Here is a 57,671-nt window from a genome sequence, read left to right on the forward strand (position 1 = left end):
GCGTTGTCAGATAGCCAGAATCATCAATTGAGTCAATAATCGCGGTAGCAATCGCTCTGTCTGTGTCTGTAAAAGGCGTTAATTCAGATTGCCATAACAAATAGTCTTGCAGCGTTTGTGTGGTTTCCCCTTGATAGACGGGTAACTCATCAAAGCTATAGTCATTATTTGTACCCGATGGCGTACCCGCAGTATAAATTTCATCCCAATTCGCATCCAAAGGAAGCTCATCTGGCATATCACCTTTTTCAAGGGCATCTTTAGTATCGATTTCACTGCTGTCAGTATGAATATCGAGACTATCAAGGGAGTCTAAGTCAGAGGCGTTTTCTTCTTGTTCCAGAAGCGGGTTAGTTTCTAGGGCGAGTTGGATCTCTTGTTGTAGCTCAAGCGTAGAAAGTTGCAACAGACGGATAGCCTGTTGCAATTGAGGAGTCATTGCAAGTTGTTGACTGATTCTGAGCTGCAAACTTTGCTTCATGAATGTGCTTTTATCTCCACCTCAATTGAATGCTTAACCAATGACTTACAACCGGAAACCTTCCCCTAAATATACCCGTTTTACTTGTTCGTTTTCTAGGATCATTTCAGGTGTGCCATGAGCAATTAAGTGCCCTTGACTGACAATATAGGCTCTTTCACAAACATCGAGCGTTTCACGTACGTTATGGTCAGTGATGAGTACTCCTAAGCCATAATCACGTAAATGTTGGATAATTTTTTTAATATCTAATACCGAAATCGGGTCAACACCTGCAAACGGTTCATCTAATAGAATAAATTTCGGGTTTGCTGCTAATGCACGAGCAATCTCTACGCGGCGACGTTCCCCACCAGACAACGATTGGCCAATGCTATCACGCAAATGGGTAATGCTAAATTCTTCCATTAACTCTTCTGCACGCTCTTTGCGTTGCTCAGTGTTGAGGTCATGGCGTATTTCTAGCACTGCCATTAGATTATCATAAACACTCAAACGACGGAAAATCGACGCCTCTTGAGGAAGATAGCCAATACCACGGCGCGCACGTTCATGAAGCGGAAGGAGACTAATATCTTCACCATCAATGGTAATTTTGCCTGCATCCCGCTGGACGATGCCGACGACCATATAAAAGGTGGTCGTTTTTCCCGCACCATTAGGGCCTAAAAGACCAACAATTTCGCCAGATTTCACCTCAAGGCTAACATCTTCAACGACCTTGCGTTTTTTATAGGCTTTTGCCAGATTCTCTGCGGTTAATGTCGCCATAACGATTATTTACTCTTTCCGTTGTTTGCCGCTGGGCCTTTTTCTTGTAGCTGTGATGGCAATAATACTGTCGTGACACGTTTCCCTTTGTCACTAAACGCTTCCATTTGCTGCGTTGGCACGATATAGGTGATCTTATCACCTTTAATATTACTGTCTAACTGCTCAAGATAAGCATTGCCAGTTAATGTGAGGAGCTCTTTATCTACCTCATAGCGTGCTTTTGACGCTCGGCCTTTAATTGGCTTACCATCATCTTGTAATTGATAGAAGGTCACTGGGTTACCAAACGCTTCTATCGTAATTTTATCTGAATTACTGCTAGGGCGCGTCACAACCACCTTATTTGCTCGGATATCAATAGAGCCTTGCTTAATAACGACATCATCAGTAAATGTGGTGACATTTTTTTCTAAATCAAGGGATTGCTTGACTGAATTAATCGTCATTGGCTGTTGCGTGTCAGTTTTTAATGCAGAAGCTGGTACGCTAAGAGCAAAAATTGCGCTGGCAACGGCTCCTTGAATAAAACGCTTTTTATTTACTTGATTCATTTTTTTGCTCTTCTTTTTGTAGCACGTAATGTGTTTTTACATCTTCAATTAACTCTGCGGTTCTTGAGCGCAGGTTACCGCGCATTTTTAGACCGGTAGAATTAAGGCCTTGCCCGATAATAGTGACTTTGTCATCTGATGAAACATCTTGTGTTATCAGGTTAACGACGGCACTTTGGGTTGAAATCCGTTGGATTTGGGAATCCGGGCTTAAACTATCGGCCTGTACATCGTTATACAGATAGAGCACTCTATCATTTGTTAACTTGGCTTTTAGCGCCCGTACAGTCCAAGTGGGTACACCGACTTCGTTGTATGTTGTTAAAACAGGGTTAGCAAACCAAGTGATTTTTTCAGCCGTATAATTATCAATTTTATCTGATACTAATTTATAGGCCAAATCACCCGCTGGATTATAGACAAATGTCACTGAATCATCGGTTTGATAATTAGGTTGGCTGTTATCAAGGACACTGTTTGTGGGCGTGTCTGTGTCAAGACCGGCAAGGTTCCAGCCGATCAGACCAAGTGCTATCAATGATAACAGGATAATTAACCACTTTTTAGCGTTACTCATGGGTGTCTTTATTCTTTAAATCGATAAGCCTTTAGCTTCTTCCAGTTTATTTTGCGCTAGAAGGATGAGGTCGCAAAGTTCACGTACCGCCCCTTTACCCCCACCAAGACGTGTGACGTAATCTGCCTTTGGTAGTAATAATGGATGTGCATCAGCAACCGCTGCCGATAGCCCAACTTTTGCCATAACAGGCCAATCAATAAGGTCATCCCCAATATAGGCCGCTTCTTCTTCTGTTATCTTCAGTGTATCTAACAGTTCATGATACGCCAAAAGCTTATCGCTTTGACCTTGGTAAAGATATGTAATCCCTAATGTCTTCGCGCGATCTTCAAGCAATTTGGCTTTTCGACCGGTGATAATCGCCACTTCGATACCAGAGGTGAGTAAGCAGCGAATACCGTATCCATCACGGACATTGAAGGCTTTGAGTTCTTCGCCGTTATTACCCATATAAATCAGTCCGTCAGACATAACGCCATCGACATCACAGATTAATAATTTAACTTTAGCGGCTTTCTGCAATACTGTCTCGGCGACTGGGCCATAACAGGTATCCTGATAGTGCGGATCCATAATCATTCCTTTTTATACCACGCCTGCTTGTAAGAGGTCGTGCATATGCAAGACACCCACTAATTTATTACCTTCAGCAACCATTAACGAAGTAATATGTTTAGACTGCATTAGGTTGAGTGCTTCTACTGCTAGCATATTCTGTGACACTCTAATTCCACCACGGGTCATTACATCGGCGATTTTGGCATTATTAAGATCGATGCCCATGTCGAAAATACGACGCAAATCACCGTCGGTAAAAATACCAGCAATATTCATTTCGTCATCACAAATAACCGTCATACCCAATTTTTTGCGAGTAATCTCAATTAAAGCTTCACGTAACGTTGCTGTTTGAGGAATATGCGGAATATCATCGCCAACGTTCATTAAATCACGAACTAGTAGTAAAAGTTTGCGCCCTAGTGCGCCACCTGGGTGGGAAAGGGCGAAATCTTCTGGCGTAAAGCCTCTTGCCGTCAGTAGCGCAATAGCTAAAGCATCCCCCATTACCAGCGTTGCTGTTGTACTGGTGGTTGGTGCAAGTCCCAGTGGGCAAGCTTCTTTTGGTACTTTGATGCATAGATGGATATCTGCATATTTGCCCATACTGCTATTGGGATTATTGGTCATACAGATCAGCGGAACTTTAATTCGCTTTAAAACAGGCAGCAGCGCAAGGATCTCACTTGACTCTCCTGAATTAGAAATCGCCAATACAATATCTTTATTAGTGATCATCCCTAAGTCACCATGGCTGGCTTCTCCGGGGTGAACAAAGAAAGAAGGGGTACCTGTGCTGGCTAATGTTGCTGCAATTTTTCGCCCAATATGTCCCGATTTCCCCATGCCCATCACAACAACCTTCCCTTGGCAGGCAAAAATGCGCTGGCAAGCGTGAGTAAAGTCATCGTTGATATATTGTTCTAAGTTTTTTAGGCCTTCACTTTCGATATGGAGAACTTCTTTGCCTACTTGCTGAAAATCGATGTTTGACATTTTCTGTTCCATGCGTAGCTTTTCAGTTAATCGGATTAGCGAGCGCGAATTGTATAACGAATACTTACTATCAGTAAGTGCTTTGTCAAATTAGTCGAATATTCATTGTACTTTAATGAATACTAACGGTGTTGTGATTAACAAAAACTTAAGTCAAAGAGCGCTTTGCATTTATTAGCATCATAAACCAAATAAAAGATGATAAACTTTAGTATTCTCAAACGATAACAAATTTTTAAAGTCTAAGAGCTATCTGCTTTAATTGCGTAAAAATCTGGTTAATTATAAGTCGTTGAACTGTTTTATGTTCCCTTTAGTTATATAAATACACATTTTGAACATCAACAGAAATATTTCGAACGTTATAATACTATAAATACAATCAGATGCGATATTAGACGATTTTCGGTTTATCTTTCTGTAAGATCGTGCTCTTGGTGCGTCTAAAAGACAAAATTCATGGTGTAATGAGCTATCAAACAAATGCAAGCACAGACAGACAACTTAATTGAAGTACGTAACATGTCTTTTACCCGTGGTAGTCGGAAAATATTCGAGGATATTAACCTAACCGTACCACGCGGTAAGATAACGGCAATTATGGGGCCTTCAGGGATTGGTAAAACCACCTTATTACGTCTCATTGGTGGTCAGTTACGCCCAGAACAAGGTGAAATTTGGTTTGATGGTGATAATATTCCAGCGTTATCACGTTCAAAATTGTACCAGTCGCGTAAAAAGATGAGCATGCTTTTCCAGTCTGGTGCGCTGTTTACGGATATGAATGTGTTCAATAACGTCGCATTTCCGCTGCGTGAACATACCAACTTACCCGAGTCATTGATCCACACAACGGTGATGATGAAACTAGAGGCGGTTGGTTTGCGTGGTGCTGCGAAATTGATGCCTTCAGAGTTATCAGGCGGGATGGCAAGACGAGCTGCACTAGCTCGAGCGATTGCACTTGATCCTGAACTGATCATGTTTGATGAGCCTTTCGTTGGGCAAGACCCCATTACGATGGGAGTTTTGGTCAAATTGATTGATGAGCTTAATCAGGCGTTAGGCGTGACTTGTGTTGTGGTTTCTCATGATGTTCCTGAAGTACTGAGCATTGCGGATAAAGCCTATATTGTGGCTCAGCAGCATGTGATTGCGAAAGGAACGGGGGATGAACTACGTAACAACCAAGACCCGCGTGTTAGGCAGTTTTTAGATGGTATTGCTGACGGGCCTGTACCGTTCCGTTTCCCCGCCAATGATTATCTGGCTGATTTATTAGGGTAAAATAAGATGATAGTAGAGGCAATTGCTGCCCTCGGACGTCGGTGGATTGAAATTTTTTCGGCCTTTGGGCGAGCGGGTTATATGCTATTTCGCTCATTAATTGGGAAACCTGAGTTTTCCAAGCAGTGGCCATTATTAATTAAGCAGTTATATGCTGTTGGTGTGCAATCACTCTTGATTGTTGCTGTCTCAGGGCTATTTATTGGTATGGTGCTTGGGTTACAGGGCTATTTAGTTCTGACAACGTTTAGCGCGGAAGCCAGCCTTGGTATGATGGTGGCACTATCTTTGTTGCGTGAACTTGGTCCGGTTGTGACAGCCCTTTTGTTTGCAGGGCGGGCAGGCTCAGCATTGACGGCTGAAATTGGCTTAATGAAAGCAACAGAACAAATTTCTAGCCTTGAAATGATGGCGGTGGATCCTCTTCGTCGAGTGATAGCACCGCGTTTTTGGGCTGGTTTTATTAGCATGCCATTGCTATCACTGATATTTGTTGCAGTAGGTATCCTAGGTGGTGCATTGGTTGGCGTTGATTGGAAAGGGATTGATGAAGGGTTCTTTTGGGCCTCAATGCAATCCTCCGTTGATTGGCGGATGGACATTGTAAATTGCTTTATCAAGAGCTTAGTGTTTGCCATAACGGTGACTTGGATTGCGTTGTTCAACGGCTATGACGCTATCCCAACATCGGAAGGGATTAGCCAAGCGACAACACGAACCGTGGTCCATGCATCGTTAGCGGTTCTTGGTCTAGATTTTGTACTTACAGCACTGATGTTTGGGAACTAAGTCATGCAAAGTAAAAAAAGTGAAGTATGGGTAGGTTGTTTTATATTGCTAGCGATTGCGGCAATTATTTTTCTGTGCCTAAAAGTGGCGGATATAAAATCGCTCGGTAGCCAATCGACTTATCAGATTTCGGCCTCTTTTGAAAATATTGGTGGCTTAAAAGAAGGTTCCCCAGTGAAAGTGGGGGGCGTTGTGATTGGGCGCGTTGCTAGCATTACGCTTAACAAAGAGACCTATGTGCCTGATGTTAAAATTGACCTACTAAGTGAATATAATAATATTCCTGATACCAGCTCATTATCTATTCGTACTTCCGGCTTACTCGGTGAGCAATATATTGCGATGAATATCGGGCCCTATGGTGAAGGTCTCGATGCAGAATTATTGAAAGATGGTGGACGTATTGAAGATACCAAACCTGCGATGGTTTTAGAGGATTTGATAGGTCAATTCTTGTATAAGAGCGGCGATAGCCAAGGCGCTGAATCTCAACCTGCTCCTGCTGCTAATTGATTCGATGTTAAGACGAATTTAGAAGGAATAACTTATGTTTAAGCGCTTAATGATGATAGCAATGTTAGCGATTGCACCATTTGCAATGGCGATAGATCAAACCAACCCGTATAAGCTGATGGATGAAGCGGCTGAAAAAACCTTTACCCGTTTAAAGAATGAGCAGCCGCAAATTCGTAAAGACCCTAACTACCTGAGAACTATTGTTCGTGAAGAATTATTGCCATATGTACAAATTAAATATGCAGGGGCTTTAGTCTTAGGCACTTACTACAAGAACGCGACGCCTGCGCAGCGTGACGCTTACTTTACTGCTTTCGAAGCGTATCTTGAGCAAGTTTATGGTCAAGCACTCGCGATGTACCATGGTCAAACTTATCAGATAGCACCAGAGCAACCTATTGGGAATAAAAACATTGTTGCTATTCGAGTCACCATCATAGATCCAAATGGCCGTCCACCAGTACGCCTTGATTTCCAATGGCGCAAAAACAGTAAAACAGGTAACTGGCAGGCCTATGATATGATTGCAGAGGGCGTCAGTATGATCACGACCAAACAAAACGAATGGGGTGATATCCTGCGTAAACAAGGCATTGATGGCTTAACAAAACAGTTAGAAATCAGTGCGAAAGCACCTATTACGCTGGAAGAGAAATAGTCAAATGAGTCATGATCTTACGTGGGAAAAGTCATCATCGGCATTGTTACTGTCCGGCACATTAGGCCGAGACTCTTTGCTGGTGTTCTGGGAAAAGCGAAAATCATTACTTGCTGAGGTTGAGCAAATCGATGTTTCGGGCTTGGAACACGTTGATTCAACAGGGCTAGCAATGCTAGTGCGCCTAAAAGGCGAATTGGCAACAGAAAAACGCTCACTGAAGATAGTCGGTATGAGTGATAATCTAACAACCTTGATGGAGCTTTATGGTGTTAAGTCATTATTGCTAAGTTAAGGTCAGTTTGTGTAAAGAAAGGCGCCTCTGCGTGTTTTTGTGCACCAGAGGCGTTTTCTTTGGTTTAAGAATTGTGACGGATCCTTTAGGATAGACGTCTATTTATACCCGTAACCAATGATTATAAAATTGAGTCATATATGGAACCCAACGAAATAAAACAAGTATTGATGGATAAGCTATCTCTGGATGAGGTAATTGTTAATGGTGATGGCAGCCACTTTCAGGTTATTGCCGTCGGTGCCATGTTTGAAAATATGAGCAGAGTCAAACAGCAACAAGCTGTTTATGCCCCTTTAATGGAGTATATCGCGGATAATCGTATTCATGCGCTTTCAATAAAAGCATATACCCCAGCAGAGTGGGCTCGCGACCGCAAGCTAAACGGTTTTTGATAAAAAATCCGCGAACAGTATTTAAAATCTATACTCCAAATATTTCACGTTGCCTGTCGTCGCTCAATAAAAGGAAGTTCTAGCAAGCCACTGGACTAAGGAAGTCGATTACATCCGCAACTTGAAGTATGGCGAGTGTGAATACGAGAGTAACCGAATGGATAAATTTTTAGTTAAAGGGCCTACCCGCTTAGAAGGTGAGGTAACAATTTCTGGTGCGAAAAATGCCGCATTACCAATTCTGTTCGCTGCGCTGTTGGCTGAAGAGCCGGTAGAGATCCAAAATGTACCTAAGCTTAGGGATATCGATACAACGATTAAGCTGCTGAATCAACTCGGAACGAAAGTTGAACGTAATGGTTCCATTTATGTTGATGCCAGAAATGTCACTGAATACTGTGCACCTTATGATCTGGTCAAAACCATGCGTGCTTCCATTTGGGCTCTCGCACCGCTAGTCGCTCGTTTTGGTCACGGGGAAGTTTCTTTACCGGGAGGCTGCGCGATTGGCGCTCGTCCTGTTGACCTACATATCTCAGGCTTAGAGCAGCTCGGCGCGCACATTATCCTAGAAGACGGCTATGTGAAAGCGACGGTTGATGGGCGTTTAAAAGGCGCTTGTATTGTCATGGATAAAGTGAGTGTTGGCGCTACGGTGACTATTATGACCGCGGCAACATTAGCTGAGGGCACGACAACTATTGAGAATGCCGCTCGCGAGCCAGAAATTGAAGATACGGCTAATTTCTTAAATACATTAGGTGCCAAAATTACCGGTGCTGGTACTGACCGCATTGTTATTGAAGGGGTTGAGCGCCTAGGTGGTGGTACCTATCGTGTACTGCCTGATCGTATTGAAACAGGTACTTTCCTTATTGCAGCAGCAGTTTCAAAAGGGAAAGTGGTTTGCCGTAACGCTCGTCCAGATACACTAGATGCCGTTTTGGCGAAGCTGCGCGAAGCAGGTGCTAAAATTGAGGTAGGCGAAGATTGGATCAGTCTTGATATGCAAGGCAAACGCCCTAAAGCGGTTACTTTGCGTACTGCACCGCATCCTGGCTTCCCAACAGATATGCAGGCTCAATTTAGCCTATTGAATTTAGTGGCTGAGGGTGCAGGGATGATCACAGAAACAATTTTTGAAAATCGTTTCATGCATATTCCTGAATTAATTCGTATGGGCGCGCATGCTGAAATCGAAAGTAATACTGTGTTATGCCATGGTGTGGAAAAGCTAACTGGAGCACAAGTCATGGCGACAGATTTGCGTGCATCAGCAAGCTTAGTCATTGCAGGTTGTATCGCGGAAGGTACTACAACGGTTGATCGTATCTATCATATCGACCGCGGATATGAGCATATTGAAGATAAGCTGCGTGGTTTAGGCGCGAATATCGAACGGATCAAATCTGACGATTAATTCGTGGATGAGAGCGATAAGATAAACATAAAAAGTTGTTCAAATTGAACAACTTTTTTTTGTATTGCTGTGGGGGAGACTCTCAGAAAATAGCCTAGCCCGCTTGCCCTTCAGGTATCTCTTCGATGATCACATCGACATCTTTTACTTCACCATCACGTAAGATTTTTACTGGTACTTTGCTACCGGGGCGGATCTCTGCCACTAAGTCCATCGTTTCAGCGGCTGATATTGCAGGCTTATTATCGACGGATAAAATAATATCCCCTTGGAGAATGCCGGATTTAGCCGCTGGGCCATTGGGAGCAACTTGGAAAACGCGCAAACCTTTAATCTGATCGATATTGTTGTTGTTGGTTCTAATTTGCGGTAATTCACGTGCGGTGATCCCAATATAACCTCGGATCACACGCCCATCACGGATCAGTTTTTCCATAATTTTTGTAGCCAGTGCTGTTGGGATAGCAAAACTTAGGCCTTCTGAACTAACCCCTTGGCCTGCACTGAACGAAAGCGTGTTAATACCGACAAGCTCTCCTTCGCTATTAATCAAAGCTCCCCCTGAATTACCTGAATTAATCGATGCATCGGTTTGTAAAAAGTTTTGCCTCCGAGTGGAGCTTAACCCTACACGACCTGTTGCACTGATAATCCCTTGGGTGACGGTTTGACCAATATTATATGGGTTGCCGATAGCGAGCACGACATCGCCTACATGGGTGACGCGGAATTTATTAATTGGGATAACGGGAAGATTTTCTGCATCAATTTTTAGTACAGCTAAATCAGTCAGAGCATCCGAGCCAACTAATAGCGCATCAAAAATAGAGCCATCCTGTAAGGCGACTAAGATTTGATCAGGGTTATCAACCACATGCTTATTGGTGATGATATAGCCATTTGAACTCATGATCACACCCGAGCCAAGTGATTTCAATTCGCGACCTGATTGAGAAAAACTGCCTTTTGAGCTGCTATAAACATAAACAACGGCTGGAGCGGCTTTACGCACAGCCTTATTATAACTGACAGGTTCGCTATCTATTTTACCATAAAGCAAATCTGCTAAGCCTTGAGGACGTAGGGAAGGAACCGCAACGATAATAATCATAGCGATTAATAGGCCTAGCATTGCTGCCCAGATAAGCTTTTTCACCATAAGATATCGAATTATTCAGGTTGTTGATGTTAATAAAGGGAACTTGAGCATAACATAAAAAAACAGGCACAGCAGTTTGTCCTGTACCTGTTTTGATCTTTTACAACAATTTTGTGTAACGCTCTAAATATTTCGAGTTAAAGGAAGCCATATGTAACCGACATTCACTCGAAGTACAGAGGGCTAATTAGTTTTTCATCAACAGATATAAGGTTTCACCACCACGCAGAACCTTCATAGCAAGTACTGGTGGTTTAGCATCAATGACTTTACGGAACTGTTCGATGGTTTCGACACGAACATCGTTTACACCGTAAATGAGGTCACCTTTCACTAAACCGACAGCCGCTGCTGGTGATTTAGGTGTTACGTTATCGATCTGTACACCTTTGGTGTTATTAACTGTTGCGTTAGATAATGTTGCACCAAGTAATGATTCACTCAGTTTTTCCGCTTTAGTGGCTTCGCCTTCATTGTTTTCTAAAACCACTTTAACATCCATTGGTTTTCCTGAACGGATCAAACCAATCGTGATCTCTTTACCAATCTGGCTAGTACCAATTTTGGCTCTCAGCTCAGCAAAGCTGTTGATACGTTTACCATCAACAGACACGAGGACGTCGCCTGATTTAATGCCTGCTTTTGCGGCAGAAGATTTAGGCAGAACTTCACTGACGAATGCGCCGCGTTGAGCATCGATATTAAAGGCTTTAGCAATATCTGAATTCATTTCGGTGCCTTTAATACCCAAAATACCGCGTCTTACTTCACCGTGCTTAATTAACTGCTCACTGAGGTTTTTCGCCATATTACTTGGGATAGCGAAGCCGATACCGATGTTACCACCGCCCGGAGCTAAGATTGCGGTATTGATACCAATCAATTCACCGTTTAAGTTAACCAGAGCACCACCGGAGTTACCGCGGTTGATAGAAGCATCGGTTTGGATAAAGTTTTCTAACCCTTCAAGGTTTAAACCACTACGACCCAGTGCCGAAATGATACCTGAAGTCGCTGTTTGCCCTAAACCAAATGGGTTACCAACGGCAACGGCAAAGTCACCAACACGGAGTTTATCTGAATCTGCCATGCTAACGGCGGTAAGGTTTTTGATATCTTTCGCATTGGTGATTTTCAGTAACGCAATATCGGTTTGCGCGTCTTTACCAATGAGTTTGACATCAATTTCACGCCCATCATTCAGTTGGATTTGGATCTTATCCGCGCCATCAATCACGTGATTATTCGTTAAAATGTAGCCTTGTTGTGCGTCAATAATAACGCCGGAGCCTAAGCCCTCAAATGGCCTAACACTTTGTTGTTGTGAAGGGATATTTGGGCCAAAGAAGAATTTTAATTCTTCTGGGATCTGCTGATTTTGAACGCGCGTACCAGAAACATGGATATTCACCACCGCTGGCAGTACTTTTTCAAGCATAGGTGCCAAGCTTGGCATATTTTGGCTTTGTGCCGTTGCTGGTAATGTCGCAGGCAAAGCAGCACTGCTAATTGAAGGTAAAATTGAAAGGGATAACCCTAGGCTCATTGCGACTGCAGTGAGAAAGAAATTTTTTCTTTTCATCATTCCGTAGATTCTCTCAAGAATAAAATTTATCAGGTTGTAGCCTTGCTACACCAATCAGGATATTTTTCTCATATCAGATTTGATTTTACTGATAACTATGACCATGGATTATGCGCAAAAGTTCATACAACGGGTAGCGGTTATCCATTATTTTACATCTATTTACATGTATTGTAGATGAGGACTTAATTTCTATACAGTTTTGAAATAAAAAGAAATATTTAATATGAAACGATATATTGTGAAATAGAGTTAACTGATTAATTTACAGCAGCAAACTCGTTGGTTTAGTGTAAATAGAAAATGATATTTGGTATCCACCAGCAAATTGCTTTGCTGGTGGTTCGACTCGTTATATTTTAAGTTGCAGCTTGCTGGATGAAGCTATTGTTCGCGCGCTGCCCCTCAAATACTTTAGAGCATAAATGAATAATTACTTCTCTTTTTCGTCAATAGGACGGAATAACCCTGATGCCCCATCGGAATAATCTCTTGGTGGCATTTTGACGGGTGCTTGGTCATTATCCGCTTCTGATTCTGTTAAGCGATAATTGAACGGGTTATCTTGCGCTGGCATATCTGGCATTAACTCAGATGAGCTTTGAGCCATATGCTGATATAGCTGACGATAATCACGAGCCATATTATCAAGTAATTCTGCACTGCGAGCAAAATGACCGACTAGCTCCTTACGGTACTCTTCTAGCTCAGTGTTTTTCTTGTCTAATTCAGCTTGTGCTGTTTTTTGTTGACGAAGTTTTGGGTTCCCATAACGGACAACTAATGCGCCGATGATGAAACCAATAACTAATCCAATTAGTGCATACTCCCAGGTCATGCTGACTCCTTCGTTTACTTCACTGTTCGCAGAAATTAAGCTTGGCTACCTATAACTATACCTGTTAATCACTAAAGAGTGGAATACTAAGGTGAAATTCCTTACTCTATTTAGCATTCGTTAACTAGACGTTAAATAATAAATGAATCTGGTTATAATAAGGGCAGTGTATACCATATAACGGTAAAAAAACCGAAAATTTTTTAAGGATTATTCAGTTAATGTCGCCGATGTCTCCTACTATGCGTTATCAGCAGGCTCTTGCTGAAGGTCACTACCAGCCTGATGACGTACAAAAACGTGCTGTAGAGCGTTTAGATGAAATTTATCAGCAACTGATCGCGTCATCCTCTTCAAATGAACAAAAGGAAAAGCCTTCTGGGTTGAAAATGCGCTTAGAACGTCTACTAGGCAAAAAGCATGCTGCTGTGACTGAACCTGTACAAGGGTTATACATGTGGGGGGGAGTTGGCCGAGGTAAAACTTGGCTTATGGATATGTTTTATGAAAGTTTACCGGGAAACCGGAAACTTCGTTTGCATTTTCATCGGTTTATGAAAAAAGTCCAAGAAGACTTGATGGCTCTGCAAGGTCAAGAAAACCCGCTAGATATTATTGCTGATGAGTTTAAAAAACAGACGGATGTCCTTTGTTTTGACGAGTTTTTTGTTTCTGATATCACGGATGCGATGATTTTAGGCACATTGCTTGAGGGGCTATTTGCCCGAGGCATCACGCTTATTGCGACATCCAATATTATCCCTGATGAGCTGTATCGTAATGGTCTGCAACGCGCTCGTTTTCTACCTGCAATTGAACAAATTAAAAAATATTGTGAAGTGATGAATGTTGATGCTGGGGTTGATTATCGGCTAAGAACATTAACTCAGGCTCATCTTTTCCTCTCTCCAATAAATGAAGAAAATCGCCAGCATCTCAATGAAATTTTCGTGAAGCTGGCAGGTAAGCAAGGCGAACAACAACCTGTATTAGAAGTGAATCATCGCAAAATGCAGGCTATCAGCAGCGCAGAAGGGGTACTTGCGATTGGTTTTAAAACATTGTGTGATGAGCCTCGTAGCCAAAATGACTATATTTATCTAGCCAATTGTTATCACACTGTCATTTTATATGATGTGCCAGCGTTAGATTCCAAACAAGAAAATGCAGCACGGCGATTTTTGGCGTTAGTGGATGAGTTTTATGAGCGTAAGGTTAAGTTGATCATTAACGCACAGGTGCCGATGGAATCGCTTTACCAAGGTAATTTATTAGCCTTTGAATATCAGCGCTGCCTTTCTCGTTTACAGGAAATGCAAAGCGAAGAGTATTTAAAGATCCCGCATTTGGCTTAAGTCGATTAAATACCGGCATGCTATTCGCACAAAAAAGACGCAGTTCACCGCGTGGTGAAAAAAAATGTGTTTTGGGGTCGATTTTTATTGCTGACTTCTCTATAATCTTGCGACCCCACGTTACAGCGATATTTTCTTATTTCCCAAGAAATATCGCATAATGCCGGCTAGGCTGCTCGAAGGGGTAGGTTTGCTGGACAAGAGTCGTGTGAACCTCACAAAGCTTATGAACATGAGTGTTCACCAACGTGTAACTTCAATATTGGGTAAGTTTTAATGAAAACTTTTACAGCTAAACCAGAGACCGTAAAACGCGACTGGTACGTTGTTGATGCAGATGGCAAAACTTTAGGTCGTCTTGCAACTGAATTGGCTCGCCGTCTGCGCGGTAAGCATAAAGCGGAATATACTCCGCACGTGGATACTGGTGATTATATCATCGTTCTGAATGCAGAAAAAATTGCTGTTACCGGCAATAAGCGCGAAGACAAAATCTACTATCGCCATACAGGCCATGTAGGTGGAATTAAGCAAGCGACTTTCGAAGAAATGATTGCTCGCAGTCCTGAGCGTGTGATTGAAATCGCGGTTAAAGGCATGTTGCCAAAAGGGCCTCTGGGTCGTGCAATGTACCGTAAACTGAAAGTTTACGCAGGTAACGAGCACAACCACGCGGCACAACAACCGCAAGTTCTTGACATTTAATCGGGATTATAGGCAATGGCTGAAAATCAATACTACGGCACTGGTCGCCGCAAAAGCTCTTCCGCTCGTGTCTTCATTAAGCCAGGTAGCGGTAACATCACAATCAATCAGCGTACACTGGAACAGTACTTTGGCCGCGAAACTGCGCGCATGGTCGTTCGTCAGCCGCTAGAGTTGGTTGAAATGTTGGAAAAACTGGATCTGTACATCACTGTTAAAGGTGGTGGTATTTCAGGTCAGGCAGGCGCAATCCGTCACGGTATCACTCGTGCACTGATGGCTTATGATGAGACTCTTCGTTCTGATCTGCGTAAAGCTGGTTTCGTTACCCGTGATGCGCGTTCTGTTGAACGTAAAAAAGTTGGTCTACGCAAAGCACGTCGTCGTCCACAGTTCTCCAAACGTTAATTTGTTGCCCTTTGGGCATAAAATTGATGACAAAACCCGTCTTTATGGCGGGTTTTTTATTGTCTTGAATTTATCGTTGTGGGGGAGCGGATCTTTTAGGGGAATGGTATCCAATATGTTGTAACGCTTTATCTTTTTAGGCTGGAAGAGACTGAATATTATTTATTGTGGTGAAAAAGGGTAAGTGATTCGCTAATATAAATCTATTGCATATAAAAATTATGCAAACAGTATATTGTTAGTCTCAGTTGCTGATCTTTAGGTAATTTACTCACTTTTGAGAAAAACCATTTTCTTTCTGAAAGTGATAACTTTAGAGTTAACTTCAAGGTTTATATGCTAATAAGTTTTCATTAAGTATGTTAATGCTCTATTTTTTATGTTTTTATTTGTCTTAAAAGACATTTAGTTATGATTTTTTCATCAACATCCCCCTAAGTTGCACAAAATCTGCTAGAATATGCGACTGCTTTTTATTTTCTTATTTCTCGCAGCATTATTGCGAGAGGGTTGTGCTGGCTTTCAATATGGATAAATGAAAGTTTTAGCACAGGGGATTTTAAAATGAGCGGGCTCGTAATTATTAAAAAACTTATTACAGTTTAGTTCATTTTTATGCAACTTGGAGGTTTTAATGGCTGTCGCTCCTAACAAACGTTCGGTAATGACATTATTTTCAGGGCCAACCGACATCTTTAGTCATCAAGTCCGTATCGTTTTGGCTGAGAAAGGGGTTAGCGTTGAGATTGAACATGTCGAACAAGGTCATCTGCCTCAAGATCTGATTGATCTAAACCCATACCAGAGTGTTCCTACTCTTGTTGACCGTGATCTGACCCTATATGACCCACATATCATCATGGAATACCTTGATGAGCGTTTCCCTCATCCTCCATTAATGCCTGTTTATCCAGTTGCGCGTGGTACTAGCCGTCAACTGATGCATCGCATTGAAAAAGACTGGTATTCTCTGATGTACAAAATTGAGAAGGGAAGTGCACAGGAAGCCGATAACGCGCGTCGCCAATTAGCTGAAGAGCTGATTGCGGTGTCACCCGTTTTTGCTGAAATGCCTTTCTTTATGAGCGAAGAGTTCAGTCTCGTTGATTGCTATTTAGCACCGCTATTATGGCGTTTACCTGTATTGGGTATTGAACTGAAGCCTTCAAGCAGCAAGCACCTGCAAATGTATATGCAACGTGTTTTTGAACGTGACGCATTTTTGGCTTCACTGACTGAATTAGAGCGCGAAATGCGTCTTTCGGCACGAGGCTAAGTGTCATGATGGAAATGGCACCAATGACACCTCGACGCCCGTATCTGTTACGCGCGCATTACGAGTGGCTGCTCGATAACGATATGACGCCGCATTTGGTAGTTGATGTCTCCGTTCCTAATACCAACGTACCAATGGAATTTGTTCGTGATGGGCAAATTGTCTTGAACGTGGCGCCGCGTGCAGTTGGTAATTTTGAGATCACAAATGATGAAGTACGTTTTAACGCACGATTTGGTGGCGTACCTCGTCAGGTGTATGTTCCGATGGCTGCGATTATCGCTATCTACTCTCGTGAAAATGGGGCTGGCATGATGTTCGAACCTGAAACAGCCTATGAAGAGCAATTATCAGGTGAGCCAGAAGTGGTTGAAGATAACCCAGCGGATAACATCATGTTAGTTCACGAATCAGAGCCGACAAGTGATGAATCTACAGCATCGGATGATGAACCAACGCCACCCCCTAAAGGTAGGCCATCTCTCAGAGTTATCAAATAGTTGGTAAGTTATCTAGGTTAAAAAATAGAGGGAAGAGCATCTTCGACGCTGATCAATAAAGAAAAAATTGGCGAAATGGCTGATGACCCTTTGAATATATAAAATCCGATATTAAGGAATATAATATCGGATTTTTTTATGGTGTTGCTGATTGAGTCTACTTACTTCTAGCATCGGTGATGCTGTCCACTCCTTATTAATTGAGATACACCAATTTATATTACCCAGTTAATCAGTAAGCTGCTTGCTATCGCGTTCAAGAAGAACTACAGCATCAATTTTCCAGCCAGATAAACCTTTTAATAATTCAACTAGCGATGTTGGGTGATACGTATAATTACTGAAAGCTACTTTTACTTTGGCTTTATCTAGCCTCTTCTACAGTTATATTTCTTAGTCAAAAATCACATATATCTTGGGCATCAATATAATAATCCCAACTGATATCACGAGAGTGGATCTGATCTTTTATTCGTTGAGTGAGATAAATATCAATAATATTGTCACTTATTTCAACATAATCGGTATAGATAGCGATTAAATCATGCCGATAAACACTCTCAGTGACCTATTTAGGCGATCACTTCGAGATAGCCATTTGTATATTGATATTATCTTTATACAAATGGTTTTATTCGTAATTACGCATAATTGAAAAATATTATCGAGAAAAGAAAGCGTCTGATGAATTGTAGACTTTATTATCCCTTATCAGTGAGTGAGACGAGTTACCCTCTATAGCCATTTAACGAAGCTTAAGGCTTAGATAAAATAGTATCGTGCTGTAGCATTTTAGATGGGACAAACACATACAGCTAAAATTACTAATAAGTAGTCGAAGCCGCTCATCAATATTTGTCATGAACGTTATATAACCATTCCTAATATAATTAAATAGCGGCTCTCATGACTATTGATAAATCGAACCGCACTATTTTTTATGGGTTTGTATTTGTGTGATGAGATTGACTCGCGAGATAGATGAGCTTTAGGTTGAAAACGAAACAAACTAGAAAACGCGAAAATCGGTGTTTTGCAATACATGGATAAGCCATAAATCTAAATCCGATCAATATCCTGACAAGAAAATGCCAGTCAGTTTAGCTGACTGGCATTAGGAGGGGGTATCACTACGGCCTATCGGTCGCTTACTAAGGCGTTAGCAATTAGACTCCCATAAAACATAAAATACCATCGGCAGCTTTACGCCCTTCAGCGATTGCGGTGACAACCAAATCAGAGCCTCGGACAATATCCCCCCCTGCAAATATTTTGGGGTTTGAAGTCTGGTAGGCCAAAAGCGCATCATGACTCGCGATAATACGCCCTTGATTATCGAGTTGCACATCGTGATCTGCGAGCCAAGGCATAACATGTGGACGAAAACCAAAGGCGGTGATCACGGCATCTGCGGGGAGCAAATGCTCAGACCCTTCAATGATTTCAGCTTGAGCACGACCATTTTTAGATGTGCTCATACTGGTTTTCACCACCTTAACACCACATACTTTTCCTTGTTGATCGACTTCAATACTGACTGGCTGCACATTAAATAAAAATTCAGCGCCTTCTTCACGCGCATTTTTTACCTCTCTAGGCGACCCTGGCATACTCGCTTCATCTCGACGATAAGCGCAGCTAACTCTTTTTGCACCTTGCCGAATAGCAGTACGGACACAATCCATTGCAGTATCACCACCACCAAGCACGACAACATGCTTATTGCTGAGGTCGATATAAGGTGCATCCTGTAACTCCTCAAACCCCATTAAATGACGCGTATTGGCAATCAGATACGGCAAGGCATCATGGACGCCATGGGCATTTTCATTGGCTAGCTGCCCTTTAGTTGATTGATAAGTTCCTGTACCTATAAATACGGCGTCATATTCATTGAGCAAATCACTTAAAGGCAGATCTTTGCCAATTTCCGTATTCAGTTTGAACTCAATTCCCATAGCGGTGAAAATCTCTCTACGGCGAGACATAATCTCTTTTTCGAGCTTGAAGGCAGGGATACCAAAAGTGAGTAATCCCCCAATTTCAGGGTGGCGATCATACACGGTTGCTTGAACACCATTGCGCGCTAAAACATCGGCACAGGCGAGACCAGCAGGGCCAGCCCCGATAATTGCAACACGTTTATTGACTGGCACAACATGGGAAAGATCGGGACGCCAGCCCATTGCAAAGGCAGTGTCATTAATATAACGCTCAATATTACCAATAGTGACAGCACCAAACTCATCGTTTAGGGTACATGCGCCTTCACATAGGCGATCTTGAGGACACACTCGACCACATACCTCAGGCAAGCTGTTGGTTTGATGAGAAAGCTCAGCAGCTTCAATAATACGCCCTTCATTCGCTAGTTTTAACCAATTAGGGATATAGTTGTGTACAGGGCATTTCCATTCACAGTATGGGTTGCCGCATGAAAGGCAGCGATCTGCCTGTGTTTGTGCTTGGATCGCGCTAAAAGGTTCATAGATTTCCACAAATTCAATCTTACGAACATTTAATGTTTTCTTCGGCGGGTCAACACGCTGTAAGTCGATAAATTGATAAACATTTTGGCTCATTTTTCTCTCCTTACTGTGCTTGGACGCGTAATTCGGCTGCTGAACGGCTACGATGGCCTAAGAGCGCATTGATGTCACTGGATTTGGGCTTCACCAATGCAAAACGGCTTACCCAGTACTCCCAATCAGCTAAGATAGCTTCGCCACGGGATGAATGTGTTAAGCGGACATGTTCAGTGATGAGCCCACGTAAATGCTCTGCGTGGATAGGCAACTCATTGACGGATAGCAACTCAACCATTTCATTGTTAACTCGACGTGAAAAGTTATCTTCTTCGTCAAGAACATAAGCGAATCCGCCTGTCATACCAGCCCCAAAATTGATCCCTGTATTACCAAGCACACAGACGATCCCACCTGTCATATATTCGCAACCATTATCACCAATCCCCTCAATGACGGCGGTTGCACCTGAATTACGTACCGCAAAACGTTCACCAGCTAGACCCGCTGCATAGAGTTTACCGCCTGTGGCGCCATATAAACAGGTGTTACCCGCGATGGTGGTTTTATGTGTTGCAAAGGAAGAGCCTACCGGTGGACGGATCGCGATAATCCCTCCCGTCATGCCTTTGCCAACATAATCATTAGCATCACCCGTTAAAATCAATTCGACACCACCTGCATTCCACACGCCAAAGCTCTGCCCCGCTGTTCCTGTAAAATAGAGTTGTAACGGCGTTGCTGCAAAGCCTTGGTCACCAAAACGACGAGCAATTTCACCAGAGAGTGCGGCACCAACGGAACGATCGGTATTCATGATATCGTAGAAAAAGGTTTTTGATTGTTTTTGGGCTAAATAAGGCTCTGCATCACGTAAAATACGTTGGTTTAATAAACCTTCATCAAAAGAAGGGTTCTTTTCAGTACAAAACACCGCTGTGCCAGCCTGTGGTACGCTCGTCGCTAATAGGCTTTGCAAGTTAATTTTGCTCTGTTTTGCCGTAGTACCTTCAATAATTTCAAGTAAATCTGTGCGACCAATTAAATCAGTCAGTTTAGTCACACCCAATGCCGCCATTAGCTCGCGGGTTTCCCTTGCAATAAATCGAAAGTAATTAATCACCCGCTCAGGTAACCCATGATAGTGATGTTGCCTCAGGGAATCATCTTGTGTTGCAACACCGGTTGCACAGTTATTGAGATGGCATATGCGTAAGTATTTGCAACCTAATGCAACCATGGGGCCTGTGCCGAAACCAAAGCTTTCGGCGCCTAATATAGCGGCTTTGATGATATCAAGGCCCGTTTTTAGGCCGCCATCTGTTTGTAGCCGAATTTTATGACGTAACCCATTGGCGACAAGAGCTTGCTGCGTTTCTACAAGGCCAAGCTCCCATGGGCACCCAGCGTATTTAACCGAGGTAATTGGACTCGCTCCAGTTCCGCCATCATAACCTGCGACGGTGATCAAATCAGCATATGCCTTTGCAACCCCTGTCGCTATAGTGCCAACACCCGGCTCAGATACCAGTTTGACGGAAATAAGAGCGTGAGGGTTGACTTGTTTGAGGTCAAAAATAAGCTGTGCCAAATCTTCAATTGAATAAATATCGTGATGTGGTGGTGGTGAAATTAAGGTGACACCGGGCACGGAATAACGTAAACGTGCAATATACGGGGTGACCTTGTCTCCCGGTAATTGCCCACCTTCACCCGGTTTCGCGCCTTGAGCCACCTTGATTTGAATGACATCAGCATTGACTAAATAAGCCGGAGTGACGCCGAAACGCCCAGAAGCGACTTGTTTGATACGTGAACGTTTTTGTGTACCGTAGCGTGCGGGGTCTTCTCCACCTTCGCCTGAATTGGAAAAACCACCGAGCGTGTTCATTGCGATGGCTAACGCTTCATGTGCTTCTGGGCTTAATGCCCCAATCGACATTGCAGCGGTATCGAAACGTGAAAATAGCGCTTCTTCAGGCTCTACATCGTCCAGCGAAATTCCATTATCTGAAAATTTTAAGGCGAGTAAATCACGGAACGTCGTGACTGGGCGATTATTCACCAGTTGCGCATATTTTAGATAATCATTGTAGTCACCACTGTGGACGGCTTGCTGTAAGGTTTTTACCACATCAGGGTTGTAGGCATGGTACTCACCATTGTGCATATATTTGAGTAAACCGCCTTGCTCTATAGGTAGACGCGGTAGCCATGCTTTACGGGATAAATTAAATAGGTCTAATTCAAAGTCACTAAAGTTAGCTCCACTAACTCGACTGACTACACCGTCAAAGCACACTTGGGTGACTTCTTCATGTAAGCCAACGGCTTCAAACAATTTTGAACAGCGATATGAGGCCACTGTCGAAATCCCCATTTTCGACATGATCTTATATAGCCCTTTATTAATACCATTGCGGTAATTCAGCAAAACGTTACCAAGAGGCTTATCAAACAGCTGTTTTTCCGCCATTGCTGCGAGTGATTCATAGGCTAAGTAAGGGTAGATAGCCGTTGCTCCAAAACCTAATAACACCGCAAAGTGGTGTGGGTCTCTGGCGCTGGCTGTTTCGACAATTAAGTTAGCATCGCAACGTAAATGGTTTTCAACTAAACAGTGCTGGACGGCACCTACGGCCATTGCGGCAGGAATAGGCAAGCGCTCTGGTGAAATATTACGGTCAGAAAGCACTAATAATACGGCGCCATCACGCACTTTTTGCTGCGCTTCTTGGCACAGATTTTCAATCGCTTGTTTTAATGAATAAACAGAAGGTGGATAGGTAATATCGACAGTGGCTGTTTGATAGTAGCGACTATCTTGTTGGCATAATTGCTGGAAATCAGAATAGAGCAAAATAGGGGATTTAAAACTGAGCCGATGCGCTTGCCCTTCCGCTTCACAAAACACATTCATTTCTCGCCCAATACAGGTGGCAAGCGACATCACATGTGCTTCCCTAAGTGGATCGATAGGGGGGTTAGTGACTTGTGCAAATGACTGGCGAAAGTAATCATAAAGAATGCGTGGACGCTGTGAAAGCACGGCAAATGGGGTGTCATCCCCCATTGACCCTGTGGCTTCTTGGCCATTTTCACCAAGGACTCGGATAACTTGCTCTAACTCTTCGCTGCTGTAAGCAAATTGCTTTTGATATGAGGCAAGGGTTTGGTTGTCCATGGAGCGTTGCCCTACCGCATCTTGCGCTTGCTCCATGGCTTCAAATGGCGTTAACCGAATAACGTTTTTTTCAAGCCACTCTTTGTACGGATGACGACTCTTTAGGTCATTATCCGTTTCCGCACTGTGCAAAATACGCCCCTCTTGGGTGTCGATTAGCATTAGCTCACCGGGGCCAACACGGCCTTTTTCGACCACCTCATCAGGTTGGTAATCCCAAATGCCAACTTCAGAAGCGCATGTAATGAGCTTATCTTTGGTAATCACATAACGGGCTGGGCGTAGACCATTTCTATCTAGGTTACAAGCAGCATAACGGCCATCAGACATGACTAAACCTGCTGGGCCATCCCAAGGCTCCATATGCATGGAGTTGAAGTCAAAAAAGGCTTTGAGATCTTCATCCATGTCGGGGTTATTTTGCCAAGCGGGGGGAACAAGTAAACGGATCGCTCGAATAAGATCCATCCCTCCATTGAGCAATAATTCGAGCATATTGTCGAGAGAGCTTGAATCTGATCCGGTTTCATTGACAAAAGGTGCCGCTGTTTGCAAATCAGGGATCAGGGGGGTACGAAACTTGTATGAGCGCGCCCGCGCCCATTGGCGGTTGCCTGTAATGGTATTAATTTCCCCGTTATGCGCTAAATAGCGAAATGGCTGGGCCAGTGGCCAACGTGGTACGGTATTGGTTGAAAAGCGCTGGTGGAAAAGGCAGATAGCAGATTCCATTCGTAAGTCGGCGAGATCAGGGTAAAAACGGGGCAGATCCGTTGCCATACATAACCCTTTATAAATGGTGACAAGGTTAGATAGGCTACAGATATAAAAATCATCGTCATGAATACGTTTTTCGATACGACGACGGGCAACGAATAAGCGTCTTTCAAGGTCTCGTGGTCGCCAGCCGGCAGGGGCATTGATAAATAGCTGCTCAATTTTCGGGAGGCTAGAAAGTGCAATGCTGCCAAGAATTTCACGGTTAATAGGAACTTCACGCCACCCAACAATCGCTAAGGTTTCATCTAAGATCTCTTCTTCAATAATACGTCGGCAATCTGCTGCAATGGTTTCATCTTGACTTAGAAAGATCATCCCAACGGCATAGTTACGTGCTAAACGCCACCCTTGCTCTTGTGCCACTAAATGGAAAAAGCGGTCAGGTTTCTGTAACAATAAGCCGCAACCATCGCCTGTTTTTCCATCAGCGAGGATTGCACCGCGATGCTGCATTCTGGCGAGTGCATGGATAGCGGTTCTGACGATTTTATGGCTAGGTTCACCTTCGATATGGGCAATCAGGCCAAAGCCACAGTTGTCTTTCTCTAATCTTTTATCGTACAGCATAGATTCTCCGTCGTCTTTCGTACTACAACGTTATTGCTATGTTTTTTCCGCTGAATAGAGAGTGTTGCTCTACTTTCAGGGAACCGGTTCTTTATGCCTAGTTGTAGCGCGAAATATCTAGGAAATAGCTACCGTAGAGGTTTTAACTACAACTGTATTGGCGTACTTCTTTGCTCTTCACTGTAAATAAATTCAATGGGTTATCTTGGTTTCTTCTATTTATTGCTCTGGCTTATTGCTTTGGGTTAATTCATTCATTTACTCATCTTTTTTACTGGTTATCTTTTGAGCACACCAAACAACAGCGCCAATGAGTCGCTGTTTCTATTCTTAATAAAAAATAAACAGTGTATGGGAGTAATTGTTATGTATACGTCATCAGCAGAGAGGGCGGTACACGGTCAGGTTTTAACTTAGCGAGATTCTTTTTCTAGGTCAAATAGTGCGTAATAAGCATTATTTGCAAGATAAAATAATGTTATTTATTTGATAAAGAAAGAAAAACTTATCAAAAATGCTTTTGTGATGCACGTCTTGTTTTTGTAAATACTGTGATATACATCACCAATAAATTGATTTTTTTTGCGCTAACTCTATCGAGTTTTACTTATTAAATAATTAAATGTTTTTAGTTTAAGAGTTAGGCTGGTTTTTTATTCTGTTTTTTGTTGTTTTATAAAATTAATAATGTAGTTGTTTGTTATTATAAATGCTTATATTTTTGAAAAATAAAGTGTATTTTAGATAAGGAACGTGCTTCAATTAAAGAATATCGCGTATTATTTTATTTTTGAATAATAAGGTATCGAGCATAAAGACCGTGAATAAAGAGGGGTGGTAATCGTATGAGTAACAAAAAATCCCTTTTATTGATGAGCAGGATCGACATTTCTTATCAACAATGACTCGGATTTGCCTTATTTGATATATGATTCAATGAGTATCATATTAAGGGGTGGTTATGAAAGTACTTCGCGGTCTTGCGCAATATTATGTCGATTTAATGATGAAGCTCGGACTCGTCCGGTTTTCGCTCTTACTCGCATCTGCATTGGTTGTTCTCGCAATGATAATGCAAATGGCGGTGACAATTGTATTGCGTGGTCAAGTTGATAGCCTTGATTTGGTTGGCTCTATTTTCTTTGGTTTAATTATTACACCATTAGCTGTCTATTTTTTATCGGTGGTGGTTGAACAACTTGAAGAGTCTCGGCAGCGCCTTTCTCGCATGGTCGATAAGCTGGAAGTGATGCGTAAGCGCGATGCTGAACTTAATACGCAATTGCAAGGCAACATAGAGCAGCTTAATCAGGAAATTATTGAGCGGGAAAAAGCGGAAAGCGCGCATCTTGAATTGCTTGAGCAATTAAAACAAGAAATGAAACACCGCGAGCAAACACAAATTGAGCTTGAGCAGCAGTCCACATTATTGCGTTCGTTTCTTGATGCATCGCCAGATTTGGTCTATTACCGTAATGAAAACAATGAGTTTTCAGGGTGTAACCGGGCAATGGAGCTGTTGACAGGCAAGAGTGAAAAACACCTTGTTGGGTTAACCCCGTTAGATATTTATGATGTTGAAATCGCCTCTAAAGTGATGGAAACCGACGAAAAGGTATTCCGCCACAATGTTTCTCTCACCTATGAACAGTGGCTCGTTTATCCGGATGGGAGAAAAGCGTGTTTTGAGCTACGTAAAGTGCCGTTTTATGATCGGGTTGGTAAGCGACATGGTCTAATGGGCTTTGGGCGTGATATTACAGAGCGTAAGCGCTATCAAGAGGCATTGGAGAACGCAAGCCGCGATAAAACGACATTTATTTCAACAATTAGCCACGAACTTCGCACACCGCTCAATGGTATTGTCGGGCTAAGCCGTATTTTGTTAGACACCGACCTAACGGCGGAACAAATGAATTATCTGAAAACCATCCATGTTAGTGCGGTCACATTAGGGAACATTTTCAATGACGTGATCGAAATGGATAAGATAGAACGTCGTAAAGTTCAATTAGATAATCAACCTGTTGCTTTACCTCAATTTGTCAATGACTTAGAAAATCTCAGTGGTCTTTTAGTTCAACCGAAAGGGTTGAAATTTGTCATGGATGTGGCGGCTGGACTGCCTGAAAAAGTGCTGACAGATGGCACCCGACTTCGTCAAATTCTCTGGAATCTCATTGGAAACGCCGTCAAGTTCACTCAGCAAGGTGAAGTTAAATTGAGTATCTGGCGAGAAGGGGAAGATAAGCTATTCTTCCGTGTTCAAGATAGCGGTATTGGTATTCCGAAAGATGAGCTAGATAAAATTTTTGCGATGTATTACCAAGTAACAGACAGTGCGGGTGGCAAACCCGCAACAGGCACAGGGATCGGGCTGTCGGTATCACGTCGCCTCGCACAAAATATGGGCGGGGATATTCAAGTTGAAAGTGAAATTGGGCAAGGTTCAATTTTTACGCTATCCATTGTAGCACCTGTTATTGAAGAAGAAGTGATTGATTCACAAGTCAATGACGATGAGTATCCACTACCTGCTTTACATATCTTGCTTGTGGAAGATATTGAGCTAAATGTCGTCGTAGCCTGCTCTGTGCTGGAGAAATTAGGAAATACCGTTGATGTTGCCATGAACGGTAAAGAGGCATTAACGATGTTCGCTCCTGGTGAATACGATTTAGTGCTACTAGATATTCAACTGCCAGATATGACGGGAATTGATATTGCTCGTGAATTGAATCAACGCTACCAGAAAGAGGATCTCCCTCCATTAATCGCACTGACGGCGAATGTTTTGAAAGATAAGAAAGAGTATTTCGATGCAGGCATGGATGGCGTATTAAGCAAGCCATTGGCCGTCTCAGCCCTTAAACAGGTCATTGAGCAGTTCTGGGGTGAGCATGCGAATGAAACGCCTCAGAAGGGCATACAAAGCGTTTGCGGCGATACTGATGAGTCCGTGCTAGATTGTGAGATGCTGGAACAGTATATGGAGTTGGTTGGCCCGCAAGTTATTTATGACGGCCTCGAAGTCTTTGAAAAAATGCTACCAAGCTATTTAGCGATTTTAGATTCCAATATGGTGGCAAAAGATCAGAAAGGTATCGTCGAAGAAGCGCATAAAATTAAAGGGGCCGCAGGCTCTGTAGGATTGAAAAATTTGCAAAAAATTGCACAACAAATTCAATCACCTGAACTACCTGCTTGGTGGGATAATGTACAAGAGTGGGTGGATGAGTTAAAACAGGATTGGAAGTCGGATATAGAAACTTTGAGAAACTACGTTGACGGGTGTGCAAAAAAATAACCCCAACCGAAGTTGGGGTGCGCGAATACTGCGCCAACACCAGGGAAATCGTTGATCTACCTATGGTTTTCTTTTTGGGCAGACCTTTAGAATCTGTTTACTGCTTAAGAGAATAATACCAAGATACCAAATATTAGCGAATTTGTTACAAGATTCATTAAAATCTGTGATGAAGATTGATGTTTATTCCCTTTTTGCGGTTCAGTGATAATTTACTACAAATGGAGCGAGATATGAAATCAATTGCGGTTATTTTAAGTGGATGTGGTGTTTTTGATGGAAGCGAGATCCATGAGTCAGTATTAACTATGCTAGCTTTAAGTAAAAAAAATGTCGAAGTCCACTTTTTTGCACCAGATGAAGATCAACCTACTGTTATAAATCATATTACTGGTGAAGTAAAAACAGAAAAACGCAATCAAATGGAGGAGGCTGCAAGGATTTCTCGTGGGAAAATAGCGCCTTTATCCTCTGCGGATGCAAATAAGCTAGATGCCCTCATAATTCCTGGTGGTTTTGGTGCAGCAAAGAATTTATGTGATTTCGCGGTTAAAGGAAGTGACTGTGAAATTAATAAAGAACTATTAAGTTTAGTCCAACAAATGCACCAACAGAAAAAGCCATTAGGCCTAATATGTATTGCGCCCGTTATGCTTCCTAAGCTTTTAAATACATCAGTTGAATTAACAATTGGTAACGATAAGGAAACGATTGCCCACATTGAAAAGATGGGAGGTAAGCACATTACCTGTACTGTCGATAATATTGTGGTCGATCATGCTAACAAAGTCGTTACAACACCTGCTTATATGCTGGCTCAATCGATCTCAGAGGCTGAAATCGGTATTAATAAGCTCGTTGAGAAAGTATTAGAAATGGCATGATCAACTAAATGAGAGTGAAAATTTCTCTATTATGGCGCTGGTTAAGGAAAGTTTTTCTTTCATTAGCCGCTTTTTGGTTTTTGACTGTGATTGCATTTAAGTTCTTACCAGTGCCATTTTCTGCCGTCATGATAGAAAAGCAAATATCCGCATGGATAAACTTAAACTTTTCTTATGTTTCTCATTCTGAGTGGGTTGATGAAAATCACATTTCTCCCTATCTGTATTTGGCGGTAATAGCCGCCGAAGATCAAAATTTTCCTCATCACTGGGGTTTTGATCTCGAAGCGATAGAGAGGGCTTATAAGCATAATATGAGTAAAAAAAAGACGATTCAAGGCGCGTCAACTATCTCTCAACAAACAGTAAAAAACCTTTGGTTATGGAATGGGAGAAGTTGGATAAGAAAAGGGCTTGAAGCAACAATGACTCCTATTATGGAAGTTATGTGGTCTAAAACACGAATCCTTACTGTTTATTTAAACATAGTTGAGTTTGGTGATGGGGTTTTTGGGGTTGAAGAGGCATCAAAAAAATTCTTTAAAAAGTCAGCAAATCAATTAACTATGGAGGAAGCTGCACTATTAGCAGCAGTTCTACCAAATCCTCATCGATTTAAGGTAGAATCACCTTCTTCTTATGTGTTAAAGCGGCAGGCTTGGATCTTGAATCAGATGTACCTTCTTGGAGGTAGGAATTATCTGAAAAGCAACGCTATTGGTCCGACCAAATAAAAAAGTCATGAATTTTTACTCATGACTTTTGTTTTTATAACAATATATTATTGTTTATGATTAATTGAGATAGGTAAAAGCGGTCGTGACACGACGGACGCCATCTGTTTCACTGGCAATTTTTGCAGCAGCATCACCTTCTTGCTTAGTTAAAACACCTAGCAAGAATACTTCACCATTTTCAGTAATCACTTTCACACTGGAGGACTTCACCGCATCGCTAGTGAGAATTTTGGATTTGATTTTGGTTGTGAGCCAAGTATCTTTTGACGCTGTTCCTAAAGTAACGGGCTCTCCTTGGCGGACCTCATTATAAACCGCATTGGTTCCCTCGACATTTGCTGCTATCTGCTTCGCTCGCTCAGCCCATGACATATCAGGACTTTGGCCGGTTAGCAGAACATTTCCCTTATATGCTGTCGCAATAATGCGCGCTTTGCCTGTAATGTCTTTATCTTTGTTGAGTTGACCACTGACACGAGCTTCTAACGTGCCATCATCAACTTGCTGACCGACCGTACGAGGATCTGTCGCACTTTTGGTGGCAACCGCCGCTGAACCAACAACGGCAGCGCCAATACAGCCTTGTAGCATTGTCATGCTGACAACAATGGCTACTATTGGGAGTAATCGCATTTTTGCTCCTTAATCATCCTGATGGGGGAAAAGTGTATTATCGATGAGATCACAAAGACAATTCACGGTAAGAAGGTGGACCTCTTGGATCCTGACACTACGTTGTGATGGAATGCGTATTTCCACATCTTGAGGGCCTAAGAGGCCAGCTAGCTCGCCACCATCATAACCCGTCAGTGCTACAATCGTCATATCCCGCGTCACAGCAGCTTCAACCGCTTTGATAATATCGCTACTATTTCCATGTGTTGAGATAGCCATTAAAACATCACCATGCTGACCCAGTGCTCTCACCTGTTTAGCATATATTTCAGTTGGTTGTTTGCTACCAGAAATCGCGGTTAAAACGGCATTGTCCGTATTTAGTGCGAGTGCGGGAAGACTCGGACGCTCAGTTTCAAACCGATGGATCATACTCGCGGCAAAACGTTGTGCTGTTGCCGCTGAAGCACCATTTCCACAGCACAAAATTTTATTACCATTTAGCAGTGATTGAACCATCATCATTGCTGCCCGTGATATTGCATCCGGCAATGCTTCTGCCGCTGCTATCTGAGTTTGAATACTTTCTGTAAAACAGACTTTAATTCTATCCAGCACTTGCTTATTTTCCTGTGAAATTAACCAACATGTTCACTATCGTTAAAGGCATTCTGTATCCATTCAAACTGACGACCAGTAATCGCACAGATATCAAAACGACATGCGGTAGTTTCGAAGCTTTCTTGTTTTTCGGCAAGCCAATATTTAGCGGTGGCAATCAGTTTTCTGCGTTTGTACCGATCAATTGATAACAGTGCTCCACCATATTGCTTATCTTGGCGAAAACGTACTTCAACAAATACCCAACCAGTACTATCACGCATGATAAGATCAATTTCACCATGGCGATTTCTGGCATTTCGTTCAATAAATGTTAACCCCTGTTGTTGCAGGAAAGCCAGTACCCGATTTTCATAGTACCGGCCAGTTAACCATTTTAATGTTTTTTTGAGAGGTTGCATGACGTCCTTGTCTTAAAGTTTGGCAATTATCCTAATTGCGCGACAAAATTTATTTTGCCAATTTGATTTGCCCTTGATTGAATTGCAACCAAGGAAGATCGCGGTATACAACACAGTTTTTATCGACACTTAAGGCACCAGATGCACCTTGTAAGCGGAATTGAGTATTGTGTTGTAATTGATCATAGTTATTCGCGAGTGCCCAAGCATCGACCCCTAACGCATAAAGACGTAATAGGGAATAGTCATTGTTGAGCTTTTGTTGAGCTTGTTTGCGCAAATTATTATTTGCACCCGCTAACAATGGAATATCACTGAATTTAACCCCTTCCATTTCGAAACGGAAATCAGCGCCATTACCTGCTTGGTTACTGCGTGAGCTAGCATAGAGCGCAGGGCGTTGGCGGCTACTAATCGCCATTTCAATCATTGGTTTGATTAAAGTTAATTCATCACGAGTCGCCACAATATAGACCGCATCAACGGCACTCGCTGAACTTACTTGCGGCTCAGGCTGAGTAAGCTCAGGATAATTTTGTCCATCGATTGATTTTGCCGCCACTTGCTGATTAACAATAACAGGTATACCTGTCATGCGAATACCCGCACCGCGGTTTATCGACTCTTTGAGCGATGCAGTAGATCCAAAGGACTGTTTGAGTACGGTTGCGCCACCTTTTGATTGCCACTCTTCAGCGAATGCTTTAGCAATACGCTCACCAAAGGCATTTGAAGGAACGAGAAGCAATGGAGCACGTTTCCCATCGGCCATCATATGTGCAGCAGCATTTTTGGCCTCATCTTCTGGCGACAAGGAAAAATAGCAAAGATTTGGGCGTGGCTGTAGCTTATCGGCATCTAATTCATTCAGTGCCAATACACTTAATGGCGATCCTGCTTGCGCAATCGCTTGTACTTCAGGTTTCAATAGTGGACCAACCACTAACGTGAAGCCTTCATTTTGTGCTTGTTGCAGTAACTGAGGCAGTGACTTTCCATTCGTATCAAAGACTTTGACACTTTGGGTATTGGTTGGCGCGGGCGCAATGTTCAACGAAGGATTGACCACTTCAGACTCACTGCTTGGGCTACTATTACCTGTGGTCGCTGCAACTTCCGCATAGATTTGCTCTAATACATCGTTACCGCTATTTGCCTCAGGTGTTGCTACTGGTGCACTATTGCTGGTTGCCACAGGGGCTTGTGGTAAGCCTTTTTGTGCATCCATAAAGCCCCGCATAATAGCTTCACCAAAGACTTTCCCTTGACCGCTCATAGGAAGGAAAAGCGCAATTTTTGGTGAGGTTCCAACTGGTGGTTGCAATGACTGAGTAAGTTGATTTGGTGGGGTTTTTACCGCTGGGTGATCCGCATAACGGATTTTCCAGTCATTAATACCGGCACGTAGTGCATCAATATCGTCACGGTTATTGAGGTAGATATCCAACAAATCAACCCATCCAGCGAGGGTATTTTCTTCGACTCCAATTCCCTCCACCTGATTAGGTGTCATTTGTGTTAACATTTGCCACGTACCATCGATATTTGCCTGATGAGCAGCTTGTTCTGTTAGCAATGGCTCTTGGCTGATATAGGCACGTAAAGCCTCAACGGAAGGCTTACCTTGTGCAGAATCAATGATAGACTGATAACGACTGACTTCAGAGCTGATTTGCTCAGGTGTCGTTGGGGTGATCGGTGCTCTGTTATCCCCTGTGAGTTGACAGCCTGACAACACTAAAGCAGATAGCATTGCCGTGCAGATTAACCCTTTTTTTACATGCAAAAAAATTGAAGGACGCATACTGTATCCAGTGGTGTATTTTCAGTTGCTTAATTTTAAACCGGCTATTCGGATGAAACAATGAATCAACCTAATCAAGCAGTGGTTATGGCATCCACGCTGTATATTGTGCCTACCCCTATCGGTAATATGGGCGATATCACGCAACGTGCGCTGGATGTTCTTAAACATGTTGACCTTGTCGCTGCAGAAGACACACGGCATTCAGGAATGCTGTTGCAGAATTTTGCCATTAATGCACGCATGTTTGCCTTACATGATCATAATGAACAGCAGAAGGCAGATCAATTAATTAGCAGACTTCAACAGGGTGATAGTATCGCATTAGTTTCCGATGCAGGTACACCTTTAATTAACGATCCTGGTTATCATTTAGTCACTCGCTGCCGTGAAGCCGGGATCCGCGTTGTTCCATTACCGGGAGCATGCGCCGCTATCACTGCCCTCAGTGCTGCGGGGTTACCTTCTGACCGTTTTTGCTATGAAGGTTTTTTACCCGCAAAAAGTAAAGGTCGTAAAGACGCCCTTAAAGCACTTGAACGAGAAACTCGCACATTAATTTTTTATGAGTCAACACATCGCTTACTCGATAGTTTAGCAGACATGGTTGAAGTGTGGGGGCCAGAACGGCATGTTGTACTTGCTCGTGAAATAACCAAGACTTGGGAGTCAATCGAAGGGCGCCCTGTCGGTGAATTATTAGCGTGGGTTAAAGAAGATGAAAACCGTCATCGAGGCGAAATGGTGCTGGTTGTTGAAGGCTATAAAGCGAATCTAGATGAGGATGATATTTCACCGGAAGTGATCCGTACCTTAAACTTATTACAGCAAGAGTTGCCACCGAAAAAAGCGGCTGCGATTACCGCCGAAATATACGGGTTGAAAAAGAACCGCTTATATAAATTGATGCTTGAACAATCAAGTGACGAGGAATAACGGTACAAACCCCTATACATGAATAGATAAAGTGCCTATAATCCGCCTCGGAGTTGGCTAGACAACCGCTGCTTTATCGTTGTCCTTTGGGAGACGGGTAGAGGGGAGGAAAGTCCGGGCTCCACAGGGCAGGGTGCCAGATAACGTCTGGGAGGCGCAAGCCTACGACTAGTGCAACAGAGAGCAAACCGCCGATGGCCTGTTTACAGGCTCAGGTAAGGGTGAAAGGGTGCGGTAAGAGCGCACCGCGCGGCTGGTAACAGTCCGTGGCACGGTAAACTCCACCCGGAGCAAGACCAAATAGGGGTTCATATGGTGCGGCCCGCATTGAACTCGGGTAGGTTGCTGGAGCCAGTGCGCAAGTGCTGGCCTAGATGAATGGTTGTCCACGACAGAACCCGGCTTATCGGCCGACTCCTCAAATAAACGCCCCAACGTGCATGAGTACGGTGGGGCATTTTTTATACTCATATGCGATAGTGCCTATCTTTTGGGGGCCTAAAGGCTGCATCTTTTTTCATTGGTACGTTTTTATAGGGTGTCATGCATACCAAATTTTTATAGTAAATTATCGTATTCGAATAATATTGGTAATACCATATAATGAAGTCCGATAAGAGAAATATCCCATTCTAAAAGAGAGTTTATACAATGAAATATCTCGCTTTATTTCTAAGTCTTATAGTGATAGACGCGAATGCTTATTTACTTGATTATAAGCCAATTGATATAGAATCAATAATAAATGAAAAAGCGACAACACAAAAAATTAATCTTTTTTCAATAATTGAAAGTTGCGATAATGTTAATTTATTAAAAGAACAAGTCACAGAATTAGAAAATACTAAATTTATTGACTGTTCAATGATTGATGGGCGAGATTTCCTTGTGCTTGAAACGTCGATTGATTTAGGGGGAAGTTCATCACCAAAGACATTATCACTTCATGCAAATGGTAACGATGAATTTGGATTAGACGTCAATGATGAATGGATGATGAAGCTCAATGAAATTGCTCATAACTATTTATTTCTAATTAAATTAAAAAATAATAGTGATAAGCATTATCAAAGTGTATCAAGTACATCTGCCCCCATATTCAATAATTATCCTTCTAATGTGAATCGTCATTGGCTAAAGCCTGACGAAGAAGTCAATGTTATCGTTCCGTTATTATCGCCTAATTATAAGCCATTAATGGAAGGGCAAAAATTAAGAGAACCCTCTAAGCTGTTTATTAAAACCAATAAACTGGCAGATACTGGGAATGCTGAGGCGCAGTATCAGCTAGGTAACATGTATGAAAAGGATACCGTTCATATTCAGCGTGATAGAGATATGGCATTTGAATGGCATAAAAAGGTGGCAGATCATGGGGATGCTATTGCGCAATATATCACCAGTGAAAACGATTATTGGATGGCTAATGTTAAAAATAAGGTCAATATGAAACGCCTCAGCATTGAATATTTAAACAAATCAGCCGCTCAAAATGACCCCGTTGCACAAAAACATCTTGCTGAACATTATCTAACAGGGAGCTATCTTAAAAAAGATCCGCAAAAAGCATTATTACTATTGAAAGCCTCGGCGGAACAAGGAAATGAGTGCGCTCAAACAGAATTGGGGCGACAAACTTTTAACATGGGAGATAAAGTTACAGGTTACGCATGGTATTCGATAGCTGCTTATTCCGTTAAATACGATGAGGATACGTTAAATAACATGGAAAAACAGATGACCATTGATGAACTAAGAAAAGCAACGATATTATCGAAAGAGCTTAAGCGCAAATACCCAGTGAAAAAAATTGCATATGAATAGCTAATTAAATAACTCATATATAATAGCGTATTGCCCGTCAAATAAGCTATATTTTTGCTTTGTGTATTTCTTTTTTTGCCTTTTTATAATGTGTAAGTTGAGCGCTTTAAAAATAATAAAAACGTTATCACTATTAAAGATAAAGTAATGCTGGAAAAGTGATGAGTAGAAAATAGTATATTTAGTCATGAATGGAGATTAAGTCAGTTAGATGGAATTTAAAAGTGTCGTTTGTTTAAGAAGTAATAAATAGGTGAGCCAGTCATTATTAATGATACAGAAAGAAAAATACGCAACTATCGCGATGAAAAAACTTTAATTTAGATATAGCCTGTTGCAGTAAAAAATTAATAGAGTTTTTTGCGAATAAGGATACTCATTACTTTATTAGAAAAATGAGCGAGATAAAAAATTATCGGTCTGATTTTGGTTCCGGTGGAAAAGCGATATACCAGTCAACATAGTTATGGGCGATTAATAGGGGGAGCTATGGATATGAATTTTATTCTTTATGATAGACAAAATAATAGATGTTTATTGTAGAGGGGAAAATATCCCCCTCTACTCTTTGAGGCAAAGTGATTAACGCTATTTTAGTGCTTGTTTAACCATTGTGAGCAGTTGGCGTACATCTTCTGGACGTGTATTTCCACTCTCTTTATCAATGATTGAACTATAGATATGAGGGATGATTTTTTTCACACCAGCATCTAATGCAATCTGTAAAATTTGGGAAAAGTTTTCCAAATCAATCCCCCCTGTAGGTTCAAGGGAAAAGTCAAATTTGGCACAGGCTTGTGCAACGACTTTATACTCTTCAATATAAGTTAACCCTTTCATATTAAAGAATTTGATTGAACTAGCTCCCATGTCTTTAAGCATCATAATCGCCGTTTCTACCGGCACGATACCATCAGGTGCTTGGGAGCTTAATGGCCCCGTTGATATTTTCACCATGCCTTTTGTTCCACTTGGTGAAACCAGCGCATTGACAAAGGTTTCATCCTGCCCAAGCAGGGCGCGGCTAATTGGAGCGCCTGTGAAGACTTGGTTAACGTGTTGCGGTTGGATCGCTTTTGAAATCAACGAAACCATTGTGGATTGGTTAGGGTCACCGGCCCCTAAACCAACAGAAAGTGCATTATTGGTTTCTTTTGCATAGATGCGCATATCTGCAATGGCACTGGTTAAATCAGGGTAATTTTTAGAGAGCACGCCAACGACCACAAAGGTTTCCGCGGCTTCATAAATATCTTTGGCATTTTGATGGCTGCCTGCGAGTACATTTAAACATACCCGATCTTGATAAAAATTTGGTGATAATTTCATACTACATTCCTTTAACTAACAATCGGATACGTTCAGCAATCGTATTAAGTTGCTCATTGCTAACACTACGAATATCAGCTTCCACTTTGCCTTCATTCGCTTTGTATTCACGGAAATAGATTGCCGTATCCCCTTGTTTTAATTCATTCATGATTTGGTAAGTTGTTTTACCTATCATTTTTTCATCGAAACTAATTTCAGCACGTGCAATATCACGTCCAGCCGCATCCCAAACGATACGTGCTGAAATGGCAGGCAGCGAATTGAGTGCTTCGATAAATTCACCCATGCGCTCAACCATCTCCGCGCCAGTTTCTTTAGTGGCTGTCAAATATTGCTCGATCGCGAGCGTCAGGCCTAAAATCCCTTCTTTTCCGACTTTCATGGCTCGGCCAATACCTTGGCTCTGACGTTTTACCCATTCCACATAGGTTTTTTTACCGATCACTAACCCACTTGTAGGGCCTTCAATGGCCTTTGCGCCACTGTAAATAACTAAATCAGCGCCGGATTGGTAGTAACTGGTGAGATCTTCTTCCGCAGCAGCATCAACAATTAAAGGAAGATTGTGTTGGCGAGCAACGGCAGCCGCTTCGCTAACACTGAGCATACTTTTTTGAACTGTATGGTGAGATTTAATATAGAGGATGGCTGCTGTTTGTGGCGTTACCTTAGCTGATAGTTGTGTAGGTGAACACTCATTGGCAAAGCCCGCTTCGATAACCTTACCACCACCTAATGCCACCATAGTATCGACAGGCGCACCGAAATTCACATTATGGCCTTTCGGTAAAATGATTTCCCGTGGTACGTTTTTTGACGATGAGTGCAGATTTAGCAGTAAATCATCATCATCACGCACGATCACCGCAGCAATCGCCTGTGCTATCCCTGCTGAAGCACAAGAGACGACAACGGCGCTTTCGACATTGAGCAATTTGGCAATATAATCGCCCGTTTTATTAACCAGATCTTTGATCTCAAAGTAATGGTTTAGGCCGTAAGCTACGCGTTCGACAACTTCTGGACTCGGCGTAGAGACGCCGAGTATGGTCATGCGGCCAGAGGCGTTAATCACATGTCTTAGCTGATATTTCTCATAAATCGATTGCATATTCAGATTCACCTTCTGCATGAACAATATGTTTTCCGCCAATAATTGCCGCTATAGGCACAAAGCGATGAGTGCCAGTACGACATTCTCCTTCTGCATCCGTCAGCTCTGTGCGTTCTTCTTTCAGGTCAAATAGCGTGATATCAGCATCAAAACCAGGTTTTAAGTAACCTTTTGCGGGAAGCGCTAATAAATCGGCAGCTTTTTCTGTTACACAACGAATTATTTTTTCAGCACTAAAGCCCATGCAAAGGAATTTCGTCATCACAAATGCAAGGCTGTAGACAGGGCCATTAACGCGGTTACGGTGGTAGATATCGGAACTAATAATGTCTGGGTAGGTACCAATACGCATGGCTTGTTCGGCGACTTTAAAACTAAAGCTTTCAGCGCCATGACCCACATCCAAAATCACTCCTCGAGCTAATGCTCGGGCAATAGAGGGTTTTAAGTTACCATCACTACCGAGAATTTGATTCGGTTTACCGTTGAAACAGTGAGTAATAATATCGCCGCGTGTTAAGAGATCGGCAATTTCATCAATATTGGGGGGGTTATTACCGATATGTACCATAAGTGGCAGTCGATGTTTTTTCTGCATTTGTTTCGCTTTAAGCAGCGGTTCAATACCGTTATCACCAACAACACTTTTACTCATGCGAGCCTTCATACCAACGACAAAACCCTCATGGCGCTCAATCGCTTGCTGAAAACAGGTTTCATCAATATTCTTCATATCTGATAACTCATTTTGCGCGATAATACCGATACGAGAGATATTTAATAATGAAAAGACGTTGGTTTGGGCCTTTTGAGTTAATTGATAAAATTTGTCGATATCATCAGCACCAACACTGCCTGCATCAACTAATGAAGTAACACCTCCTGCAGCACCGGCTAAATCTGGTTGATCGAAATAGATAGGAGACTCAACAAAACAGTGAGCATGTGAATCAATCCATCCGGCACTGACGTAGATTTTTCCTTTCAGATCAATCCATTTTTCAGCTTGTTGGTTGCAGGCCAACTCAGGGCCTGCAGCTTCGATTTTTCCATCTTTAATAAGAATATCAATGTGTGTTCCATCGATACGTTTACCCTGTTTGATGATTAGAGAATACATAGTTACCTTCTTTTTTATCATGAGGTTAGGCTGCAAGAGGGAAGAAATACCCAAATAGCATCGCCCCTAAAATTGCGCCACCTGCGACGGGTTTTTGCCATACATAGAAGATCAATGAACCAATTAGTGACCCAATACCAATTGGTATCGATGCAGCCATAGCGGCGAGGATAATCAAAGGCCCTAAGAAGCGACCTGAGGTATTACCAGCCCCCATCATGATGTCTGCACCAAAGGTGGAGTTGGCTTGTGCAATGGTAAATTTACGCGCAAAGATAATGATCAGGCCGATAATTAAACCAAGCACTAAACCTGTGACCAGTGAGATCCAGAAATTGGTAACTAAAATATCCCATCCGGCGGCAAGGAACAGTGCAGGAACACCGAGGCCTATCCCTGTTTGTAGTGCACCGCCAATATCTAAAATACCAACCAATGAACCTTCGATAATACGAGCAAATAGGAAGCTGGCACCAAATGCGGCGACCGCACCGTAAACCCCCGTATCTAAGCCGGCTTTTAACATTGCCACGAACGCAACTTCGTTAAATGCCCCGAACCCATAAACAACATACATATGAGTACCGGCAAAAATTCCAGCAGATAACAGTCCGACAAAGATTGGGAAGGACCACTCCGCGTACCAAAAATCTTGTTTGTTAATTTCAGTTGTCATGATTATTTCCCGCTCAATAGTCCATGGATGTATTCAAGCCACAGAGGTTTATCCAGATGGAAAGAGGTGATCATCTTCAAGTCAAATTCACGGAAGAAGCCACTCAAAACAAACAGCAATACGACAGTGATCATCATTGTGCGTGTCACACGGTTCCAGCCGTTATCATCAACGCCTTTACCGATCAGGATACCGAGGACTAAACCTGGGATAGCATTTCCCATAATCAGCTGAGCACAACCACCGAAAAGGGTTGCCCAGAAGCCAGAGCGTCGACCTGCATCCATAGCGGCTAGCCAGAAAATCACAGGCATCACTGTGTTAACCAACAGGTTTGCCGCAGGAACTAACACATTAATTGCGGTTGTTTGCAGCGCAGCAGGAACAGCAGAAGCGGTCGTATTTAAGAACGCGACGACTAAGGCCCCGATCACGGTACAGGCAATCGCCATTTTTTTCGGGTTATGCAGTGTTTCAGCCACATTACGATTTTTGGATAATAAAGCGGCTGCCCCCCAGTTAGGAATAATGCGGTGATCAACGTCTTGTGTGAATGCACCGGCGGCAACGGATGATGCCCATGCGTTGAAAAAGAATCCTAAACCGAATGAGAAGTGAGATGCGGGATCTCCTTCACAGGCATTAAGTTCCCCAAGTGTACGGAATGCCCCCATTCCTTGCACTGTAGGGGCATGGAACATACGAGCAGCCCCTGCACCAAGGCCAAAGCCACATAGGCCGCCGATGATGAGGGACATACCCAATATTTCTAAGAAAGATGCAGTTTCACTCATAGAAATGCCTCCAGACCTGAATTGTTTTTATTGTTCTGTAAATGGTATTTCGTTGACAGAAAGTAGGGTGACATCTAGCGAAACGTCGAGCACCACACGGAAATGTTCACGTTTACGCGGCAGAAAGACGAAAAGAAATTTTTCTGTCCGCGAGTGCGAGTGTGCACTTACAACGGCAACATCCTTAGGTTCGATTCGCAGGATTATGTCATTGCTCTCTTTTAGTACCGTGCGTTGAACCGAGTTCAGTGCATCAGCGATCGCTTTTTGCTTGCTGTCACCTTGCCCCGAGACTCGCACAACCGTTTCGATAGATTTCTTCATTACGCGTCGCCGTATTTTTTGATATAAGCTTTAACCAAGCGCTCACCTAATTCTTCTTTATCCATAAAACCGAAACCTAATACAGTGCAGCCTTCTGCAATGGCGGTTTCTCCTTCTTCAATTGAACGCATACCGTAACGTGCTTTGTAGCCATATTTGGTTTGTGCAGTGATGGCTCCAGCGCCGCCACTACCACAAAACGAGATCCCCAAATCAGCGTGTTCGGCATTCATGACATCACCTAGCTTCATATCAGCGGCAACGCCAGGTACAACAATCGCTTTGCCACCTGCTGCCTCTACACCTGCGGCAACTTTTTGGCCTTTCCCTAAACGATCTCCGATAGCAACAACAACTTGTTTCATAGTGATATTCCCCAAAAATTAATCATTCGAACGGATAACTTCAAAGTGAACAGAGAGTAAAAATGTCTCTTCTGGCGCTAATCCAGGAAGTGCATCGACAACACGTTGTGATAATGCTATCGAGTGCGCCGAAATCTCATCGAACAAACTGATATCGACTTCTGGTAACGCTTCACCCGTTTTTGCTCTCGCAACCATGGCTCTCAGATGAGACTCCAACATCTGTTGTTGTACATCGGTGGTGTAGCAATCTTCTTGTTGAAGCCAGCCACTAATGATGACCAACAGCTCCTGTGTTACTTCATCGATATCGAGGTTATCTTCCGACATCTTGAAAACGACAACTGATTCACTCATAACTGTTTAAAATCCAAGGTAATAATGCAATTAAACCGCTTTGTTCCTTCATGATGAATACCTTAGTCGGTTCTATAGGAGTTGTGCAGACATTGAATTTCCACTTGTAAGTGGAAATAAATTGGAAGGGAAAATAAGTGTAATGCGTATAAAAATTAAACCAACCGGAAATAAAATGGAAAATAACTCAATATTGGAATGTCTAAAATAAGCATAACTAAGTAATTTATTTATTAAATCTTTTGAAATTCAAATTATTAGCAATGTAATGATAGAACTGGAAAGGCGAAATAGCCGCTGTAAATAAAGTGGAAATCGAAAAGTGGAAATAGGTATAAAAGGGAACTGAGCATTTCCACTTAGAGAGATTAGTCCTGAAACAGGCGATTTTTGGTGAAAAACAAAATAACAGAATTGCGGTTATGATCACGCAAAATAGTCGATTCTTCCCTTTTCCGCTAACAAGTGGAAGCGAGCGATGATCTGCGTTAAAAGTTGCTGTAACCACAAAGATGTTGAACTCATTTCAGGCAATCGGAGGCCCTTGTGATTCGAGAGTAGGAAGCTACCGTTTTATCACACTGAATTTTTGCCTATCGTTTAATACGCAGTGAGATAGGCAAAGTGATTGATAAATCGAGCAAACCACTAGATACGCGCCAGACTGTCTTTCGCGATCACTTGGAATTCATTGAAATTTTTAACCGTAATCAGCCTACGGGTGGTTTTCTCTTTTACGAAGGTAACGAAAAGATCATAAATCGCCATAGCCTCCTCATAGTCAGCCTTGCTAATCGCCAATAGGAAAACCACATAGGCGTTTTCTTTCGTCTCTTTGTTCCATTCAATACCTTTAGGGGCAACAATCGTCACGACAACCGTTTTATTTGCCAATAATCCCAGTGAATGAGGAAGCGCAATTCCTTCGCCTAATAATGTAGAAACAATCGATTCGCGCTCTTGTAATGATGGATAAAAATCCGCAGTCACATAGCCATCTTGTTGTAATTTATGGCAAACCGTTTGGAATAATGTTTCTTGGCTGATTTTGTCATTAATCACCATAAAGTAGCGTTCATCAAAGAAGCGCTCAATAATATAGGGGCGGGTTTGATCTATCATGGCTAATTTGCCGATCTGCTCTAGTTGATAAGGCGTCGGAAATGGCGCTATCTTGATCACGGGTTTATTTTTTTCAGAAATACGAACGGTGGTGATCACAAAGTCTTCTTCGACTTCATCTAATGACTCATATTCTTGTAGAGTTAACCCTCGGCTAAATTTGAGTTGTGGAAACTCACGCATGATTTTTGATTCAACGACTCGAAATGTGGAATTTCCCGCATCGGTGACAACCAGCACTTCTGTCTGGCGAATAGAGCCGGCACCATAATTCCTTTCCAAACTAACACCAATGTGAACGGCAAGGTAACCAAGCTCATCTTCATTGATTGGATAAGGAAGTAATTGCTTACTTGCACTGGTCAGTGCACTGAGCGTGACATCATAGGCGAAAGGATAATATTGCTTGATATCACTTAACAAAGGGTTAGGGGTAATAATGTGATATTGCAGACGTGTCATCAGGGCCGCAATATGGGTATTGAGATCCTTTTTGAGTTTCTCATCATCACGTAAGTCATAATTATATAATTCATTAATATAATTAAGAATATATTCAACCAATTCATGATGATGATGATTTTTTTGTTGAGTAATATCTTGGTGGCCAATGCGCTGTGCGATGATTTGATCATGCAGATAGCTGAGTTCTGCACTTGATAGATCACTGCCAAGAAAATAAATAAGCCCTTTCGAAACTTCTTCACAGGCTTTACGTAGCGTCTCTTCACTATCATGATCTTTAACGACAGATGTGAGTTCATGGCCTCGAGTGATCCGCAAAATAGTGACAGCGCAATTAAATACCAGATATAGATGCCCTTCATTACTTAAACGAACATCAAAACGGTTCATACTGTTATGGAGAACTTTATCGATATAGGTCAAATCAAGGTTATCTAAACATTCAGGCTGGAAAATGGATAAGTCTTGATTAATTTGCTGTGAAAAGCGGCGCCATAGGGTTTCGGTCATGCAAGCTCGGATGGCCCACTCACTACCGTTAAGACGGATCCCTTGATGTGGAATGCTTTCTAATAAGATCTGGTATTTTTGTAGATGCTCTCTGACAACACTCATATCTTGCTGTAGCGTTCCACGGCTAATAAACCACTCTTCCGCGATATCGTCCAATTTTACGGGTAAAGAGAGCATCAATAGTTTTAGCAATAACGCATCAACACGCTCTTTACTGGTACGAGGAATACTATTTTCGACTTGGTTTTGCTGGGTAAGTTTAGCAAAAAGCGCTTCATCATCGACTTTTAAACGGTAACCATGGCCTCGCTCATAGAGGATATGAGCGCTGTAATTTTGTATGAGTGCATTTATCTCATTAATGTCAGAGCGAATTGTTCGGGTTGATACCGAAAAACGCTTAGCTAGCTCATCTTGAGGCACTACCTCATCAAGGATACTTGCAAAAATTTGATTGAGTCGCTGTTGAGTGAATAAAGCCACGAAAATACCTTCTCGACCTAAAACCATAAGCTCAATAGCCAAAATAGTTCTTTTATTTTGGCTGACTATGGATTGGACTCTATCATAAGCCTATCAACATACCGAGTATGGCAGATCATAAATTTGAGAATATCTTCGCAAAAACCGAGAGATTTTAAGAAATAGTGCACTTTTTGTATGGGCCAAAAAGGTCATTTGGCCCATTGAAGATCATGCACCGAGGTCAATGAGTAAAGCGCGCATTGATTTTGATGATGAGAGTGTTAGTGTATTTTCATTTTGAATAAATACACCATCATTACAACTCATTTCTATGGTTTCGCCATTTTCTGCTTGGAGAGTCGCTCCTCCACGAATAGATTGGAGATAAGCATTTTTCCCCTTAAGCTTAATATGTTGAGCACTTTCAGGCGTAATATTGAGCTGTGTAATCCAAATTTGTTGACGTAATTGAATGCTCTCATTTTCGCCATCAGGTGAAGCAACTAACATATTACTATCAGGCGGTAATTGAATTTTTTGGGCCGGATAGTACTCTTGCTGTGGGCAAGCATTTAGCCATAACTGCAAACGAGTTAACGGCTTATATGGACACATATTATGTTCACTGTAACTTAAATCAGGACGGGGTGAGAAACGAATACACTCGCCTTCACTTACATTGATTTTATTACCTAAACTATCGCGATATTCGGCACTTCCTTGTAGTATAAAGTTAAGAATATCGACATGTGGGTAGCTTTTAGGCTGAAACGCACTTTCAGGCGCAATAACTTCCTGATTGAGTACTCTTAGTGTCTTAAACCCCATAAAATCAGGGTCAAAATAATGGCCGAAGGAAAACGCATAACGTGCCTGTAACCAGCCATAGTCAGCCTTTCCACAGTGCTTAACTGCCCTTAATGTCATCATGGTGGCTAACCCTCCTTCGCTCGACAAAAATACACAAAAATTGATAAATTTATAGAGTTATCATAAATAGCTGGACGTTGAATTGTTAGCCAGTTAATCTGTTTACTTCATTCAAATTTCCTGAAAGAGATATCCCATGAGTAAAGAGAGAGCATTAACACTTGAATCATTAAGGGTGATGGATGCAATCGACCGGCGTGGTAGCTTTGCTGCTGCTGCTGACGAATTGGGCCGAGTGCCCTCAGCACTCAGTTATACCATGCAAAAGTTAGAAGAAGAGTTGGATGTTATTCTATTTGATCGTTCAGGACATAGAACAAAATTTACGAATGTCGGTAGGATGTTGTTAGAACGAGGTCGAGTATTACTTGAAGCAGCAGAAAAATTGACATCCGATGCAGAAGCGCTCGCTAAAGGTTGGGAAACTCACCTTACCATTGTTTGTGAAGCATTAGTTCCTGCGTATTACTTATTCCCGTTAGTGGATAAATTAGCTGAAAAATCCGAAACGCAACTTTCTATTTTAACTGAAGTACTTGCAGGGGCGTGGGAACGGCTAGAAAGTGGAAAGGCGGATATTGTTATCGCACCGGATATGCACTTTCGTTCCTCCTCCGAGATAAACTCTAAGTCGTTATACAGCGTTAACCATGTCTATGTTGCTAGCCCTGATCACCCGATCCACCAAGAGCCAGAGCCGCTGTCAGATACGACACGTATTAAATATCGAGGTATTGCGGTGGCCGATACCGCACGTGAACGGCCAGTTATTACAGTACAGTTATTAGATAAACAGCAAAGATTAACGGTCTCCACTATTGAAGATAAGCGTAGTGCGCTATTAGCAGGGTTAGGTGTAGCAACGATGCCATATCCAATGGTAGAGCAAGATATTCGTGAAGGGCGCTTGCGTGTAGTCAGTGCAGAATATAGCCATCAGACGAATATTATTATGGCGTGGCGCAGAGACAGTATGGGTGAAGCAAAATCGTGGTGCTTACGAGAAATACCTAAATTATTTGCTAATAAATAAAGAGTAAAAAAGCACCTCTATATAGCACTATAGAGGTGCAACCAAATTCGGTTATCAATTTATCAAGTAAAGGTTAATGATGAAAAAGCAACTTTTACCATTTTCTATTCAATAAATGGTCAATACTAAATTTACCAGGGCCTGTGACTGCCAGTAATAAAAAGCCACCTGCAATAGTCATGTTCTTCATAAACATCAAACTATTTGGCTCTACACTGAAATTAATGTGGAAGAGCAGGGATGTTAATACACAAAAAACAGCAGTAAAAATAGCCACTGTTCTGGTGAGGAAACCAAAAAGCACAGCAAGCCCGCCACCCAGTTCTAATAAAATAGTCAGGGGAAGTAAAAAGCCGGGAACACCCATCGCTTGCATATATTGTTGAGTGCCTGCATAAGCGTCACCTAACTTACCATACCCAGCAACAATAAACAGAATCGGCATCATAATGCGGGCAAGTAATAGCACGCTATTTTCTAAATTTTTCATTAAGATTCTCCAGCTAACTAGGTCAGCAAGTGTCAATAAAATGAGATACACATCGCGATATAAATTGTTTTTTTAGCATTAAATGACAAGAAATCACCTAACGACGCTATGGTAGTGATTTGCTGGTTCAATAAAAAGCAAAGGTTATTAACAAAGATGGACAAAAATATTGAATAATGGCAGGGAGAGGAAACCTGAAATGGTCAGATTTCAGGTTTGGAGCAGAGTAGGTTATTTTTTACCCGTATTAACAACGCCTTGGAGGGTTCGCACTAAACTCCAAGCGGCAATCGCTTTTTTGCCTAGGGAAAAAATACGCTGAGGCCGTTTAATGGTATAAAGAGAAATAAGACCGGCAGCGGCAACAAAAATAGGCCGGAAGGTGACAAAGATTTGCCATGAGCGATCGTAAGGCTCTGTCATCTGTAACCAATCTTTGGAAGCCGCAGAGAGTTCAGAACGTTGTTGCTCAATTTGTTTGATTAAACGCTGTTTCTTTTTAACCAATAATAGGCGCTTGCTTTTATTCATCTTTTGACCCCATTAACGCTTTAGAATCTTCCTTTAACTGCTCTCGAGTTGCGCCGAGTAAGGTCGATTGTCTCGCTTTTTTTAAGGTCCAAATTGCGCCAATAATAGCGAGTAATATTAAAACGCCTGTAGTAATCGCAAGGGCTTGATAGCGATAAATAGGATCAACTGACCAAAAGATCAAACCAATGAGGCACATTAGACCAAAGGCAGTAAAAAGTAGGGTGATACCCGCCATTAAAATGAGTTGAATAAGAGTGGTTTTTTCTTCCTCTAATTCAACTGCGATTAATTGGATCCGAGTTTCCACCATTTGCACGGCGATACCGGCGATGCGTTGTAAGGTATTAAGGACCCCTTTTCCGGGGCCCTGACGCTCTTGTTGTTCCATAAAAATTAACGCTTAGCGAGTAATACGCCAAGAACGACGCCAACAGCAGCACCGATACCGATGCCAGTCCACGGATTTTCGCGCACATAATTATCCGCACGACCCGCGATTTCTTTTGTTTGCTCGGTGATTTTATCACCCGCGTTGCTCAGTTTGGCGCGTGAAGCGTGTAAGGCATCTTGAGCTTTTTGCTTCAGGCTGTCTATTTCTTCTTTCGATTTGTTTCCAGTATCGTTTAGCATCGCTTCGAGAGAGTCAGCCAGTGCTTTTAGTTCTGCGCGTAGATCTTCTGATGAGTTATTCGATGACATATGGAACCTCCTATCAATAGAAAAATATAGTTAGCAGCTTTAACAATAGCTATTTTTACAGTAAGTGCAATGAGGAGAGGGGGAATTATTGATTAAATTAATGTAAAAGAATGTTTTATTTCAAGTAAGAGAGAATAATATTATGTTTATGTTAAATAAAAAACGAATTTATATCCAAGATGGATGCTCTAATAAAGATGTATTTACTGTCAGAGAGAATAAACGAGAGGCGTAATTTGCCTCTCGCCTCGTGATGTGATCAGTTAACTTTTTTTGTGGAAAGTTTTTTCTTAATGACGACGGCAATACTTCCGATAAGACCAATGATAAGTAGGCCGACAGGGATCAGCATCAACACGTTCATAATATGCTGTTCATACTGTAGAAATATTGGGCTTTTCCCAAAACCAAAACCAATAGCTGTTAAGATTAAGACCCAAAGAAGACCACTTAGCCAGTTAAATATTTGGAAGCGGCCATTCTGTAGCCCTGCTAGACCAGCAATTGTAGGCAGGAGCGTCCTGACAAAAGCTAAAAAGCGACCAATCAATAATGCTGCTAAACCATGGCGATGGAATAAGCCGTAAGCACGTTGATGATAATGCTCAGGAAGATGGGCTAGCCAACCTTTCACCAGTTTCGTGTTGCCAAGCCATCGACCTTGAATATAACCAACCCAGCAACCAAGGCTAGCGCCCGCAGTCAAAATAACAATCGTCAATGGATAACTTAGTGTACCTTTTGCTATGAGAACACCAACGAGGATCAATAAGCTGTCACCTGGTAGGAACGCGGCAGGGAGAACCCCATTCTCAAGAAAAAGAATAGCGAATAACATAAGGTAAATAGCCCAAACCAACGTAGGGTTGGAGAGCGTGACATAGTCTTGATGCCAAAGGGCAAAAAATAATTCTTTAACTAATTCCATTAATGTTTCCTAAACGGCAATAACAGCAACAATTTTATTGTTGGGTAGGGAGACATGGATTATGCGAATACCTAAGTGAAAAGTCATGTTTCCTCAGGCTGTTAGTTCAAAGCCTCTCCACTTTAACAAAACAAAAAATAACTAAACAGCGAATTCTCGTTCTATTTTTAGAATTCATTTAAGTTTTGCGGAAAAACGCAATCTTCTTCCTCGCGTTTTTTCTACAATAAATGGTGTGAAAATGGGCTTTACCAAGATGTTTCTTGACAAAAATGGTAAAAAAAGGTGTTTCCTTATTCAATAGTCTTTAAATATTTTTACTCAAATTATACCTATGGATTATTGATTTTTAGGACTAATTACCCTAATTTATCAGTCATAGCAAAGGGGAGTAACTTCTTCTTGTCGGTTTATCGTCATTACGGTGCTCATCATATTGCACCCGGTAGCCGAGCACCACAATTTCCTAACCTAGGATTATTGTGTTGTAAGTGAGACCTTGCCAGAAGGCAAGGTTTGCTCATCGTTTACAACCAAAAGATAGTCACTCTAGGTTAAAAACAGTTAAGCGGCTGATGCCTTCTGAGGTGTCAGCCGTTTTTTTTTGTAATTAAGGAAATTATATGCACTCTGTTGGTAGCCCTATTTTATGGGGAAGTTTCGCGGTTATCATTCTCATAATGTTGCTTGTTGACCTATTATGGCAAGGCAAACATAAAGACCAAGTTATGTCGATGAAACAAGCGGCGATTTGGAGCACGGTGTGGGTGACGCTAGCATTGATGTTTGCTGGGGGATTTTGGTGGTATCTCAAAGATACGGTAAGCCTTGAATTTGCTAATAGCCAAACAACGGCTTTCTTAACGGGTTATGTATTAGAGAAAGCTTTAGCGGTTGATAACGTATTTGTGTGGTTAATGTTGTTCAGCTATTTTGCGATCCCAGCGAACCTACAAAGACGTGTTTTAGTTTATGGGGTACTCGGTGCGATTATACTGCGTACCATTATGATCTTTGCAGGCAGTTGGCTCGTATCTCAATTTAGTTGGATTCTTTACATTTTTGGCCTGTTCCTTCTCTTTACAGGTATCAAAATGGCTTTTACAAAGGAAGATGACTCTCCAATTACCGATAAGCCCTTGGTAAAGTGGGTTCGTTCTCATTTACGCATGACTGATGAATTACACGGTGAAAAGTTTTTCATTAAACGAAATGGGTTACTTTTTGCTACACCACTTTTTTTAGTCTTGATCCTTGTTGAAATCAGCGATGTGATTTTTGCGGTAGATAGCATTCCCGCTATTTTTGCTGTCACCACGGATCCGTTTATCGTATTAACCTCAAATCTTTTTGCTATTTTAGGCTTACGTGCAATGTATTTCCTACTGGCTGGGGTCGCTGAAAAATTCACTATGCTTAAGTACGGTTTGGCGGTGATTTTGACCTTTATCGGTGTGAAAATGCTTTTAATGGATATTTATCACATTCCAACGATCATCTCTTTGGGGACGGTTGCAACAATTTTAGTCGCCACTTTAGTGATTAATGTTATCGTTAATAAAAGAAACGCTTCTAACTGCTAATCTTTCACTGCTTAATTAATAATTAACTCAAGCACTCGGCATAAAAATCGAGTGCTTTTTCTCTTTAACAGACTGAAAAATATCATAGATTTCTCAGTTTCCTATCCTACTATAAGAAACAAAATACAATTAGGATCACAGATATGTAAATATATTGTTAAAATAAAAAAATTATTGTCTATATTTAAAATAATCGCCTTTCCATAAGGTATTTATTCCTTATACTGGCAGAGCAAACACATTTAATTCCTAATAAAGATAAATAATGTATGGGTCTCTTATGGAAACAAACAAAACAGGGTTATGGCAGGTTATTATGAGCGGTAGCTTAGTTAAGCAAATACTCGTAGGCCTGATCGCAGGTATTTTATTGGCATGGTTATGGCCATCAGCAGCAAAAAATGTTGGGTTATTGGGCGATTTGTTTGTTAGTGCGCTAAAAGCGGTTGCTCCTATACTCGTTTGGGTACTGGTCATGGCATCTATTGCGAATCATAGCAAAGGGCAAAAAACCAATATCCGTCCTATCTTAGTATTGTATATATTAGGTACGTTCTTCGCGGCGTTGGTAGCCGTTATTGGTTCTTTTATATTCCCATCCAGACTGGTATTAGCACTCGGTGATACTCAGTTAACACCTCCTGGAAATATTGCAGAAGTGCTTAAAGGCTTGTTAGTGAATATTTTTGCTAACCCAGTCGATGCATTGATCAAGGGGAACTATATCGGGATCCTCGCATGGGCGATTGGTTTAGGTATCGCTTTACGCCATGCTAGCGAGACGACTAAGAACCTGATTCAAGACTTCTCAGAAAGTGTGACACAGCTTGTTAGAGTGGTGATCCGCTTAGCGCCTCTTGGGATTTTTGGTCTCGTTTCTTCAACAATCGCAATAACAGGTTTTGCAACATTAAAAGGCTACTTCCATGTTCTCGCTGTGCTTATTGGTTGTATGCTGATTGTGGCATTAGTTGTTAACCCTCTGATTGTATATTGGAAAATTAAACGTAATCCGTATCCACTCGTTTTCGCATGTTTACGTGAAAGTGGTGTAACCGCCTTCTTTACGCGTAGCTCTGCTGCAAACATTCCAGTGAATATGGGGATGTGTCGTCGCATGAATTTGCATGAAGATACCTACTCGGTTTCTATTCCTCTGGGTGCGACGATCAATATGGGCGGGGCTGCGGTTACCATTACAGTACTGACCTTAGCGGCAGTGCATACTTTAGGGATCCCTGTTGATATTCCGACAGCGCTCTTACTGAGTGTGGTTGCTGCGGTTTGCGCATGTGGTGCTTCTGGTGTTGCGGGTGGCTCCTTACTGCTCATTCCATTAGCCTGTAACATGTTTGGTATTTCGAACGAAATCGCTATGCAAGTAGTTGCTGTTGGGGTGATGATTGGTGTGCTGCAAGATTCAGCAGAAACAGCACTTAACTCTTCGACTGACGTACTATTTACAGCAGCGGTTTGCCTTGCTGAAGATGAGAAATTGGCTGATCCTACAGCGCAATTATCACAAAAAGACTAGTTTAGTCTCGATAAATATCCATAGAAAAACCCGCTGACGGATAGCGGGTTTTTTTATAGGTTAGCATTATAAATATGGCGCTTTTTATAGCTGATAGGCTATTTTCATTCCTTGTTCAATTGCTCTTCTTGCATCAAGCTCAGCAGCGACATCAGCGCCACCAATGACGTGAGCTTGAATCCCATGCTCTGCGAGAGGCTCTTTTAATGGGTGATATGGCTCTTGGCCTGCACAAAGAATGACATTATCGACGGGGAGGCAATGTATTTTATCTTGATAGCGAATATGCAAGCCATCATCATCAACTCGCATATATTCAACACCATTAAACATCTGCACGCCACGCTTCATGAGTGATAAACGATGAACCCAGCCTGTGGTTTTACCTAGCCCAGCGCCAACTTTACTGTTTTTGCGTTGTAACAAATAGAGTTGGCGAGAAGAGGGGATAGGATGAGGAGATTGGCTCAATATTCCTCCGGTCGAATTGATGCTGGTATCAATATTCCACTCTTGATTAAATAACGATATATTCAAACTGCTGCTTGGGCCTTTTTGGCTTAAAAACTCAGCAATATCAAAGCCAATTCCCCCTGCACCAATGATAGCAGCCGAACGGCCTACCAAGCGCTTTCCAGTTAGTACATCAATATAGGAGAGTACCTTCTGGTGTTCACGCCCTTCTAGATTAATGGTTCTGGGCACAACCCCCGTTGCAATAACAACTTCATCGTAACCAATAAGGTCACGAATATGCGCTTGATGTTCAAGCTTGACTTCAATATTTAGAATTTCCAGTTGGCGGCAGAAATAGCGGATTGTTTCGTGGAACTCCTCTTTTCCGGGGATCTGTTTAGCCATATTAAATTGGCCACCAATTTGATTGGCTTTTTCAAATAAAGTCACTTTATGACCGCGCTTGGCTGCATAAATGGCACAAGAGAGTCCGGCAGGGCCTGCACCAACAATGGCTACTGTTTTTATTTGTGTCGCCTGTTCATCGGGATAATTCAATTCTTTTACGGCCCGAGGATTCACTAGGCAGGTAGCGAGCTTGCCATTAAAAATTTGATCAAGGCAGGCTTGATTGCAGCCAATGCAAGTATTGATTTCATCAGCACGATTTTCTTGTGCTTTCCGAACAAATGCTTCGTCGGCAAGGAATGGGCGAGCCATCGATACCATATCCGCTTGACCTGAACTAATGATCCGTTCGGCAACAAAGGGATCGTTGATCCTATTCGTTGTGATCAAGGGAATGGTGACTTTTCCCATTAATTTTTCTGTTACCCAGCTAAATGCATGACGTGGTACTTGTGTTGCAATAGTTGGGATCCTCGCTTCATGCCAACCAATACCTGTGTTGATCATTGTTGCGCCAGCTTGCTCAATCGCTTTCGCTAAATATTCAATTTCTTCCCAGTTGGAACCTTCCTCTACGAGATCTAACATTGAGAGGCGATAAATAATGATAAAGTTTTCACCCACTGCCTGACGGATTTTACTGACAATTTCGAGAGGGAAACGGATCCTATTATCGTAGCTTCCTCCCCATTCATCAGTTCTATGGTTTGTGCGCTTGGCGATAAATTGATTAATAAGGTAGCCTTCTGAGCCCATTATTTCGACGCCATCATAGCCTGCTTGCTGTGCGAGTTTTGCTGTGGTGACAAAATCATTAATCGTTTTATTAATTTGTTCTGTTGTGAGAGCGTTGGGGGTAAATGGAATGATCTCAGCTTGGATGGCACTAGGGGCAACAATATGAGGATGAAAACCATAACGACCCGCATGTAAGATCTGCAAAGCAATTTTACCGTCAGCGCTGTGTACTGCTTGGGTGATTTCTTGGTGAAAAGGCAACTGTTCCGGAGTATTGAGCACCGCGCCATGAGCGGTTAAGGCACCTTCTTTATTTGGTGCGATCCCTCCTGTAATTATTAAGCTAACACCATTTTCTGCGCGTAACCGATAAAAATGAGCCAAACGCTGGCTTCCTTCCGGATGTTCTTCAAGCCCCGTATGCATGGAACCCATTAAAATACGGTTTTTTAGTACTGTGTGCCCCAAATTCAGTGGGGTAAAAAGATGTGGAAAATTGCTCATATTTTTGCTCCCCTGCGGGGTTTTATTAACAGGTCAGATGAGTTAACTCTAGCGCAATGATGGGAACAATAGAAAAATATGTTAAAAAAATGTGATATTTATCATATGATTTATTGGTAAATTGCAGGTAGTCTAGGTCGGCACAGGCGATTTTATTTTTTTGTCATAATTGGCGTGTAAAACAGGGTGGCTATTAGGGAACTTAACCAGTAAAGCTATTTTACCATTGTACGAAAAAGGATGGTTACGATGAAAACGATTTGCGAGGCTATAGAACTTGAAGGGGGCTTTGTAAAACTGGAGCTGCTGTCCCACCAATATGACTCTGAGTTTATGGAAATTATTCAACGAGATAGTTTACATAAACTATGGTATACCTCAGTACCTGAACCAGAAAACCTTGCTAAAGATGTTGAACGGCGTTTAAAGCTATATCAGCAACAAGAAATGTTACCCTTTGCAGTGATGAATAAAAAATCAGGTAAAGCTGTTGGGATGACCGCCTACAATAAAATTGACCAAGAGACTCGTCGAGTTGAAATTGGTGCAACCTGGTATAGTCGAGAAGTTCAACGAACTGCAATTAATACAGAAGCGAAATTCTTGTTACTCCAACACGCGTTTGAAACCTTATCTTGCGTTGCCGTGGAATTTAGAACCCATTTTTTAAATCAGCAAAGTCGAAGGGCGATAGAGAGACTGGGCGCTAAACTTGACGGGGTACTAAGAAGTCATATGTATACTCGTACTGGTGAATTACGGGATACCTGCGTATACAGTATTATTGCGTCAGAGTGGCCATCGATAAAACACCATCTACAGTGGCAATTGGAGAAACCTCGCTAGTAGCCATTCGCTGAGTTTATAAAAAATAAGTCTCTGTGATTAATCAATAAGAGAGGTTGGTTAATCGGTGCTGTTTTCTGTTTAAGAAATAGTCATTATCAATTAAATCGTTTGATTTTTATATAGTTAGACTAATTTTTTTGATTTTTTATGCATAGCATTTGGTTGTTATCAGTGCTGAGTTGTAAAAATACTTGTTTAAAAGGCAGAGGGAAGAGGGATAAATGCGGCTCTTTGAACAAGAGTTATCATTTTGAGTAATGATATCTTGCTGAATGATAAAGCAGAAAATGGAATTGCGTAGAAAATCACCATACAGTTTTGAAAGACTAGACCTGAGAGAAAACAGCACGTATAATCGCTTCCACTTTGGCCCCTTAGCTCAGTTGGTTAGAGCAGTCGACTCATAATCGATTGGTCACTGGTTCAAGTCCAGTAGGGGCCACCAAATTTTAGCTGTTAAATCAGCGCATTAAGCCACTTTGAAAGAAGTGGCTTTTTTGTATCTGAAAGATAATGGCGACAAAATGGCGACAGAGATTTTCGCGGTTATTACCAATTTCGTTTTCTTCCCCTGCAGTTGAGTGCTATTGAATCTAGAATGTGATAATTTGCTACAAACTTAGGAGTAATCAATGGCTGATCCTTTAGCAACGGTTTTAACGCATTTAACTAATTTAGTGTCCTTCAAATCATCTTTAAGGTTACTAATTATAGCGGCTTCAATTATTTGTAGTTGGGTATTCATTGAACCCAGTCTAAGCCCATTTAACTTACCAAGTGAATTATCTCTTACTTTAATAACAGTAATAGGCTTTTCATTAGGCGCATTAGCATCTTCAATATTATTTAGCTCATTAGGCTTGGTTATTAATTATACGAAAAGCAATATCAGTGCTAGAAAAAATAAATTAGAGCTTCAAAATCAAGCAATTAAAAAGGAGAATGCTGACAGGCGAAAAATAGAGTTAATTAGGAGCAGCTTCGATGATTATTCTTATTCTGCTCGTAATATATTATTAAAACTAAAAGATAATGACTGCACTATAGCATTAGATTCATATCGAGATTCTGAGCATAACCAAGCTTTCCTAGGGTTACTTGAAAGCAAGATAGTGCTGCCTGAACATAGGTTAGATAAAAATACTACTTTTTGCACAATTAACCCTCTTTACAAAAAAGTTATAAAACAATTATTTGAAGAAAAACACCGTAAAGATGTTGAAGCATTATTCGATTTGAATCCAGACGGGTTTAAGGGGCTAATAAAAAAATTCCAAAACTTAACCTATAAAGAAGAACATATCTTCAATATAGCTTATTTTATGTATAACAACAGGTATAACTATACTCCTGTCATAAAGCATGAACTATATGAACTAGGAGAATTCATCGATAACTGCAATATTCAATTTTATATACCTGAGCATTATTATCCATTCGTATGTGAAAAGATGGGAGCAGAAATAAGGAGCTATGTGCTTGGTAAATATAGCGAAGAGTAGGTTATGAAATGATGTGGGTGATAGCTATCTTTACGTATATTTATTGCCCTTTTGAAATTATACGGCTAATTTTGCGATCCAATCAAATCCACGTAAAATAGAAATTTCTTTTATCTTTCATTACGTTGCGTCTTTATCTCAATCCATTTAGTGATCCAAAACTGAAATCCCTTGAAATTATTTTCACACATTTCAGTTTAAGATTTTCGGCAACTCCCTAGTACTGGCGCGGCTTGGCGATATGTTTTGTAGAATTTCAAAACTGAAATAAAGTTTAGATCCAAATTGTGCAGGCGGGTGCGGTGTAGTGCATTTTACGTGGTAGAGGACTTTATTTCGTGGGGTAGCGCTGCGCCTGCGCCATGCTATTGATATGATCCAAATGAAAGGTTGCTTGATGTGGTTTGATGGTTGGTGTTCTGAGATTGGTCTACACGCTGTTAAATTACAGGTATAAAAAGGCCCACGGCTGTGGGCAAGAGTTGGACTAAAACTTTATTAACCAATAACTGGCTCATACTTCTCTTTCAAGTCATCTGATTTACTTGCCGTGCCTTTGATGGCATCAGCATTCAATGGCGTTCCTGTGTTGTGGTGGATGTGGTTGGCGGTGAGCTCGGCCAACTCTTTGACGATATCTAATGTATCAATCATCAGCTGTGCCACATTAATTTCTTGGCTACCAATCCAAACAACCGGTGCAATAATTTCTTGTTTGGTGCCTGCGATACTTTGCTTGAGTGCGCCTACCTTTTCAATCAGCTTTTGGCCAACGGTGAGCGTGGCATCTTCGGCAATATCAATCTCCGCTTTCTTACCGATACTGGCCACTAGGCTACCCTTTGACGCAATGCTGTAATCGCCATCGGCTATCTGTTGGATAGCACCTGCCAGTAATGTTGCAGTACCAAGCACCATCGTTTTATCGGTGGCTTGAATGGTGGTGTCTCTGGTGACCAAGGTGCGCTGTTCCGTATCTGCGGTGACTTGCCGATGCATAGAGGATTCACTGATGGTCTGGTCTGTTTGTCGTTGCCAACTGCCATCTTGCGTGATGCGCTGGGAAACTTCTTGGCGCTGTTGCTGCAATTGCTCCCCTGGTTTGATATCGGGTAGCGTGTTTCCCTGGCTAAGGGTTTGGCGAATAAATGGCTTATCAGGCCGCCCACTTTCAAAGGCAATTTCCACGACGGTACCCACGGGCGGATATTGGAATAAGCCACTCTCACCCCCTGCCATTGGCAGCGGCAATGGTACTGCACGGTAAATCGGGGCGCTGGATGGGTTCCCGTTGGCATCCAATAATTGCACATCCACGGCATAGCGTGGGCGATATGGGTCGGAAATATCACCAGCGCGAACAGATTCGCTATGGGCTTCAATGCGGGCGGTTTTAGGTAGGTGTAAACCTGCGGCCAGTTCAGGATAGGCATTGTCGATTTGGTTTTGAACGGGGCTCTTGTTGGCTGGTTTCCCTGTGATTTTATTGGTGATTGCCCACATAAGCGTCATATCTTCATTAATA

Annotated in this window: 54 protein-coding genes, 1 tRNA gene and 1 other RNA gene (2 of these 56 cut by a window edge); 24 read left to right on the top strand and 32 right to left on the bottom strand. The window is 42.0% G+C overall.

The genetic code is table 11. From position 1 onward, the window contains the following. The 6 genes in view from rpoN to kdsD are tightly spaced (at most 45 nt apart) and all read right to left on the bottom strand, a layout consistent with a single transcriptional unit that may run on beyond the window. Positions 1-481, bottom strand: partial view of an RNA polymerase factor sigma-54 gene (gene rpoN / locus PSF11_RS09570; RefSeq protein ID WP_072502762.1) — the 5' end (the start) only. Its footprint begins 965 nt before the window's first position; the window shows 481 of its 1,446 coding nt (coding positions 1-481); the start codon lies at positions 479-481; its stop codon lies off the left edge, out of view. Positions 482-526: 45 nt separating this feature from the next. Beyond that, positions 527-1,252: an LPS export ABC transporter ATP-binding protein gene (gene lptB, locus PSF11_RS09575; protein ID WP_004925481.1), complete on the bottom strand. Its 726-nt coding sequence runs from the start codon at positions 1,250-1,252 to the stop codon at positions 527-529. A gap of 5 nt (positions 1,253-1,257) precedes the next feature. Then, positions 1,258-1,806: a lipopolysaccharide ABC transporter substrate-binding protein LptA gene (gene lptA / locus PSF11_RS09580; protein ID WP_004925478.1), complete on the bottom strand. Its 549-nt coding sequence runs from the start codon at positions 1,804-1,806 to the stop codon at positions 1,258-1,260. Beyond that, positions 1,790-2,383 (bottom strand): LPS export ABC transporter periplasmic protein LptC, encoded by a 594-nt coding sequence (lptC, locus tag PSF11_RS09585; protein WP_004925475.1) that lies wholly within the window; start codon positions 2,381-2,383, stop codon positions 1,790-1,792. The genes lptA and lptC overlap by 17 nt, the downstream gene beginning before the upstream one ends. Positions 2,384-2,398: 15 nt before the next feature. Further along, a complete protein-coding gene (kdsC, locus tag PSF11_RS09590; protein ID WP_014657574.1) occupies positions 2,399-2,959 on the bottom strand; it encodes a 3-deoxy-manno-octulosonate-8-phosphatase KdsC in 561 nt (186 codons plus the stop codon). A 12-nt stretch (positions 2,960-2,971) separates the two neighbouring features. Further along, on the bottom strand, positions 2,972-3,940 hold the full coding sequence (kdsD, locus tag PSF11_RS09595; protein WP_014657575.1) for an arabinose-5-phosphate isomerase KdsD: 969 nt from the start codon (positions 3,938-3,940) through the stop codon (positions 2,972-2,974). Between the two features lie 483 nt (positions 3,941-4,423). On the opposite strand from kdsD, the gene mlaF reads away from it, so the two are divergent. From mlaF to murA, 7 genes are all read left to right on the top strand, one after another. Further along, positions 4,424-5,227, top strand: a complete 804-nt coding sequence (gene mlaF, locus PSF11_RS09600; protein ID WP_004925466.1) for a phospholipid ABC transporter ATP-binding protein MlaF — start codon at positions 4,424-4,426, stop codon at positions 5,225-5,227. Between the two features lie 6 nt (positions 5,228-5,233). Next, positions 5,234-6,016 carry a lipid asymmetry maintenance ABC transporter permease subunit MlaE gene (gene mlaE, locus PSF11_RS09605; protein ID WP_004925463.1) on the top strand — a complete coding sequence of 261 codons (783 nt, stop codon included), beginning with the start codon at positions 5,234-5,236 and terminating at the stop codon, positions 6,014-6,016. A gap of 3 nt (positions 6,017-6,019) precedes the next feature. After that, positions 6,020-6,529, top strand: coding sequence for an outer membrane lipid asymmetry maintenance protein MlaD (gene mlaD / locus PSF11_RS09610; protein WP_004925461.1), 510 nt, complete (start codon positions 6,020-6,022; stop codon positions 6,527-6,529). 34 nt (positions 6,530-6,563) lie between these two features. Beyond that, positions 6,564-7,190, top strand: a complete 627-nt coding sequence (gene mlaC / locus PSF11_RS09615; protein WP_004925458.1) for a phospholipid-binding protein MlaC — start codon at positions 6,564-6,566, stop codon at positions 7,188-7,190. 4 nt (positions 7,191-7,194) lie between these two features. After that, positions 7,195-7,485: a lipid asymmetry maintenance protein MlaB gene (gene mlaB / locus PSF11_RS09620; protein WP_004925456.1), complete on the top strand. Its 291-nt coding sequence runs from the start codon at positions 7,195-7,197 to the stop codon at positions 7,483-7,485. 140 nt (positions 7,486-7,625) lie between these two features. Beyond that, the gene (ibaG, locus tag PSF11_RS09625) at positions 7,626-7,880 is read left to right on the top strand and encodes a BolA family iron metabolism protein IbaG (protein ID WP_004925453.1); all 255 of its coding nucleotides are present in this window, start codon (positions 7,626-7,628) and stop codon (positions 7,878-7,880) included. Positions 7,881-8,037: 157 nt separating this feature from the next. Then, positions 8,038-9,300: a UDP-N-acetylglucosamine 1-carboxyvinyltransferase gene (gene murA, locus PSF11_RS09630; protein WP_004925449.1), complete on the top strand. Its 1,263-nt coding sequence runs from the start codon at positions 8,038-8,040 to the stop codon at positions 9,298-9,300. Positions 9,301-9,394: 94 nt separating this feature from the next. On the opposite strand, the gene degS is transcribed toward murA, so the two are convergent. The 3 genes from degS to zapG form a co-directional block, all read right to left on the bottom strand. Next, positions 9,395-10,459 (bottom strand): outer membrane-stress sensor serine endopeptidase DegS, encoded by a 1,065-nt coding sequence (degS, locus tag PSF11_RS09635; protein ID WP_004925447.1) that lies wholly within the window; start codon positions 10,457-10,459, stop codon positions 9,395-9,397. A 187-nt stretch (positions 10,460-10,646) separates the two neighbouring features. Then, positions 10,647-12,041, bottom strand: a complete 1,395-nt coding sequence (locus PSF11_RS09640; RefSeq protein WP_164457004.1) for a Do family serine endopeptidase — start codon at positions 12,039-12,041, stop codon at positions 10,647-10,649. A 436-nt stretch (positions 12,042-12,477) separates the two neighbouring features. Beyond that, positions 12,478-12,882, bottom strand: a complete 405-nt coding sequence (zapG, locus tag PSF11_RS09645) for a Z-ring associated protein ZapG (RefSeq protein ID WP_004925439.1) — start codon at positions 12,880-12,882, stop codon at positions 12,478-12,480. A gap of 221 nt (positions 12,883-13,103) precedes the next feature. Between zapG and zapE the strand changes: the two genes are divergently transcribed. The 5 genes from zapE (at position 13,104) to sspB (ending at position 17,126) form a co-directional block, all read left to right on the top strand. After that, positions 13,104-14,237: a cell division protein ZapE gene (gene zapE, locus PSF11_RS09650; protein WP_072502763.1), complete on the top strand. Its 1,134-nt coding sequence runs from the start codon at positions 13,104-13,106 to the stop codon at positions 14,235-14,237. A gap of 276 nt (positions 14,238-14,513) precedes the next feature. Beyond that, positions 14,514-14,942, top strand: coding sequence for a 50S ribosomal protein L13 (gene rplM, locus PSF11_RS09655; protein WP_004925433.1), 429 nt, complete (start codon positions 14,514-14,516; stop codon positions 14,940-14,942). Between the two features lie 15 nt (positions 14,943-14,957). Next, a complete protein-coding gene (rpsI, locus tag PSF11_RS09660) occupies positions 14,958-15,350 on the top strand; it encodes a 30S ribosomal protein S9 (RefSeq protein WP_004258235.1) in 393 nt (130 codons plus the stop codon). Between the two features lie 634 nt (positions 15,351-15,984). Then, positions 15,985-16,626, top strand: a complete 642-nt coding sequence (sspA, locus tag PSF11_RS09665; protein WP_004925425.1) for a stringent starvation protein SspA — start codon at positions 15,985-15,987, stop codon at positions 16,624-16,626. Positions 16,627-16,634: 8 nt separating this feature from the next. Beyond that, positions 16,635-17,126 (top strand): ClpXP protease specificity-enhancing factor, encoded by a 492-nt coding sequence (sspB, locus tag PSF11_RS09670; protein WP_014657579.1) that lies wholly within the window; start codon positions 16,635-16,637, stop codon positions 17,124-17,126. A 1,166-nt stretch (positions 17,127-18,292) separates the two neighbouring features. Here the strand turns inward: sspB and PSF11_RS09675 are convergent. Together PSF11_RS09675 and gltB are read right to left on the bottom strand one after the other, a co-directional pair. Further along, a complete protein-coding gene (locus PSF11_RS09675; RefSeq protein WP_072502764.1) occupies positions 18,293-19,708 on the bottom strand; it encodes an FAD-dependent oxidoreductase in 1,416 nt (471 codons plus the stop codon). Between the two features lie 10 nt (positions 19,709-19,718). Next, positions 19,719-24,182, bottom strand: a complete 4,464-nt coding sequence (gene gltB, locus PSF11_RS09680) for a glutamate synthase large subunit (protein WP_115113607.1) — start codon at positions 24,180-24,182, stop codon at positions 19,719-19,721. Positions 24,183-25,143: 961 nt separating this feature from the next. Here gltB and arcB point away from each other — a divergent pair. From arcB to mtgA, 3 genes are all read left to right on the top strand, one after another. Beyond that, positions 25,144-27,489 carry an aerobic respiration two-component sensor histidine kinase ArcB gene (arcB, locus tag PSF11_RS09685; RefSeq protein ID WP_272682758.1) on the top strand — a complete coding sequence of 782 codons (2,346 nt, stop codon included), beginning with the start codon at positions 25,144-25,146 and terminating at the stop codon, positions 27,487-27,489. 233 nt (positions 27,490-27,722) lie between these two features. Continuing rightward, positions 27,723-28,373 (top strand): isoprenoid biosynthesis glyoxalase ElbB, encoded by a 651-nt coding sequence (gene elbB / locus PSF11_RS09690; protein ID WP_014657583.1) that lies wholly within the window; start codon positions 27,723-27,725, stop codon positions 28,371-28,373. 8 nt (positions 28,374-28,381) lie between these two features. Next, entirely contained in the window at positions 28,382-29,107 is a 726-nt protein-coding gene (mtgA, locus tag PSF11_RS09695) for a monofunctional biosynthetic peptidoglycan transglycosylase (protein ID WP_014657584.1), read from the top strand. Between the two features lie 60 nt (positions 29,108-29,167). Here the strand turns inward: mtgA and dolP are convergent, their stop codons facing one another. Genes dolP through PSF11_RS09715 form a run of 4 tightly spaced genes read right to left on the bottom strand, consistent with a single transcriptional unit; the run spans position 29,168 to position 32,551 of the window. Continuing rightward, positions 29,168-29,743: a division/outer membrane stress-associated lipid-binding lipoprotein gene (dolP, locus tag PSF11_RS09700; RefSeq protein ID WP_004925393.1), complete on the bottom strand. Its 576-nt coding sequence runs from the start codon at positions 29,741-29,743 to the stop codon at positions 29,168-29,170. A 9-nt stretch (positions 29,744-29,752) separates the two neighbouring features. Beyond that, positions 29,753-30,343, bottom strand: a complete 591-nt coding sequence (diaA, locus tag PSF11_RS09705; RefSeq protein WP_004925390.1) for a DnaA initiator-associating protein DiaA — start codon at positions 30,341-30,343, stop codon at positions 29,753-29,755. Between the two features lie 20 nt (positions 30,344-30,363). Beyond that, complete coding sequence (locus PSF11_RS09710; protein ID WP_072502766.1) at positions 30,364-30,747, bottom strand: YraN family protein; 384 nt, start codon at positions 30,745-30,747, stop codon at positions 30,364-30,366. A gap of 49 nt (positions 30,748-30,796) precedes the next feature. After that, positions 30,797-32,551, bottom strand: a complete 1,755-nt coding sequence (locus PSF11_RS09715) for a penicillin-binding protein activator (RefSeq protein WP_072502767.1) — start codon at positions 32,549-32,551, stop codon at positions 30,797-30,799. Positions 32,552-32,611: 60 nt separating this feature from the next. On the opposite strand from PSF11_RS09715, the gene rsmI reads away from it, so the two are divergent. From rsmI to PSF11_RS09730, 3 genes are all read left to right on the top strand, one after another. Continuing rightward, on the top strand, positions 32,612-33,487 hold the full coding sequence (gene rsmI / locus PSF11_RS09720; RefSeq protein WP_004925382.1) for a 16S rRNA (cytidine(1402)-2'-O)-methyltransferase: 876 nt from the start codon (positions 32,612-32,614) through the stop codon (positions 33,485-33,487). Positions 33,488-33,536: 49 nt separating this feature from the next. Beyond that, an RNA gene (gene rnpB, locus PSF11_RS09725) (RNase P RNA component class A) lies at positions 33,537-33,909 on the top strand. Between the two features lie 229 nt (positions 33,910-34,138). Then, positions 34,139-35,311 (top strand): tetratricopeptide repeat protein, encoded by a 1,173-nt coding sequence (locus PSF11_RS09730; RefSeq protein WP_072502768.1) that lies wholly within the window; start codon positions 34,139-34,141, stop codon positions 35,309-35,311. Between the two features lie 588 nt (positions 35,312-35,899). Here PSF11_RS09730 and dagF read toward each other — a convergent pair. The 10 genes from dagF to PSF11_RS09780 all read right to left on the bottom strand — a co-directional run bounded on the left by dagF (position 35,900) and on the right by PSF11_RS09780 (position 44,888). Then, positions 35,900-36,640 (bottom strand): 2-dehydro-3-deoxy-phosphogluconate aldolase, encoded by a 741-nt coding sequence (dagF, locus tag PSF11_RS09735; protein WP_004925371.1) that lies wholly within the window; start codon positions 36,638-36,640, stop codon positions 35,900-35,902. 1 nt (position 36,641) lies between these two features. Further along, positions 36,642-37,754: a DgaE family pyridoxal phosphate-dependent ammonia lyase gene (locus tag PSF11_RS09740; RefSeq protein WP_004925369.1), complete on the bottom strand. Its 1,113-nt coding sequence runs from the start codon at positions 37,752-37,754 to the stop codon at positions 36,642-36,644. After that, the gene (locus PSF11_RS09745; protein WP_014657590.1) at positions 37,738-38,877 is read right to left on the bottom strand and encodes an amidohydrolase/deacetylase family metallohydrolase; all 1,140 of its coding nucleotides are present in this window, start codon (positions 38,875-38,877) and stop codon (positions 37,738-37,740) included. Before PSF11_RS09745 ends, PSF11_RS09740 begins: the two co-directional genes overlap by 17 nt. A 25-nt stretch (positions 38,878-38,902) precedes the next feature. Next, positions 38,903-39,553 (bottom strand): DUF4310 family protein, encoded by a 651-nt coding sequence (locus PSF11_RS09750; RefSeq protein ID WP_004925362.1) that lies wholly within the window; start codon positions 39,551-39,553, stop codon positions 38,903-38,905. Between the two features lie 2 nt (positions 39,554-39,555). Continuing rightward, positions 39,556-40,347, bottom strand: coding sequence for a DUF4311 domain-containing protein (locus PSF11_RS09755; protein ID WP_014657591.1), 792 nt, complete (start codon positions 40,345-40,347; stop codon positions 39,556-39,558). 27 nt (positions 40,348-40,374) lie between these two features. Beyond that, entirely contained in the window at positions 40,375-40,671 is a 297-nt protein-coding gene (locus PSF11_RS09760) for a DUF4312 family protein (protein WP_004925357.1), read from the bottom strand. Further along, the gene (locus PSF11_RS09765) at positions 40,671-41,036 is read right to left on the bottom strand and encodes an SFCGS family glycine-rich protein (protein WP_004925354.1); all 366 of its coding nucleotides are present in this window, start codon (positions 41,034-41,036) and stop codon (positions 40,671-40,673) included. The genes PSF11_RS09760 and PSF11_RS09765 overlap by 1 nt, the downstream gene beginning before the upstream one ends. An 18-nt stretch (positions 41,037-41,054) precedes the next feature. After that, complete coding sequence (locus PSF11_RS09770; protein WP_004925351.1) at positions 41,055-41,393, bottom strand: transcriptional antiterminator; 339 nt, start codon at positions 41,391-41,393, stop codon at positions 41,055-41,057. Positions 41,394-42,041: 648 nt separating this feature from the next. Further along, positions 42,042-44,003: a BglG family transcription antiterminator gene (locus tag PSF11_RS09775; protein WP_004925345.1), complete on the bottom strand. Its 1,962-nt coding sequence runs from the start codon at positions 44,001-44,003 to the stop codon at positions 42,042-42,044. A gap of 183 nt (positions 44,004-44,186) precedes the next feature. Next, a complete protein-coding gene (locus tag PSF11_RS09780; protein ID WP_072502769.1) occupies positions 44,187-44,888 on the bottom strand; it encodes a pirin family protein in 702 nt (233 codons plus the stop codon). A gap of 136 nt (positions 44,889-45,024) precedes the next feature. Between PSF11_RS09780 and PSF11_RS09785 the strand changes: the two genes are divergently transcribed. Next, complete coding sequence (locus PSF11_RS09785; protein WP_004925339.1) at positions 45,025-45,921, top strand: LysR family transcriptional regulator; 897 nt, start codon at positions 45,025-45,027, stop codon at positions 45,919-45,921. Between the two features lie 94 nt (positions 45,922-46,015). On the opposite strand, the gene PSF11_RS09790 is transcribed toward PSF11_RS09785, so the two are convergent. From PSF11_RS09790 to PSF11_RS09810, 5 genes are all read right to left on the bottom strand, one after another. Continuing rightward, a complete protein-coding gene (locus PSF11_RS09790; RefSeq protein ID WP_004925336.1) occupies positions 46,016-46,411 on the bottom strand; it encodes a DoxX family protein in 396 nt (131 codons plus the stop codon). A gap of 231 nt (positions 46,412-46,642) precedes the next feature. Next, a complete protein-coding gene (locus PSF11_RS09795; protein ID WP_004925332.1) occupies positions 46,643-46,942 on the bottom strand; it encodes a YqjK-like family protein in 300 nt (99 codons plus the stop codon). Further along, complete coding sequence (locus tag PSF11_RS09800; RefSeq protein ID WP_004925329.1) at positions 46,935-47,333, bottom strand: phage holin family protein; 399 nt, start codon at positions 47,331-47,333, stop codon at positions 46,935-46,937. The genes PSF11_RS09795 and PSF11_RS09800 overlap by 8 nt, the downstream gene beginning before the upstream one ends. 5 nt (positions 47,334-47,338) lie before the next feature. Then, on the bottom strand, positions 47,339-47,644 hold the full coding sequence (locus tag PSF11_RS09805; RefSeq protein WP_004925327.1) for a DUF883 family protein: 306 nt from the start codon (positions 47,642-47,644) through the stop codon (positions 47,339-47,341). Positions 47,645-47,903: 259 nt separating this feature from the next. Then, positions 47,904-48,572, bottom strand: a complete 669-nt coding sequence (locus tag PSF11_RS09810) for a DedA family protein (RefSeq protein ID WP_004925324.1) — start codon at positions 48,570-48,572, stop codon at positions 47,904-47,906. A 623-nt stretch (positions 48,573-49,195) separates the two neighbouring features. Between PSF11_RS09810 and PSF11_RS09815 the strand changes: the two genes are divergently transcribed. Together PSF11_RS09815 and sstT are read left to right on the top strand one after the other, a co-directional pair. After that, on the top strand, positions 49,196-50,155 hold the full coding sequence (locus PSF11_RS09815; protein WP_004925317.1) for a TerC family protein: 960 nt from the start codon (positions 49,196-49,198) through the stop codon (positions 50,153-50,155). A gap of 280 nt (positions 50,156-50,435) precedes the next feature. After that, entirely contained in the window at positions 50,436-51,689 is a 1,254-nt protein-coding gene (sstT, locus tag PSF11_RS09820; protein ID WP_072502770.1) for a serine/threonine transporter SstT, read from the top strand. Positions 51,690-51,773: 84 nt separating this feature from the next. On the opposite strand, the gene PSF11_RS09825 is transcribed toward sstT, so the two are convergent. Further along, positions 51,774-53,795 carry an NADPH-dependent 2,4-dienoyl-CoA reductase gene (locus tag PSF11_RS09825; RefSeq protein WP_072502771.1) on the bottom strand — a complete coding sequence of 674 codons (2,022 nt, stop codon included), beginning with the start codon at positions 53,793-53,795 and terminating at the stop codon, positions 51,774-51,776. A gap of 249 nt (positions 53,796-54,044) precedes the next feature. Here PSF11_RS09825 and PSF11_RS09830 point away from each other — a divergent pair, with 249 nt between their 5' ends. The 3 genes from PSF11_RS09830 (at position 54,045) to PSF11_RS09840 (ending at position 56,146) form a co-directional block, all read left to right on the top strand. Continuing rightward, the gene (locus tag PSF11_RS09830) at positions 54,045-54,641 is read left to right on the top strand and encodes a GNAT family N-acetyltransferase (protein ID WP_014657597.1); all 597 of its coding nucleotides are present in this window, start codon (positions 54,045-54,047) and stop codon (positions 54,639-54,641) included. 371 nt (positions 54,642-55,012) lie between these two features. Next, positions 55,013-55,089: transfer RNA gene (locus PSF11_RS09835), tRNA-Ile, on the top strand. Between the two features lie 187 nt (positions 55,090-55,276). After that, complete coding sequence (locus PSF11_RS09840; protein WP_272682759.1) at positions 55,277-56,146, top strand: hypothetical protein; 870 nt, start codon at positions 55,277-55,279, stop codon at positions 56,144-56,146. A 498-nt stretch (positions 56,147-56,644) separates the two neighbouring features. On the opposite strand, the gene PSF11_RS09845 is transcribed toward PSF11_RS09840, so the two are convergent. Further along, on the bottom strand, positions 56,645-57,671 hold the 3' portion of the coding sequence (locus tag PSF11_RS09845) for a hypothetical protein (protein ID WP_272682760.1). 647 nt of this gene lie beyond the right edge of the window; 1,027 of the gene's 1,674 nt are visible here — the last part of the coding sequence; its start codon lies off the right edge, out of view — the gene reads right to left on this strand; it ends in the stop codon at positions 56,645-56,647.

This window comes from Providencia sp. PROV119 (assembly GCF_028482435.1).
Taxonomy (GTDB): Bacteria; Pseudomonadota; Gammaproteobacteria; order Enterobacterales; family Enterobacteriaceae; genus Providencia; species Providencia stuartii.

What these genes read in the sequence shown, in the direction of transcription:
- PSF11_RS09790 (WP_004925336.1), bottom strand. Translation starts at nt 46,411, where the DNA reads ATGAAAAATTTAGAAAATAGCGTGCTATTACTTGCCCGCATTATGATG.
- mtgA (WP_014657584.1), top strand. Translation starts at nt 28,382, where the DNA reads ATGAGAGTGAAAATTTCTCTATTATGGCGCTGGTTAAGGAAAGTTTTT.
- mlaD (WP_004925461.1), top strand. Translation starts at nt 6,020, where the DNA reads ATGCAAAGTAAAAAAAGTGAAGTATGGGTAGGTTGTTTTATATTGCTA.
- PSF11_RS09765 (WP_004925354.1), bottom strand. Translation starts at nt 41,036, where the DNA reads ATGAAACAAGTTGTTGTTGCTATCGGAGATCGTTTAGGGAAAGGCCAA.
- PSF11_RS09745 (WP_014657590.1), bottom strand. Translation starts at nt 38,877, where the DNA reads ATGTATTCTCTAATCATCAAACAGGGTAAACGTATCGATGGAACACAC.
- PSF11_RS09730 (WP_072502768.1), top strand. Translation starts at nt 34,139, where the DNA reads ATGAAATATCTCGCTTTATTTCTAAGTCTTATAGTGATAGACGCGAAT.
- mlaC (WP_004925458.1), top strand. Translation starts at nt 6,564, where the DNA reads ATGTTTAAGCGCTTAATGATGATAGCAATGTTAGCGATTGCACCATTT.
- rsmI (WP_004925382.1), top strand. Translation starts at nt 32,612, where the DNA reads ATGAATCAACCTAATCAAGCAGTGGTTATGGCATCCACGCTGTATATT.
- PSF11_RS09795 (WP_004925332.1), bottom strand. Translation starts at nt 46,942, where the DNA reads ATGAATAAAAGCAAGCGCCTATTATTGGTTAAAAAGAAACAGCGTTTA.
- dagF (WP_004925371.1), bottom strand. Translation starts at nt 36,640, where the DNA reads ATGAAATTATCACCAAATTTTTATCAAGATCGGGTATGTTTAAATGTA.
- PSF11_RS09715 (WP_072502767.1), bottom strand. Translation starts at nt 32,551, where the DNA reads ATGCGTCCTTCAATTTTTTTGCATGTAAAAAAAGGGTTAATCTGCACG.
- gltB (WP_115113607.1), bottom strand. Translation starts at nt 24,182, where the DNA reads ATGCTGTACGATAAAAGATTAGAGAAAGACAACTGTGGCTTTGGCCTG.
- murA (WP_004925449.1), top strand. Translation starts at nt 8,038, where the DNA reads ATGGATAAATTTTTAGTTAAAGGGCCTACCCGCTTAGAAGGTGAGGTA.
- mlaE (WP_004925463.1), top strand. Translation starts at nt 5,234, where the DNA reads ATGATAGTAGAGGCAATTGCTGCCCTCGGACGTCGGTGGATTGAAATT.
- PSF11_RS09825 (WP_072502771.1), bottom strand. Translation starts at nt 53,795, where the DNA reads ATGAGCAATTTTCCACATCTTTTTACCCCACTGAATTTGGGGCACACA.
- PSF11_RS09830 (WP_014657597.1), top strand. Translation starts at nt 54,045, where the DNA reads ATGAAAACGATTTGCGAGGCTATAGAACTTGAAGGGGGCTTTGTAAAA.
- PSF11_RS09775 (WP_004925345.1), bottom strand. Translation starts at nt 44,003, where the DNA reads ATGGTTTTAGGTCGAGAAGGTATTTTCGTGGCTTTATTCACTCAACAG.
- PSF11_RS09785 (WP_004925339.1), top strand. Translation starts at nt 45,025, where the DNA reads ATGAGTAAAGAGAGAGCATTAACACTTGAATCATTAAGGGTGATGGAT.
- sspB (WP_014657579.1), top strand. Translation starts at nt 16,635, where the DNA reads ATGGAAATGGCACCAATGACACCTCGACGCCCGTATCTGTTACGCGCG.
- ibaG (WP_004925453.1), top strand. Translation starts at nt 7,626, where the DNA reads ATGGAACCCAACGAAATAAAACAAGTATTGATGGATAAGCTATCTCTG.
- zapE (WP_072502763.1), top strand. Translation starts at nt 13,104, where the DNA reads ATGTCGCCGATGTCTCCTACTATGCGTTATCAGCAGGCTCTTGCTGAA.
- PSF11_RS09760 (WP_004925357.1), bottom strand. Translation starts at nt 40,671, where the DNA reads ATGAAGAAATCTATCGAAACGGTTGTGCGAGTCTCGGGGCAAGGTGAC.
- PSF11_RS09840 (WP_272682759.1), top strand. Translation starts at nt 55,277, where the DNA reads ATGGCTGATCCTTTAGCAACGGTTTTAACGCATTTAACTAATTTAGTG.
- kdsD (WP_014657575.1), bottom strand. Translation starts at nt 3,940, where the DNA reads ATGTCAAACATCGATTTTCAGCAAGTAGGCAAAGAAGTTCTCCATATC.
- PSF11_RS09815 (WP_004925317.1), top strand. Translation starts at nt 49,196, where the DNA reads ATGCACTCTGTTGGTAGCCCTATTTTATGGGGAAGTTTCGCGGTTATC.
- rpsI (WP_004258235.1), top strand. Translation starts at nt 14,958, where the DNA reads ATGGCTGAAAATCAATACTACGGCACTGGTCGCCGCAAAAGCTCTTCC.
- zapG (WP_004925439.1), bottom strand. Translation starts at nt 12,882, where the DNA reads ATGACCTGGGAGTATGCACTAATTGGATTAGTTATTGGTTTCATCATC.
- PSF11_RS09810 (WP_004925324.1), bottom strand. Translation starts at nt 48,572, where the DNA reads ATGGAATTAGTTAAAGAATTATTTTTTGCCCTTTGGCATCAAGACTAT.
- elbB (WP_014657583.1), top strand. Translation starts at nt 27,723, where the DNA reads ATGAAATCAATTGCGGTTATTTTAAGTGGATGTGGTGTTTTTGATGGA.
- PSF11_RS09770 (WP_004925351.1), bottom strand. Translation starts at nt 41,393, where the DNA reads ATGAGTGAATCAGTTGTCGTTTTCAAGATGTCGGAAGATAACCTCGAT.
- sspA (WP_004925425.1), top strand. Translation starts at nt 15,985, where the DNA reads ATGGCTGTCGCTCCTAACAAACGTTCGGTAATGACATTATTTTCAGGG.
- degS (WP_004925447.1), bottom strand. Translation starts at nt 10,459, where the DNA reads ATGGTGAAAAAGCTTATCTGGGCAGCAATGCTAGGCCTATTAATCGCT.
- mlaB (WP_004925456.1), top strand. Translation starts at nt 7,195, where the DNA reads ATGAGTCATGATCTTACGTGGGAAAAGTCATCATCGGCATTGTTACTG.
- PSF11_RS09800 (WP_004925329.1), bottom strand. Translation starts at nt 47,333, where the DNA reads ATGGAACAACAAGAGCGTCAGGGCCCCGGAAAAGGGGTCCTTAATACC.
- dolP (WP_004925393.1), bottom strand. Translation starts at nt 29,743, where the DNA reads ATGCGATTACTCCCAATAGTAGCCATTGTTGTCAGCATGACAATGCTA.
- rplM (WP_004925433.1), top strand. Translation starts at nt 14,514, where the DNA reads ATGAAAACTTTTACAGCTAAACCAGAGACCGTAAAACGCGACTGGTAC.
- lptA (WP_004925478.1), bottom strand. Translation starts at nt 1,806, where the DNA reads ATGAATCAAGTAAATAAAAAGCGTTTTATTCAAGGAGCCGTTGCCAGC.
- PSF11_RS09805 (WP_004925327.1), bottom strand. Translation starts at nt 47,644, where the DNA reads ATGTCATCGAATAACTCATCAGAAGATCTACGCGCAGAACTAAAAGCA.
- sstT (WP_072502770.1), top strand. Translation starts at nt 50,436, where the DNA reads ATGGAAACAAACAAAACAGGGTTATGGCAGGTTATTATGAGCGGTAGC.
- PSF11_RS09640 (WP_164457004.1), bottom strand. Translation starts at nt 12,041, where the DNA reads ATGAAAAGAAAAAATTTCTTTCTCACTGCAGTCGCAATGAGCCTAGGG.
- lptC (WP_004925475.1), bottom strand. Translation starts at nt 2,383, where the DNA reads ATGAGTAACGCTAAAAAGTGGTTAATTATCCTGTTATCATTGATAGCA.
- mlaF (WP_004925466.1), top strand. Translation starts at nt 4,424, where the DNA reads ATGCAAGCACAGACAGACAACTTAATTGAAGTACGTAACATGTCTTTT.
- PSF11_RS09675 (WP_072502764.1), bottom strand. Translation starts at nt 19,708, where the DNA reads ATGAGCCAAAATGTTTATCAATTTATCGACTTACAGCGTGTTGACCCG.
- PSF11_RS09755 (WP_014657591.1), bottom strand. Translation starts at nt 40,347, where the DNA reads ATGAGTGAAACTGCATCTTTCTTAGAAATATTGGGTATGTCCCTCATC.
- kdsC (WP_014657574.1), bottom strand. Translation starts at nt 2,959, where the DNA reads ATGGATCCGCACTATCAGGATACCTGTTATGGCCCAGTCGCCGAGACA.
- PSF11_RS09780 (WP_072502769.1), bottom strand. Translation starts at nt 44,888, where the DNA reads ATGATGACATTAAGGGCAGTTAAGCACTGTGGAAAGGCTGACTATGGC.
- PSF11_RS09710 (WP_072502766.1), bottom strand. Translation starts at nt 30,747, where the DNA reads ATGCAACCTCTCAAAAAAACATTAAAATGGTTAACTGGCCGGTACTAT.
- PSF11_RS09750 (WP_004925362.1), bottom strand. Translation starts at nt 39,553, where the DNA reads ATGACAACTGAAATTAACAAACAAGATTTTTGGTACGCGGAGTGGTCC.
- PSF11_RS09740 (WP_004925369.1), bottom strand. Translation starts at nt 37,754, where the DNA reads ATGCAATCGATTTATGAGAAATATCAGCTAAGACATGTGATTAACGCC.
- lptB (WP_004925481.1), bottom strand. Translation starts at nt 1,252, where the DNA reads ATGGCGACATTAACCGCAGAGAATCTGGCAAAAGCCTATAAAAAACGC.
- arcB (WP_272682758.1), top strand. Translation starts at nt 25,144, where the DNA reads ATGAAAGTACTTCGCGGTCTTGCGCAATATTATGTCGATTTAATGATG.